49 protein-coding genes and 1 riboswitch (1 of these 50 cut by a window edge) are annotated in these 57,337 nt (G+C 72.0%); of the genes, 9 read left to right on the forward strand and 40 right to left on the reverse strand.

All coding sequences use genetic code 11. The annotated features are described in order from the left end of the window. Positions 1-447: 447 nt before the first annotated feature. The 20 genes from AB0B40_RS10830 to AB0B40_RS10925 all read right to left on the reverse strand — a co-directional run bounded on the left by AB0B40_RS10830 (position 448) and on the right by AB0B40_RS10925 (position 22,697). Positions 448-1,278, reverse strand: coding sequence for an ABC transporter ATP-binding protein (locus tag AB0B40_RS10830; protein WP_362263720.1), 831 nt, complete (start codon positions 1,276-1,278; stop codon positions 448-450). A 3-nt stretch (positions 1,279-1,281) separates the two neighbouring features. Further along, complete coding sequence (locus AB0B40_RS10835) at positions 1,282-2,247, reverse strand: iron ABC transporter permease (protein WP_345047868.1); 966 nt, start codon at positions 2,245-2,247, stop codon at positions 1,282-1,284. Positions 2,248-2,303: 56 nt separating this feature from the next. After that, positions 2,304-3,344 (reverse strand): ABC transporter substrate-binding protein, encoded by a 1,041-nt coding sequence (locus AB0B40_RS10840; RefSeq protein ID WP_345047869.1) that lies wholly within the window; start codon positions 3,342-3,344, stop codon positions 2,304-2,306. Positions 3,345-3,436: 92 nt separating this feature from the next. Further along, positions 3,437-7,750, reverse strand: a complete 4,314-nt coding sequence (locus tag AB0B40_RS10845; RefSeq protein WP_362263721.1) for an amino acid adenylation domain-containing protein — start codon at positions 7,748-7,750, stop codon at positions 3,437-3,439. Next, positions 7,737-7,994, reverse strand: coding sequence for a phosphopantetheine-binding protein (locus AB0B40_RS10850; protein WP_345047872.1), 258 nt, complete (start codon positions 7,992-7,994; stop codon positions 7,737-7,739). The genes AB0B40_RS10845 and AB0B40_RS10850 overlap by 14 nt, the downstream gene beginning before the upstream one ends. 89 nt (positions 7,995-8,083) lie before the next feature. After that, a complete protein-coding gene (locus AB0B40_RS10855; protein ID WP_362263722.1) occupies positions 8,084-9,667 on the reverse strand; it encodes a fatty acid--CoA ligase in 1,584 nt (527 codons plus the stop codon). Positions 9,668-9,692: 25 nt separating this feature from the next. Then, entirely contained in the window at positions 9,693-10,241 is a 549-nt protein-coding gene (locus AB0B40_RS10860) for an FcoT family thioesterase (protein WP_345047874.1), read from the reverse strand. After that, positions 10,238-11,128, reverse strand: a complete 891-nt coding sequence (locus AB0B40_RS10865; protein ID WP_345047876.1) for a TauD/TfdA family dioxygenase — start codon at positions 11,126-11,128, stop codon at positions 10,238-10,240. Before AB0B40_RS10865 ends, AB0B40_RS10860 begins: the two co-directional genes overlap by 4 nt. A 42-nt stretch (positions 11,129-11,170) precedes the next feature. Continuing rightward, positions 11,171-11,410 carry an acyl carrier protein gene (locus tag AB0B40_RS10870; protein ID WP_345047877.1) on the reverse strand — a complete coding sequence of 80 codons (240 nt, stop codon included), beginning with the start codon at positions 11,408-11,410 and terminating at the stop codon, positions 11,171-11,173. Then, positions 11,407-12,456 (reverse strand): beta-ketoacyl-ACP synthase III, encoded by a 1,050-nt coding sequence (locus AB0B40_RS10875; RefSeq protein ID WP_362263723.1) that lies wholly within the window; start codon positions 12,454-12,456, stop codon positions 11,407-11,409. The genes AB0B40_RS10870 and AB0B40_RS10875 overlap by 4 nt, the downstream gene beginning before the upstream one ends. A gap of 59 nt (positions 12,457-12,515) precedes the next feature. Next, positions 12,516-13,886 (reverse strand): MFS transporter, encoded by a 1,371-nt coding sequence (locus AB0B40_RS10880; protein WP_345047880.1) that lies wholly within the window; start codon positions 13,884-13,886, stop codon positions 12,516-12,518. Positions 13,887-13,964: 78 nt separating this feature from the next. Next, positions 13,965-14,717 carry an aspartyl/asparaginyl beta-hydroxylase domain-containing protein gene (locus tag AB0B40_RS10885; protein ID WP_345047882.1) on the reverse strand — a complete coding sequence of 251 codons (753 nt, stop codon included), beginning with the start codon at positions 14,715-14,717 and terminating at the stop codon, positions 13,965-13,967. Positions 14,718-15,171: 454 nt separating this feature from the next. Continuing rightward, positions 15,172-15,774 (reverse strand): sigma-70 family RNA polymerase sigma factor, encoded by a 603-nt coding sequence (locus AB0B40_RS10890; protein ID WP_345047883.1) that lies wholly within the window; start codon positions 15,772-15,774, stop codon positions 15,172-15,174. A gap of 249 nt (positions 15,775-16,023) precedes the next feature. Continuing rightward, a complete protein-coding gene (locus AB0B40_RS10895; protein WP_345047884.1) occupies positions 16,024-16,743 on the reverse strand; it encodes a hypothetical protein in 720 nt (239 codons plus the stop codon). Between the two features lie 137 nt (positions 16,744-16,880). Further along, on the reverse strand, positions 16,881-17,420 hold the full coding sequence (locus AB0B40_RS10900) for a copper chaperone PCu(A)C (protein ID WP_345047885.1): 540 nt from the start codon (positions 17,418-17,420) through the stop codon (positions 16,881-16,883). Further along, complete coding sequence (locus AB0B40_RS10905; RefSeq protein WP_362263724.1) at positions 17,417-19,705, reverse strand: heavy metal translocating P-type ATPase; 2,289 nt, start codon at positions 19,703-19,705, stop codon at positions 17,417-17,419. The genes AB0B40_RS10900 and AB0B40_RS10905 overlap by 4 nt, the downstream gene beginning before the upstream one ends. Continuing rightward, positions 19,705-19,956 carry a hypothetical protein gene (locus tag AB0B40_RS10910; RefSeq protein WP_362263725.1) on the reverse strand — a complete coding sequence of 84 codons (252 nt, stop codon included), beginning with the start codon at positions 19,954-19,956 and terminating at the stop codon, positions 19,705-19,707. The genes AB0B40_RS10905 and AB0B40_RS10910 overlap by 1 nt, the downstream gene beginning before the upstream one ends. Before the next feature lie 227 nt (positions 19,957-20,183). Then, on the reverse strand, positions 20,184-20,933 hold the full coding sequence (locus tag AB0B40_RS10915; RefSeq protein WP_345047890.1) for a YcnI family protein: 750 nt from the start codon (positions 20,931-20,933) through the stop codon (positions 20,184-20,186). 39 nt (positions 20,934-20,972) lie between these two features. Continuing rightward, positions 20,973-21,557: a hypothetical protein gene (locus AB0B40_RS10920; protein WP_362263726.1), complete on the reverse strand. Its 585-nt coding sequence runs from the start codon at positions 21,555-21,557 to the stop codon at positions 20,973-20,975. Positions 21,558-21,605: 48 nt separating this feature from the next. After that, positions 21,606-22,697: a HoxN/HupN/NixA family nickel/cobalt transporter gene (locus AB0B40_RS10925; RefSeq protein ID WP_362263727.1), complete on the reverse strand. Its 1,092-nt coding sequence runs from the start codon at positions 22,695-22,697 to the stop codon at positions 21,606-21,608. Positions 22,698-22,724: 27 nt separating this feature from the next. Beyond that, positions 22,725-22,927: riboswitch (cobalamin riboswitch) on the reverse strand. A 610-nt stretch (positions 22,928-23,537) separates the two neighbouring features. On the opposite strand from AB0B40_RS10925, the gene AB0B40_RS10930 reads away from it, so the two are divergent. Then, the gene (locus AB0B40_RS10930; RefSeq protein ID WP_362263728.1) at positions 23,538-24,437 is read left to right on the forward strand and encodes a ferritin-like protein; all 900 of its coding nucleotides are present in this window, start codon (positions 23,538-23,540) and stop codon (positions 24,435-24,437) included. 122 nt (positions 24,438-24,559) lie between these two features. Here the strand turns inward: AB0B40_RS10930 and AB0B40_RS10935 are convergent, their stop codons facing one another. Continuing rightward, positions 24,560-25,054 (reverse strand): hypothetical protein, encoded by a 495-nt coding sequence (locus tag AB0B40_RS10935; protein WP_345047895.1) that lies wholly within the window; start codon positions 25,052-25,054, stop codon positions 24,560-24,562. A 656-nt stretch (positions 25,055-25,710) separates the two neighbouring features. On the opposite strand from AB0B40_RS10935, the gene AB0B40_RS10940 reads away from it, so the two are divergent. Together AB0B40_RS10940 and AB0B40_RS10945 are read left to right on the forward strand one after the other, a co-directional pair. Continuing rightward, entirely contained in the window at positions 25,711-27,366 is a 1,656-nt protein-coding gene (locus AB0B40_RS10940; RefSeq protein WP_362263729.1) for an allantoin permease, read from the forward strand. 199 nt (positions 27,367-27,565) lie between these two features. Continuing rightward, the gene (locus tag AB0B40_RS10945; protein ID WP_362263730.1) at positions 27,566-28,405 is read left to right on the forward strand and encodes an MBL fold metallo-hydrolase; all 840 of its coding nucleotides are present in this window, start codon (positions 27,566-27,568) and stop codon (positions 28,403-28,405) included. Positions 28,406-28,555: 150 nt separating this feature from the next. On the opposite strand, the gene AB0B40_RS10950 is transcribed toward AB0B40_RS10945, so the two are convergent. The 4 genes from AB0B40_RS10950 to AB0B40_RS10965 all read right to left on the reverse strand — a co-directional run bounded on the left by AB0B40_RS10950 (position 28,556) and on the right by AB0B40_RS10965 (position 31,261). Next, a complete protein-coding gene (locus tag AB0B40_RS10950; RefSeq protein ID WP_362263731.1) occupies positions 28,556-28,864 on the reverse strand; it encodes a hypothetical protein in 309 nt (102 codons plus the stop codon). Positions 28,865-29,326: 462 nt separating this feature from the next. Next, on the reverse strand, positions 29,327-29,530 hold the full coding sequence (locus tag AB0B40_RS10955) for a cold-shock protein (RefSeq protein ID WP_014670069.1): 204 nt from the start codon (positions 29,528-29,530) through the stop codon (positions 29,327-29,329). A gap of 171 nt (positions 29,531-29,701) precedes the next feature. Next, complete coding sequence (locus AB0B40_RS10960; RefSeq protein WP_362263732.1) at positions 29,702-30,178, reverse strand: hypothetical protein; 477 nt, start codon at positions 30,176-30,178, stop codon at positions 29,702-29,704. A gap of 3 nt (positions 30,179-30,181) precedes the next feature. Further along, complete coding sequence (locus tag AB0B40_RS10965) at positions 30,182-31,261, reverse strand: polyprenyl synthetase family protein (protein ID WP_362263733.1); 1,080 nt, start codon at positions 31,259-31,261, stop codon at positions 30,182-30,184. A gap of 302 nt (positions 31,262-31,563) precedes the next feature. Here AB0B40_RS10965 and AB0B40_RS10970 point away from each other — a divergent pair, with 302 nt between their 5' ends. Next, entirely contained in the window at positions 31,564-34,203 is a 2,640-nt protein-coding gene (locus AB0B40_RS10970) for a glycosyl hydrolase (RefSeq protein ID WP_362263734.1), read from the forward strand. Between the two features lie 258 nt (positions 34,204-34,461). Beyond that, on the forward strand, positions 34,462-35,178 hold the full coding sequence (locus AB0B40_RS10975; protein WP_345047904.1) for a hypothetical protein: 717 nt from the start codon (positions 34,462-34,464) through the stop codon (positions 35,176-35,178). Positions 35,179-35,255: 77 nt separating this feature from the next. On the opposite strand, the gene AB0B40_RS10980 is transcribed toward AB0B40_RS10975, so the two are convergent. The 3 genes from AB0B40_RS10980 to AB0B40_RS10990 form a co-directional block, all read right to left on the reverse strand. Next, positions 35,256-36,203: an NADP-dependent oxidoreductase gene (locus AB0B40_RS10980; protein ID WP_362263735.1), complete on the reverse strand. Its 948-nt coding sequence runs from the start codon at positions 36,201-36,203 to the stop codon at positions 35,256-35,258. A gap of 194 nt (positions 36,204-36,397) precedes the next feature. After that, a complete protein-coding gene (locus AB0B40_RS10985; RefSeq protein WP_345047907.1) occupies positions 36,398-37,336 on the reverse strand; it encodes an adenosine kinase in 939 nt (312 codons plus the stop codon). 195 nt (positions 37,337-37,531) lie between these two features. Then, on the reverse strand, positions 37,532-38,224 hold the full coding sequence (locus tag AB0B40_RS10990; RefSeq protein WP_362263736.1) for a TetR/AcrR family transcriptional regulator C-terminal domain-containing protein: 693 nt from the start codon (positions 38,222-38,224) through the stop codon (positions 37,532-37,534). Between the two features lie 53 nt (positions 38,225-38,277). Between AB0B40_RS10990 and AB0B40_RS10995 the strand changes: the two genes are divergently transcribed. Next, positions 38,278-39,396 (forward strand): NAD(P)/FAD-dependent oxidoreductase, encoded by a 1,119-nt coding sequence (locus AB0B40_RS10995; protein ID WP_362263737.1) that lies wholly within the window; start codon positions 38,278-38,280, stop codon positions 39,394-39,396. A 95-nt stretch (positions 39,397-39,491) separates the two neighbouring features. Here the strand turns inward: AB0B40_RS10995 and AB0B40_RS11000 are convergent, their stop codons facing one another. Next, on the reverse strand, positions 39,492-40,988 hold the full coding sequence (locus tag AB0B40_RS11000) for an AfsR/SARP family transcriptional regulator (RefSeq protein WP_362263738.1): 1,497 nt from the start codon (positions 40,986-40,988) through the stop codon (positions 39,492-39,494). A gap of 413 nt (positions 40,989-41,401) precedes the next feature. Between AB0B40_RS11000 and AB0B40_RS11005 the strand changes: the two genes are divergently transcribed. Next, entirely contained in the window at positions 41,402-42,004 is a 603-nt protein-coding gene (locus tag AB0B40_RS11005) for a helix-turn-helix domain-containing protein (protein ID WP_345047914.1), read from the forward strand. Between the two features lie 94 nt (positions 42,005-42,098). Here the strand turns inward: AB0B40_RS11005 and AB0B40_RS11010 are convergent, their stop codons facing one another. From AB0B40_RS11010 to AB0B40_RS11020, 3 genes are all read right to left on the reverse strand, one after another. After that, a complete protein-coding gene (locus AB0B40_RS11010; protein ID WP_345047916.1) occupies positions 42,099-42,770 on the reverse strand; it encodes a ScbR family autoregulator-binding transcription factor in 672 nt (223 codons plus the stop codon). Positions 42,771-42,923: 153 nt separating this feature from the next. Continuing rightward, positions 42,924-43,697, reverse strand: a complete 774-nt coding sequence (locus AB0B40_RS11015) for a glucose 1-dehydrogenase (protein WP_362263739.1) — start codon at positions 43,695-43,697, stop codon at positions 42,924-42,926. Then, positions 43,694-44,413, reverse strand: a complete 720-nt coding sequence (locus AB0B40_RS11020) for an HAD family hydrolase (RefSeq protein WP_345047919.1) — start codon at positions 44,411-44,413, stop codon at positions 43,694-43,696. Before AB0B40_RS11020 ends, AB0B40_RS11015 begins: the two co-directional genes overlap by 4 nt. 288 nt (positions 44,414-44,701) lie before the next feature. Here AB0B40_RS11020 and AB0B40_RS11025 point away from each other — a divergent pair, with 288 nt between their 5' ends. Further along, entirely contained in the window at positions 44,702-45,667 is a 966-nt protein-coding gene (locus AB0B40_RS11025) for a ScbA/BarX family gamma-butyrolactone biosynthesis protein (protein ID WP_362263740.1), read from the forward strand. A gap of 63 nt (positions 45,668-45,730) precedes the next feature. Here the strand turns inward: AB0B40_RS11025 and AB0B40_RS11030 are convergent, their stop codons facing one another. From AB0B40_RS11030 to AB0B40_RS11065, 8 genes are all read right to left on the reverse strand, one after another. Then, positions 45,731-48,169, reverse strand: a complete 2,439-nt coding sequence (locus AB0B40_RS11030; RefSeq protein WP_362263741.1) for an SWIM zinc finger family protein — start codon at positions 48,167-48,169, stop codon at positions 45,731-45,733. Beyond that, positions 48,166-51,021, reverse strand: a complete 2,856-nt coding sequence (locus tag AB0B40_RS11035; RefSeq protein ID WP_362263742.1) for a DEAD/DEAH box helicase — start codon at positions 51,019-51,021, stop codon at positions 48,166-48,168. The genes AB0B40_RS11030 and AB0B40_RS11035 overlap by 4 nt, the downstream gene beginning before the upstream one ends. 94 nt (positions 51,022-51,115) lie before the next feature. After that, entirely contained in the window at positions 51,116-51,697 is a 582-nt protein-coding gene (locus tag AB0B40_RS11040; protein WP_345047924.1) for a sugar kinase, read from the reverse strand. Beyond that, complete coding sequence (locus AB0B40_RS11045) at positions 51,694-52,839, reverse strand: ROK family glucokinase (RefSeq protein ID WP_345047925.1); 1,146 nt, start codon at positions 52,837-52,839, stop codon at positions 51,694-51,696. Before AB0B40_RS11045 ends, AB0B40_RS11040 begins: the two co-directional genes overlap by 4 nt. 141 nt (positions 52,840-52,980) lie before the next feature. Continuing rightward, positions 52,981-53,772, reverse strand: a complete 792-nt coding sequence (locus AB0B40_RS11050) for an ATP-binding cassette domain-containing protein (RefSeq protein WP_345047926.1) — start codon at positions 53,770-53,772, stop codon at positions 52,981-52,983. After that, positions 53,769-54,821, reverse strand: a complete 1,053-nt coding sequence (locus AB0B40_RS11055) for an ABC transporter permease (RefSeq protein ID WP_345047928.1) — start codon at positions 54,819-54,821, stop codon at positions 53,769-53,771. The genes AB0B40_RS11050 and AB0B40_RS11055 overlap by 4 nt, the downstream gene beginning before the upstream one ends. Further along, complete coding sequence (locus tag AB0B40_RS11060) at positions 54,818-55,822, reverse strand: sugar ABC transporter substrate-binding protein (protein WP_362263743.1); 1,005 nt, start codon at positions 55,820-55,822, stop codon at positions 54,818-54,820. The genes AB0B40_RS11055 and AB0B40_RS11060 overlap by 4 nt, the downstream gene beginning before the upstream one ends. Positions 55,823-56,021: 199 nt before the next feature. Continuing rightward, positions 56,022-56,759, reverse strand: a complete 738-nt coding sequence (locus AB0B40_RS11065; protein ID WP_345047957.1) for a GntR family transcriptional regulator — start codon at positions 56,757-56,759, stop codon at positions 56,022-56,024. Between the two features lie 130 nt (positions 56,760-56,889). Between AB0B40_RS11065 and AB0B40_RS11070 the strand changes: the two genes are divergently transcribed. Further along, on the forward strand, positions 56,890-57,337 hold the 5' portion of the coding sequence (locus AB0B40_RS11070) for a Gfo/Idh/MocA family oxidoreductase (protein ID WP_345047932.1). 575 nt of this gene lie beyond the right edge of the window; only the first 448 of its 1,023 coding nucleotides appear in the window; its start codon is at positions 56,890-56,892; its stop codon lies beyond the right edge, outside the window.

Here is a 57,337-nt window from a genome sequence, read left to right on the forward strand (position 1 = left end):
CGGCCGACGCGCCAAGGAGCGCGCGGTAGGCTCCCTGAGCTGGGGACCGGGCACGGCGCGTCTGCTGCCCATGCTGCTGGCTGGGCGCACCGCGGGACCGGTGTTCGTCACCGATCGACGGGCTCCTGCCATCACGTCGGCAGCTGACCGATGCCCGGTGACCGGCCGAGGACGGCTTTCCTACCGCCGAGCCGCAGAACTCTTCACCGCCGCGACCAGACCGCTCGATCCAGCCGGTCGAGGCTGGACCCTGCTGGTCCTGCGCGACCGAGCACCCCGGAACAGGCCGGAACCCAGATGACGCACCGGCTGGTGCTCTGCCATCCACTGCGAACCGGATCATCGCCGGCCTCTACTCCACCATTGCCACAGGCTCGGTGCAGCCCGCATGGAATATCGTCAATCTCTGCCGCCGTCCTCACCCCGTAGCGGCAACCCTGAAAAGGCTCAGTGGTCGGCGGCCCCGGCGGTGAGGCGGGCGCCGTCGTCCTCCATGCCCTCGTCCTTCGCGAGCGGCCTGGCCGCGTACGTGATCCGCACGACACCGTCGGCATGTCGCTCGGTGCTCGCGCGGACGCCGAAGACGTCGGCGAGGAGGTCCGGGGTGAGCACCTCCAGGACCGGCCCCGCCGCCGCCACGGCTCCGTCGCGCAGGACGACCAGGTGGTCGCAGAGGCGGGCGGCGAGGTCGAGGTCGTGCAGGACGGCGAGCGTGGTGACGCCGGTGGCGCGGATCAGGTCCAGCAGCTCGAACCGGGCCCGGATGTCGAGGTGGTTGGTCAGCTCGTCGAGAACGAGGAGCCTGGGGTTCTGTGCCAGTGCCCTTGCCAGCAGCACGCGTTGGCGCTCGCCACCGGAGAGAGAGGCGTAGTCGCGGTCCGCGAAGGGCCGTACGCCGCAGCGGTCGATGGCGTCGGACACGGCCTCGTGGTCCTCGGCGCCGTCGCGGCCGAGCAGACCGTGGTGGGGGGCGCGGCCGAGGGCCACGATCTCGGTGACGGTCAGGCCGGTGGTGTTGCCTCCGGCGTCCTGGAGGACGGCCGCGGTCCGGCGGGCCGCCGCGCGGGGGGACAGTTCCCACACGTCGTCGTCGCCCACCCGTACCGCTCCGTCCGCCGGGCGCAGCGAGCGGTAGACGGTGCGCAGCAGGGTGGACTTGCCGCTGCCGTTGGGCCCGACGAGGCCGACGATGTCGCCCTTGCGTGCTTCAAGGCTCACGTCGCGCAGGACCGAGCTGCGGTCGAGGGTGACGTGGAGCCGGTCGACGATGAGTTTCATGCTTCAGTCCAGGCCCTTGTTGCGGCGCAGCAGCCACAGGAAGAAGGGAGCGCCGAGGAGGGCGGTGAGGATGCCCAGGGGCAGTTCGTTGGGGCGGTTGAGCGTGCGGGAGAGCAGGTCGACGAGAACCAGGTAGACGGCGCCCAGCAGGGCCGTCAGAGGCAGCAGCCGGCGGTGGTCGGCGCCGGTGGTCAGCCGCACGAGGTGCGGGATCATCAGGCCGACGAAGCCGATGCTGCCGGCGACCGCGATGACCGTGCCGGTGAGCAGCGCGCTGAGGACCAGCAGGAGGGCGCGCAGCCGGTTGACGTCGACGCCGAGCGCGGTGGCCGACTCGTCTCCGGCCAGGAGCACGTTGAGGCGGCGGCCGAACAGCGACAGCAGTGCGGTCGTGGCGAGCACCACGACGGCAACCGTGGGGAGCTGGTCCCACTGGGCGCCCGCGACGCTGCCCAGCATCCAGAACATCACCGTCCGCAACTCGGTCGGAGTCGCCTGGAGTTGCACGAAGCTGGTCGCGGAGAGGAAGACGTAGCCGACGGCGACACCGGCCAGGACCAGCCGGGTCGGTGCCATCCGGCCACGGCGTCGTCCGAGGGCGAAGACCAGGGTTCCGGCGGCCACCGCGCCGAGGAAGGCCGCCGCCGGCACTCCCAGCCCGGCGAGCGCGACGCCGCCGCCGAGGGTGATGACGAGGACGGCGCCGAGCGTGGCACCGTAGGAGAAGCCCAGCACGATGGGGTCGGCCAGCGGGTTCGACACCACGGTCTGGAGCACCGCGCCGGACACCGCCAGGCCCGCCCCGACCAGGGCCGCCAGCACCACCCGCGGGGTGCGGAAGTTCCAGACGATCTGGTCCAGCGCGGGGTCGGAGGGGCCCGTCTTCGCGCCGGTGACGTGGTGGAGGACGATCCCCCACACGTCGCCGACGGGCACGTTCACCGCGCCGATGCTGATCGCCACGATCACGGTGACGACCAGCGCGACAGGTAGCAGCGTGAACGCCAGCGGGACCCTGAGCCGGGTCAGAAGGCGTCCGGGTGCAGCGCCTCGGCGATCTTCCGAACGGCCACGTCGTTGCTGGGGCCGAGGTACATCGAGTCGGACAGCGTCACGTACGTGTCGTTCTTCGCGGCCGGCCACTGGGGGAACTCCTTGAGCAGTTTCCTGGCGTAGGCCGCCGGGTTCGGGTCGTTGTAGCCGATGACGACGAGGGCGTCGACGTCGGTGGCGGCCACCTTCTCCTTGCTCAGGTCGGCGAAGGACGTCCTGGAGGCGTTCTCGAAGGCGTTGGAGGCGCCCGCCCTGGCGAGGATGTCGTTGTAGATGCCCTTGGCGACGACCGAGCTGAAGTCGTTGCCGCCCATGGACATGTGGGAGAAGAGCACCATGACCTTCGGCTTCTTCTTCCCCTTCACCTTCTCCGTGACGGCCGCGATGTTCTTCTCGGAGGCAGCGATCAGCTTCTCGGCCTTGTCGCTCACGTTGAAGACCTTGCCCATGTCGCGCAGCAGCCGGTAGCTGTCGGCCGTGGTCATCCCGGCCGTGTTCTGGTCGCAGCCCTTCGGGGAGACGTAGGTGCCGGCGCCGACGTCCTTCAGTTGCTCGCGGGTGGCGAAGCCGTTCTTCTGGTCGAAGCCGTACGAGGTCGTGGACAGCACCAGGTCCGGGCGCAGGCCGAGCATGGCCTCCCGGGGGATGTCGTAGGCGTCGTTGAGCTTCACGTTCCCAGTGGGCAGCTTCTTGATCGCCGCAGCCCGGCCCGGCACCTCGGACATGCCGTAGCTCTGCTCGTTGGCGACGATCCTGTCACCGAGGCCGAGGGCGAGCAGGGTGGAGACCTCTGCGACGGAGGCGCCGTTCATCACGACGACCCGGCTGGGGGCTTTCTCGAAGGTCTCCTTCACACCGCAGTTGTCGAGAGTCACCGGGTAGCCGGTCTTCGAGGCCGCGGCGTCGGCCGTCCTGTCGCTCGCCTTGTCGTCGGACGAGGAACCGCACGCTGCCGTGAGCAGACAGAGGGCTGCGGCCAGGGCGGCGGCAGCGGCCGGCCGGTTCATCGGCATTCGGGCTCCTTGCGTGAGAGGTGTGCTCATGGGATGCGGGCTCTGATGCAGTAGTCGGGGTGAAGTGGGGTTGAGTTCCCGGAAGTTGCCGACTAGTTCACGGACCGCCGGGAAGGGGGCCCGGACCGCCGGGCGGGGGCGGGCAGCACGCCGGCCGTCACGCAGTGGTCCAGGTAGCGGAAGAACAGGTCTCGGTCGACGGGCGGACAGGTGATGCCGCTGCCGGCCAGGCCCGCGCGGACCCGGTCGGCGCGGACGTGCCCCAGGCGCAGATCGGTCGAGGCACCGTGTTCGGCCGGGCTCTCTTCGGTGGAGTCGAAGAAGGCGAGCGTCGTGGCAGCCGCGTCGGCCGAGCGGGGCAGTCGCTCCCGCCAGTCCGCGAGCGGCAGGGTCAGCAGCGGATAGCCGTACTCCCGCACCCAGGTGTAGACGTCCGCGAGCCGTACGCGCGGCAGCGTGGCGTGGTGGAAAACCGGTCCCGCGGCCGTCGCGTCCTTGTCGCCCAGGCACAGGTGGACGAGGGAACGCGCGACGAAGTCCACCGGAGTCCAGACCTCGTCCTCGAACAGCTCCGGCACGATCCCCGCGGGGATGCCGGCACGCAGCACGCTCCACAGGAAGTCCCGCTGGCTGACGTAGCCCGTGCGGGCGGGGCCGACCACCCGGCCCAGCCGGTGGACGGTGACGGGCAGACCGCGTTCCGCCGCCTGTTCGAGGAGCCGCTCGGAGGCCCACTTGGACTGCTGGTAGCCATGGCGCAGTCCCTCATGGAGCGGCAGGAACGCCTCCGGCACCTCGGGGCTGTGGCCGGCCGGCGGTGCGACGGAGAGGGTGGATACGTAGTGAAGGGGGGCCGTGCGCACGGCCGCGAGGCGCAGCAGTTGCCGGGTGGACTCGGTGTTGGCGGCGCGCAGGGTGGCGTAGTCGCGCATGATGCTCACGGTCGCGGCGTTGTGGAAGATCGCGTCACAGCTCGCGGCGAGGTCGGACAGGGTTTCCCGGGACAGGCCGAGGTCGGCACGGGCGAGGTCGGCGGGCAGGGCCGTCAGGCGGGCCGATGCCCGTGCGTCGAGTGTGATGCCGTGCCGCGTGAGGGTCGCGTGGACGCGGGCGGTGGCTTCCGGCACGTCGGCCGCCCGTACCGTGCAGGCGATCTCGGCGCTCGTGTCGGTCAGCAGTTGCGCGAGCAGGTGCGCGCCCACGAAGCCGGTGGCGCCGGTGAGCAGGATGCGCCGGGGGGCGTCACGTGCGGTGCGCTTCATGCCTGGCCGGATGTCCGGATCGAGTTCGGTGTCGGCCAGGAGGGCTGCGGGCGCGAGCGCGGACGGGGCAGGGCGCGGCCGCTCGGCGTCAAAGTCCGCTTCGGCGAGGAGCCGGGCGAGGGCCGCGGCGGTGGGGTGCTGGAAGAGCCAGGCGACCTTCACGTCCCGGCCGAGTTCCACGGCGAGCCGGTTGGCGGCCTGGATGGCCTGGAGCGACTGGGCGCCCAGGTCGAACACGTCGTCGTCCACGGCGACCGCGTCGGTGCCGAGGAGCTGCCGCCAGATGCCGGTGATGGTCTGTTCCAGGGGGCTCCCGTCCGTCGGCTCCCGGTGGGCGGGCGGCGTGGCGAGCGCGGCCCGGTCGATCTTGCCCGAGCTGGTGCGGGGCAGCCGGTCGACGACCTCGACGGCGGAGGGGACCATCGCCGCGGGCAGCCTCGGCCTCAGGTGTTCCCTGATCTCGGCGGCGGACGGTGCCGGGGGCTCGGCAACCACGTGGGCGACCAGCCGCCGGGTGCCGTCCGGCAGAACCTGTCCGGCGACGGCCGCCTCCCGGACCCGGGGATGGGTGAGCAGTGCGCTCTCCACCTCGGCGGGCTGCACCCGGTGCCCGCTGATCTTGAACTCGGCGTCGGCCCGGCCGAGGTAGCGCAGTTGCCCGTCCTCGCCGATGCGGACCAGGTCCCCGGTGCGATAGGCACGGGGGGCGTCGGCAAGGGCCGTGAGCGGGGCGAAACGCGCACCGTCCGGGACCTCTCCCCGGTAGCCGTCCGCGAGGGTCGGGCCCAGCAGGTGAAGCTCGCTGTCGACGACCGCGGCCCTGGTGCCGGGCAGGGGCAGGCCGATGGGCACGTCGCCCTCGGCGAGACCGGGGGCGTGGAGGTCGGCGACGGTGGCGACCACGGTGGCCTCCGTCGGGCCGTAGGTGTTCAGCAGCGCAACCGAGGTGCCCACCGCCTTGCGCCACCGCCCGACCCGTTCGGGCAGGGCCGCCTCGCCGCCGATGACGACGGTGCGCACGTCCTCGGGCAGGGATGCGGCGCCGGTCGAGACCGCGTAGGCCAGCTCGTGCCAGTAGGCGGTCGGCAGGTCCAGCACGCTCACCCTCAGCCGGGCGCAGGCGGCGAGGAAGTCGGGTGCCGACTCCGTCATGTCGTCGGTCCGGACCACCAGGGTGGCGCCTGAGCAGAGGGTCAGGAAGATCTCTTCCACGCTGGTGTCGAAGTGCAGCGGCGCGAACTGCAGGACGCGGTCCTCGGGGCGCAGCCCGTAGCGGTGCGTGGCCGCGGCGACGAAGTGGGCCAGCGCGGCGTGGCCGATCGCCACGCCCTTGGGATGGCCGGTGGAGCCCGAGGTGTGCAGGACGTACGCGAGGTCCGTGAGCCGTGGCGCCGAGGGGGTGCCGGTGCTGTCGGGTCCGGAGGCCGGCCCCTTGAGTGGGAGTACGGGGTGGTCCGCGAACCCGGCCGCATGGTCGCTGGTGGTCAGGACGAGCGCCGGGGCGGTGCCGGCCAGTAGCCGGGCCGTGCGGTCGGCGGGGGCCTGCGGGTCGACGGGGCAGTAGGCGGCGCCCGACAGCATCACGCCGAGGAGGGCGGTGACGGCGTCCGTCCCCCGGGGCAGGGCGACGGCCACCAGGTCGCCCTTTCCGACGCCACGACGGGCGAGCCTGCGGGCGATGTCGCGTGCGGCGCCGAAGAGTTCGGCATAGGTCAGGGCCGCTCCGGCGTGCTCGACGGCGACGGCTCCACCTCTTCGGGCGGCGTGGTCGGCGATCAGGCTCAGGACCGGGCGGGCCGGGACGGGCAGCGGGCCGCCGTCGAGGACGGGTACGGTCTGGTGCGCCCGCCGTCCGCCGAGCGGTCGGTCCGGGTCGGCGAGGGCCTCCGCCAGCAGAGCGAGCAGGCCGTCCTGGAAGGCGGCTGTCTCGGACTCCGTGTACAGGTCGGGGTTGGCGTCGACGGCGACACGCAGACCGGTGCCGTCCCCGCGGTCGTAGACGTTGACCGCCAGGTCGTCGACCGGCCCGGCGGACACGTTGTGGACGGTGCTCGGGAGCCCGGCGAACTTCAGGTCGTACTCGAACGGCATGATGTTCACGCCCGGTCCGGACAACCGGCGCTGCCCGCCCACCAGTTTCAGGTCACGGCGCAGCTGCTCGTAGCGGTAGCGCTGGTGGGGCAGCCCGGCGCGCAGTTCGCGGGAGACCCGGGGGGCGAGGTCGCGGAGGCTGTCGTCGGGTGTGACGGGGACCCGCAGGGGCAGGATGTTGCGCACCATGGCGGGCACCCGCAGGGAGACCGAGCCGAGGCGGCCCGTCGCCGGCAGGCTCAGGACGATCTCCGGGGCCCGGGTGAGCCGGTGCAGGTGGGCGACGGTCGCCGCGAGCAGTGTCTCCGGCCAGGTGACCGACAGTTCGCGGGCGACGGTGCGCAGTCGGCCGGCCGCGGCCGGGTCGAGGTCGGCGACGTGCCGGTGGAAGGTGCGGGCGGGCAGGGCGGAGCGGCCCGCCGGGGTGGCCACCGGCGGGTGGTCGGCGTAGCGGTCGGTCCAGTAGGACCGGTCCTTGGTGCGGCGGCCGGATGCGCGGTAGGCGCGTTCCTCGGCGAGAACGGACTCCAGGGTGCCGAAACCGCTCTCCGGTACGGGTTCGCCGGTCATGAGCGCGGTGTGGACCTGGGCGACGCGCCGGGCCACGAGGGAGAGGCCGAAGCCGTCGAGGGCGATGTGGTGGACGCGGTGGTACCAGAGGAACTCCTCCGGCGCGGTCCGCAGCAGGGCGTGGCCGAAGACCGGGCCGCGGGTGAGGTCGACGGGACGGGCCATGTCCTGGTCCATCCAGGCCAGCGCGGCGGCGTGCGGATCGGGTTCGGTGGTCAGGTCCGCGAGGTGGGTGTGCCAGTCGCCGGCCGGGGTGTCGATCTGCCAGGGGCGGCCGGTGTCGTCGGTGTCGAAGGTGACGTTCAGGGCCTCGGTCTCGGCGACGACGTGGTGCAGGGCCTGATCGAAGACGGCCGCGTCCAGCGGACCGGCGATGCGCAGGTACTCGGCGGTGTTGTACGCCGGGCTGTCCGCGTCGAGCTGCTGGCCGGCCCAGATGCCCTCCTGGGCGGCCAGCAGCGGACGTCGCTCAGGCGTCGGCATGGCCGGCTCCTCGCGTGCGTTCGGTGAGCAGCTGCCACCACTGGGCGAAGGAGGTGCGCTCGGCGAGTTCGACGAACGTCACGTCGGCACCCGCCGCCTGCCAGCGCTCCAGCAGGGTGACGATGCGCAGCGAGTCCAGTCCCGCGTCCAGCGGGCTGTCCTCCAGATCGACTTCGCCGGGCTCGAGGAACAGGCACTCCGCGAGGTCCGCGCGGAAGCCGTCCAGGGTGAGGGGTTCAGGCATCGGGGCTCTCTCTCAGTAGCTCGTCCGCCGGTGCGGCGGTGGCGCGCCGGCATGTCCGCGCCGGGACGGGGACGGCGCGGGCGGCGCGGTCAGTTGACCTTGCGCGCGGAGTCCCGCCAGTAGCGGTCGCGCAGCTCACGGCGGAGGATCTTGCCGCTCGGGTTGCGCGGGACGCGGTCCGTGAACTCGTAGCTCGCGGGCAGTTTGAACGCGGCCAGCTGCGGGACGAGGAAGGTGTGCAGGTCCCGGGGGCTGGGCCGCTCGCCTGCCGCGGGGACGACGAAGGCGTGGACCTTCTCGCCCCACCGCTCGTCGGGGATGCCGATCACGACCGCCTCCCCCACCGCCGGGTGCCGCTCCAGCACGTTCTCGATCTCGGCGGGGTAGACGTTCTCGCCGGCGACGAGGATGGCGTCCTTGATGCGGTCGCGGATGAAGACGTAACCGTCCACGTCCAGGTAGCCGGCGTCACCGGTGTGGATCCAGCCGTCGACGAGCGTCTGCGCGGTCTTGTCCGGCAGGCCCCAGTACTCGACCATCCGGGCGGGGGTGTGCAGGCAGACTTCTCCGACCGCGCCGGGGGGCAGTTCACGGCCCTGGTCGTCGATCACCTTGGCCCGCACCCCCGGGTAGGGACGCCCGGCGGCCTGCATGAGCGTCTGGCCCGGGACATGAGCGGCCGGGGGCAGACAGACGGCGGTGTTGCCGGTCTCGGTGAGCCCGTAGATCTGGGCGAACTCGCAGTCCAGGACAGCGAGACTCTCCTCCAGCAGCGCCTCCGGGATCGGGGAGCCGCCGTACACCGTCTTGCGCAGGGTGGTGAAGTCCCGCGTGCTCACCCCGGGTTCGGTGAGCATCATGCGGAGCATGGCCGGGACCACGCAGGCGGTGGTGATCCCCAGGTCGCGGATGAGGTCCACGGCCTGCCGGGCGGCGAAGGCGCGCATGGCGACGACCGTCGTCCCGGCGTTGAAGTTCTGCGTGGCCCACCACAGGCCGCCGACGTGGAAGCCGGGGATGCCGACGAGCGCGATGTCCCCGGCCCGCCAGTCGATCCAGTCCAGGTTCTCGCTCGCCAGGGCGTCGCGGATCGCGAAGAAGCTGCGGTGGGCGAGCACGACGCCCTTGGGCAGGCCGGTGGTGCCGCTGGTGTAGAGCTGGGCGACCGGTGTGTCGGGAGCGGCCTCGAACGTCGTTTCGCTGTCCGAGTGTTCGGCGCGCCAGGTCGCGATCGAGTGCACCGGGACGACGGTCTCCGGCGGCCGGGTGGGCATGGCCTCGACGATCGGGGCGAACTCGTCCTCCAGGAACAGCAGGCGGGTGCCGGAGTCCTGGAGAATGTGGCTCACCTCGGGAGCGGTGAGCCGCCAGTTGACCGGGACCAGCACGGTGCCGGTCTTGGCGCAGGCGAAGAGCGCCTCGTAGTAGTGCTCGGACTCCTTGCCCAGGTAGGCCACCCGGTCGCCCTCGCCGAGGCCCGCGGCCCGCAGGGCGTGTGCCATGCGGTTGCTGTCGCGGTGCAGGCCCCCGTATGTCAGGGTGCGGCCCTCGCAGATCACCGCGGCGGCCTCGGGCCGGCGGCCGGCGTGGAAGCGGGTGGTGTGGACGAGGGTGCTCAGTTCGGGGTGGTGGAGCCTCGCGCCCTGGGGCTGCGGCACCGTGGACGTCTCCATGAGCGGTCTCCCTTCGGTGTGCGGGTCAGAGGACATTGACGAACGCGAGGGTCGCCTCGCCGTCGCACCGGCCGCCGTGGGCGTCCTGGTAGCGGAACACGGTCCGGGCGTGGAGGAAGGGGCTGCCCCCAGCGGGGGCGCGGCGGGTCACGGAACGGAACTCCAGCTCCCCGCTGAAGTGGCGGGGGTCGACGGGCCGCCGGAAGTTCGAGGCGAAGCGGGCGATGAGGATGTCCGGGAGCTGGTGGCGCCAGAAGTCGTCGGGGGTCCAGTCCTCGAACCCGGTCAGCAGCCCCTCTTTCACGGACTTGGCGACCAGGTAGTACATCATCTGGTTGTAGGCGATGTTGGCCTCGACCGAGTTCAGATGGCCGGTGTCGTCGATGTAGCAGGACTCCGGGATCGCGAACGCGCAACGGGCGGAGGAAAGCCCGGCGGAGGCCGAGACCTCGGCGGACGTCAGGTACTTGCAGTGCTGCTTGTAGGGCACCAGGACCCGGGCCAGCAGTTCCTCGTCGGTGGGGTACGACCGCTGGGACGGAACGGCGGCGTGGTCGGTGACGGGCGCGGTCATGCGGCGCGCATCCCGTCGTACAGCCCGCGCTCGTCGTGGACGGTGACGCGGTGGGAGACGGTGGGCTCCGGGGTGGGAGTGTGGCGGGCGCGGTGGATGAGGCTGCGGTTGTCCCAGACCAGCAGGTCGCCCTTCTCGAAGCTCTGGAGATGGATGCCGGGGTGCTCGAAGGTGTCGTCGAGCTGGCCGGTGGCTTCGAAGAGGCTCTTGAGGAGTTCCTCGTCGAGCGGTTCGCCGTGCTGGTTCTCGATGCCGACGGTGAAGCCCTCGCTGATGTAGAGGACCGTTTCTCCGGTCATCGGGTGGGTGAAGGTGGTGGGCTGGACGACCGGCGGGGTCTTCGTTTCGACCTCCTCGACGATCTCGGAGATCGGGCGGTAGACGTCGTGCGGACGGATCTTGAAGTACTTGCGCACGGAGTGCCGGCAACGGGTGCCGGCGATCTCCTTCTTCAGCCCCTCGGGCAGCCGCTCGTACGCCCTGCCCATGTCGATGAAGTAGGTGCCGCGGTTCTTCTCCGGGACGACCTGCGGGTGGATGAGGGTGATGCCGAAGGGGTCGGGCATGAACTGGTAGTCGGCGTGCCAGAACGCGCCCGTCTTCGGCACACCTATCTGCTTGCCGTTCTCCGGGACGTTGGAGGAGACGAATATCTCCGGAACCTCCGGGTGCTTGTACATGGGCTCGTAGTACGTCTCGGGGCGGCCCAGCCGCTTGCCGAGGGCGAGGAACTGCTCGGGAGTGAGGTCCTGTCCCTTCAGGACGGCGATCTTCTTCGTGTAGACGGTCTTCTTGAGGGTCCGGATGTCGTCTTCGGAGGCCGTGGTGTGGTCGAAGTCCTCGACGGTGACGCCGAGCGCGGCGCCGGGCTGGTCCTTGATCTTCATGGCTGCCGGTCCTTCCGGGGGTGCGGGCGGGGTGGTGTGGGGTCAGACGGCGGCGGTACGGCGGGAGTCGACGAGACCGGCGATCTGGCCGAGGGTGAGGCCGGGCTCCAGTTCGTCGTCGCCGACGGTGACACCGAGGTCGCGTTCGATGCGGATGCTGATCTCGACCGTGGTCAGGGAGTCGACGTCCAGTGCGCCGAGGGTGGCCTCGGGGCGGATGAGGTCGGCGGGTACGTCGTGCAGGCTGACGATGACGTCGACGATCTGCTCGTAGGTGGTCATGGTGTGGTCCGTTCCTGTGGAGGGTCTGGGACGAGCGCGGGCCAGGTCAGGAGGCAGGAGCCCCAGGTGACGCCGCCGCCGAAGGCAGTGAGCAGCAGGCGGTCGCCGGGGCGGATCCGCTGGCCCGCCACGGCGTCGGCCAGGGCCAGCGGTATGGAGGCGGCTCCGGTGTTGCCGCGGGTGTCGACGTTGGCGACGCAGCGCTCCCGGGGCAGGCCCAGGTCGTCGGCGACGGAGTGCAGGATGCGCAGGTTGGCCTGGTGGGGCACGAAGTGGGCGACGTCGTCGGTCGTCCAGCCGGCCTTGGACAGCACGGTGCGGGCGGAGGCGGCCATGCGGGTCACCGCATGTCTGTAGACCTCCTTGCCACGCATCGCGAAGTGCTGTTCGGCGTGCGTGGGTTCGCCGCCGGTGGAACGCTGGCGAGAGCCGCCGGCGGCGACCGTGATCAGGTCCTCGTGAGCGCCGTCGCTGCCGAGGTCGAAGTGGCCCACCGCGCCAGGTTCGTCCGCGTCCCCGGCGCGCAGGACCACCGCTCCGGCGCCGTCCCCGAAGATGATCGCGTTGCTCCTGTCCAGCGGGTCGACGATGGTGGAGTAGGTGTCCGCGCCGATCAGCAGGACCCGCTCGGCGACACCGGAGGCGATCAGCCCGGACGCCGTGGCGAGGCCGTACACGAACCCGGTGCACACCGCGCCGACGTCGAAAGCGGCGGCTCCCGCCAGGCCGAGGCGGGTCGCCACCACGGGCGCGGTGGCGGGGCAGGGGCGGTCCGGGGTCGTCGTGGTGACGATCAGCGTGTCGACCGTCTCGGTCCCGGCCGACCGCAGTGCGCGCCACCCGGCCTCGACGGCGAGGTCTGAGGTCGCCTGCCCGGGCTCGGCGAAGTGCCGTCGGCCGATCCCGGTGCGGGTGCGGATCCAGGCGTCATCGGTGTCCAGCTGCTCGGCGAGTTCGTCGTTGGTGACCACGCGGGGCGGCACCCATCCGGCCAGTCCGCACAGAACGGCCGCCGGGCCCGGCGGTCCAGGGGTGTTGCTGGGCACAGCTGTTCTCCTCGTGGGGTGAGATGGCTCGTGGGTGAGAACGGGGCGGGGCGGGGCGGCTACGCGGAGGTCTGGGTCGTGCGCAGGGCCAGGGTGAGCGGCACGGCGCAGCACAGGCCGGCCGCGATGGCGAAGACGGCCATGCGTATGCCGGTGAGCAGGGCGTCGTCCGACGAGCCCTGGCCGATGCCCGACGACAGGGCGACCAGCAGGGCGAGGCCGACCGCGCCGCCCACCTGGAGGGTGGTGGAGGCCATGCCGGAGGCCACGCCCTGGTCCTCGGCGGCCACTCCGGAGGCGGCGACGATCCACATGCCGGTCCAGGCGGCACCCTGGCCGAGCCCGAGAAGCACGATGCCGGGCAGCAGCAGGAGGTACGAACCGTCCCCGGTGAGCGCGAGCCCGAGAGCGGCGGCTCCTCCCGCGCCCAGCATCATGCCGCCGGCCAGCATGCGCGCCACCCCGACGCGGGCGACGCCCAGTTCACCGGCCCTGGTGCCCAGGGCGGTCACCACGGCGGGAACGAGGAACGCCAGGCCGGTCGCGAACGCGCTGCAGCCGCGCACGTTCTGGAAGTAGAGGGTCATGAAGTAGGGCAGTGAGCTGAAGGTGGCGCTGTAGAGGGCGGTGAGCGTCATCGCGGCGACCAGCCCGCGGTGGGCGAGCAGGCGTGCAGGCACCAGAGGGTCGCGCGCACGGGTCTCGACGACCGCGAAGACGGTTAGCGAGGTGACCGCGAGTGCGGCACTGAGCAGCGCGGACGGGCTGTCCCAGCCCGCTTCGGGGGCGTGCACCATCAGGAACACCAGGAGCGTGATCCCACCGGTGCCGGCCAGCGCGCCCGCGACATCGAACCGACGGGGGCCGGTCCGCGGGCCGTCCGCGGGGAAGAGCCTCCGCCCCGCCCACGCCAGCGCCGCCGCCACGGGCACGTTGACGAAGAAGACGGACGGCCAGCCGAACGCCTCGACGAGCACGCCCCCCAGCAGTGAACCGAAGCACAGGCCGCCGGCCCCCGCGGCGCCCCACACCGCCAGGGCCCTGTTCCGGGCGGGACCCTCCTCGTAGATCGTGTTGATCAGGGCGAGGGTGGCGGGGAACAGCAGCGAGCCGCCGATGCCCTGCACCGCGCGGACGGCGACCAGGACACCCGCCGACTCGGACAGCCCGCCCACCAGCGAGGACCCCGCGTACACGAGGGCCGCGGCGACGAAGGTCCGGCGGCGGCCCAGCAGATCGGCCGTCCGGCCGCCCAGCAGGAGGAAGCCACCCGTCGTCACGACGTAGGCACTCACCACCCACTGGAGGTCGTGCGGGGAGAAGCCGAGGCCGGTGCCTATGTCGGGGAGGGCGACGTAGACGATGTTGTAGTCCAGCGCGATGACCAGCTGGGCCAGCGCCAGAACGAGAAGGGACAGTCGTGCCCGCACCGGTCGAAATCCTCCTCACCCATCAACGGGAAACGGTAAAGAAAACCCAGATCGAAAATGCCGAATGGACGATCATTTTTATTCGCCCATGAGGCGCCTGATCTCGCTGATGAGAGCGGTGAGGGCCTGCCGCTCCGGAATGGTCGTTTCCGGATGCCAGAGGTCTACGAGAAGACAGGTCCGTGGCCTGTCACCGTCATTACGTGCCTCGTGCTCGAAGGAGTAGTCGAAAAGCAGACACTCCCCTTCCGTCCAGGAACGGGTTTCACCTGCCACCGTGATACTGCAACCAGCCGGAATATCCACGGCGAGATGCAGATTGATGCTGAAGTTCCACAGGTCGCAGTGCGGGGCGATGGCCGCACCCGGCAAGAGGGTGGAGAAATGACATTCCAGGAGGGGGCATATCCTGTCCGTCTCGACGGCGAACTCGTCGATCACCTTGTACGCCGTGGGCACGGTGCCCGCCGAGTCCTCGACCAGTCCGCCGCCCCGGTACAGATGGAGGGCCTGCCAGTCCTCCTGGCGGGTCAGATAGTGCTCGTAGTCCGAGAACGCCTCCCGGCGCCCTGACCAGGCGGTGGTCAGCTCCTCCTTGATCACCGGATGAGCGGCTTCGAGCGCCTCGACGACCGGGGTCAGTTCGGGGTGGCCGCGAGGGTCGTGCCAGGGGGTGGGCGGCAGCCCGGGAAGGATCCACTTCGCGCCCTGCTGGAGCGGGTGTCGCGGGCCCCCTCCCCCGGGTCCGAGCATGAGTTCCACACGTCTGATGGAGTCCGCGCCGTGCTCGCCTCTGATCGCCGCGAAGGCGTTCTCTATCTCGGGTGTCATGCAGGCCCCTCCTGACCGCTACCGTCGCGGCGACCGCCGGGTCGGTGTCGCAGTAGTAGTCGGGGCCAGAGGCCGGGGAGTTCCCGCAAGACTCCGTCAATCCTGCGGAACACCAGAGGACTTGCCCCCTCCCCACGCCCGGCGGGTCGGCCGCCAGCACCTCGGGGGAGCCACGCGCAGGCCCTGCCGCGCCACGCCCGCTCGGCGGGGGTCCGGCCGCCCCGGCCGCCGACCGTGGTCTCCCGCCCCTCACCGGGCACAGACCCGCCACCGCGCGCGGCAGCGGCACCCGCGGTGCCAGGCGGCGGAATGGCTTGACGGTGATTCCCACCCCTCAGTGGTCGGCCACCCATGGGTCGGCCGCCCGTGCCGTCGAGTTCCCGGCGGCACGGCCCGGTCCGAGGACCGTGCCGCCGGAGATGGAGACAACACCCGCTCGCAGCGCCGACAGTCGTCAGGCAGCGAGGGCGCTCGCCGCCTCGGCCTCCCGCAGCAGCCGTTCGAGGGTCACGCGGGCTCGGGACACGCGGGAGCGGACCGTGCCGACAGGACAGCCGTCGAAACCGGCCGCCTCCTCGTACGACAACCCGACCACCTGCGTCAGCAGGAACGCCTCCCGGCGCTCGTCGGGCAGGGCCTCCAGGAGGTCGAGCAGGGCGATGCCGTCGTCGAAGCCCGGCAGGCCGCAGGGCTGGGTGCCCTCCACCGCCGTCTGCCAGTCGACGGCGTCCGCGATCCGGGGGCGGACCGCGGCGCGGCGCAGGCTGTCGGCGACCGCGCGGCGCGCGATCGACAGCAGCCAGGTACGGGCCGAGGCCCGGCCTTCGTAGCGGTGCAGGCTGCCGAACGCCCGCGCGAAGGTGTCCTGGGTCAGGTCGTGGGCGGTCTGGGGATCACCGCTGAGGTGAGCGACGTAACGCAGCACGTCACCGTGCAGGGCGCGGACGAAGTGCTCGGCCGCGTCGGGGTCTCCGCTGCGGGCGGCCAGCGCCCAGGCGGTCGCCGCCGCGTCCACGGAGGCACGATCCGCCCGTGGAGCGGGCATGACAGAGATCATCTCGTGATGTCCTTCTCGGGTCTTCCGGGGCCACGCCCGCCCAGGGGCATGGCTCACCGGCGCATGGGGTGCGCCCGTACGCAGAGGTAGGGCGATGCCCGGAGCCCGTCAGGAACAGTCCGCTCGCGGCGGCGCGTGGTGTGTGCCGAGTGGCGGCGCGTGGTGTGTGCCGAGTAGTCGAGTCAGGGCACACCCGCGCGAGAACACCGCAGGACGAGAGGACGAGGGGCTCCGGTGGATCCGGCTGTCTCAGCGGACAGCGGCACCCACGGGCGGCCCCCGGAAGGTGAGGGAACAGCACAGAAGCAGACGCACCGGGGCCGGGGCGTCGACAGCACGGCGCCTGTGTACGTCAGGGCGGCGGAACGGCGTGGGCAGGGCCCCGAGCAGCCGCAGAGGGGCCGCCAGCCAGGCCGCCGCCGCCCGGAGAACGCGGAAGACGGCCCGCTCGCCGTAGGCGAGCCACAGCCCGCACAGGACCGCGGCCAGGAGGTGCGCGGCGAACATGCCGACCGAGGCCGCACCGCTCATGCCGGTCACATCGTGCATGCCGTGCATGTGGTCGAGGCCCGCCATGCCGTGGACCGTGGGGTCGGCGGACCTCATGTCCATCCCGCCCATGGAGCCCCAGTCCATCGAGCCCATCGACCCCATGTCCATGGCGCTCGTACCCGTCGAGGGACGGGTGTGGGGCATGGCCGTGGGGCCGGACGCCGACGACTGCGCCAGCGAGAAGGTCTCGTGGAGCACCGCCTGGGCAGCGGTCACGACCGCGACGATCGACGTGCGGCCGCGTTCGTCCCCGGCGAGCAGCCAGCCTGCCACGCCGGTCCCGATCGCTCCCGCGGCCATGGCCCACCACGGGACGGGGGTTCCCGACATGGTCGCGTGACCGAGGGCGGCGAGCAGCACGCAGGCGGCGGCGAACACGCCGGCCCGCGCTGTGCGGCACCACCCTGGGACAGTCATAGCCCGCTCATCCTCGCACCCTGGGTCCGATCGTCGTCAGGGGGTACGCGAGAACCCCCACCCTCCCACTCACCGACAAGGAGGTGACACAACCCACAGCAGACGCACGGGAACTCAGGGAGTGCAGGGGACGACTACTACAGCGGCACCATACCCGGCCGCACCACCACGGCCAGGACTCTGACCGGGCCGCTGCGTCGGAATTCCAGGGTGAACGGCACGACATCACCCGAACGCCACGCGTGCGAGGGCGCGGGCACCGTCAGGCCGATCCCGCTCGGCGACATGGCGAGGCTGTCGCCCGCCGGGACGGAGACGGAGTCGATGGCGGACCGGTAGGCCGCGTTGCCCTGTTTCATGCGGTGCCGGGAGAGTGTGACGTCGCCGGGGACGTCACGTGCGGTGATCCGGACGAGTGTGTCGGCGGAGCCGCCTTCGTTGGCGATCCGGAAGAACGCCGCTGTGTCCGGGACTCCGGCGGACGGCAGCAGGACCCGCCCCTGCGTGACGCGGATACGCGCCGGGCTGCCGGCCCTGCCCGTGCCGACCCAGGTGGTCAGCCCCGCCAACGCCACACTGCACGCCGCGACGGGCACCAGGACGGCGAGCGTGCCGTCCCGCATCCGCCGCCGGTCGAAGCCCCTGGACGAGGAGAGCCGCTCGGTGATCCACCTCATCGCACACCGGCCTTCCCACCGCGCGTCCCTCGCGCCCGGCCACGGGCCAAAGACGGCTGCCAGCTGCGCAGCCGCAGGCTGTTCGCCACCACGAGCACGGAGCTCACCGACATCGCCGCGGCGGCGACCATGGGGTCGAGCAGGCCGACCATGGCGAGCGGCACGGTGACGACGTTGTAGCCGAAGGCCCATGCCAGGTTGGCCCGGATCGTGCCCAGAGTGCGCCGGGCCAGCCGGACCGCGTCGACGAGGGCCTCGATGTCTCCACGGACCAGTGTCAGATCGGCCGCGCCGATGGCCACGTCGGTGCCGCTGCCCATGGCGATGCCCAGGTCGGCGCCGGCAAGCGCTGCGGCGTCGTTCACACCGTCGCCGACCACCGCGACCCGTGCGCCCTCCCGCTTCAGCTCCCGTACGAGGGCGGCCTTGTCCTCGGGGGTGCAGCGGGCGTGCACCGCGTCGATGCCGAGCGCGGCGGCGACGGCCTCGGCGGACCCCTTGCGGTCGCCGGTGGCCAGCACCGGGCGGATGCCGAGCCGGCGCAGCCGGTCCACCGCCCGGTAGCTGCCGGGGCGCACCACGTCGCCGACGGCGATCAGCGCCTTCGCCCGGCCGTCCACCCGCACCAGAACCGGTGTGTGCGCGGCCTGCTCCGCTGCGGTCAGCGCTGTGGCCAGCGCGCGCGGCAGCTTGCCGTCCGGCGCGCCCACCTCGATCACGGCACCGTCCACACAGCCGCTGATCCCGTGCCCGGGGACTGCGGCGAAGTCCGTCACCTCGGGCAGCGGTTCGTCGCCCCCGGTACGGCGCGCGTACGCGGTGATCGCCCGCCCGATCGGGTGCTCGGAGCCCTGCTCCACGGCCCCGGCCAGCCGCACCACCGCCTCCTGCCCGCCCGCGCCCGGCAGCGCGGTGACCTTGGCCACCGTCATGTGACCGGTGGTCAGCGTGCCGGTCTTGTCCAGGACGACCGTGTCGACGTGCTGAAGGGCCTCCAGCGTCTGCGGCCCTCTCACCAGCACGCCCAGCTGCGCTCCGCGCCCGGTGGCGGCCATCAGGGCGGTAGGTGTGGCCAGCCCCAGCGCGCAGGGGCAGGCCACGACGAGAACGGCCACGCAGGCGGTGAGGGCCGCCTGCGGATCGGCCCCGGCACCCAGCCAGAACCCGAGGACCGTCACCGCGATGGCGAGGACGACGGGTACGAACACTCCGGCGACCGCGTCGGCCAGCCGCTGCGCCCGCGCCTTGCCGGCCTGCGCCTCCGTGACGAGGCGGGTGATCCGCGCCAGCTGGGTGTCCGCGCCGACCGCCGTGGCCTCGACGAGAACCAGTCCACCGGCGTTGACGGCGCCGCCGACCAGAGCCGAGCCGCGGCTCACCTCCACGGGCTCGCTCTCGCCGGTGACCAGGGACAGGTCCACGGCGGAGGTGCCCTGCGTCACCCGCCCGTCGGTCGCGACCCGCTCACCCGGGCGCACCACGAAGACCTGCCCTACGCGCAGCTGCTCGATGGGGATGGACCGCTCGCCGAGCTCGTCCCGTACCGAAACCCTCTTGGCCGCCAGCTCGGCGAGCGACCGCAGCGCCGCCCCGGTCCCCCGCCGGGCGCGTCCCTCGAGGAACCGCCCGGTCAGCACGAACAGCGGGACGCTCACGGCCGCTTCGAGATACAGGTGCGCCATGCCCTCCGACGCGGCAGGCAGGAGGCTGAACGACATCCGCATCCCGGGCTCGCCCGCACCGCCCAGGAACAGCGCGTACACCGACCACGAGAACGACGCCACGACCCCCAGCGAGACGAGGGTGTCCATGGTGGCCGTGGAGTGACGCAGCCCGCGCAGCGCCCTGAGGTGGAAGGGCCAGGCGCTCCACACCGCCACCGGGGCGGCCAGTACGAAACACAGCCACTGCCAGCTACGGAACTGCAGGACCGGCACCATCGACAGCACCAGCACCGGCACGGCCAGCAGCGCGGTGACCGTGATCCGCTCCCGCTCGCGCCGGGACCCGGCCTCGTCCTCGTCCGCCGCCTCGGAGTCCTCGCCGTCGTCACTCACGGGCAGCTCGGCCTGGTACCCGGCCTGTTCGACCGCGGTGACGAGGGCCTCGGGCGCGACATCGGCCGGATGGCTGACCCGGGCGAGCCCCGTGGCCAGGTTGACCGTGGCCGTGACGCCCTCCAGCCTGCCGAGCTTCCTCTCCACCCGCCGCACACAGGCCGCGCAGGTCATCCCGCCCACGGTGAGGTCCGTGACGACCAGGCTCGCCGTCGGTTCGACCGCCATCACTCACCGCTCCCATGGCTCATCCCGGGCATGTCGCCCATGCCGCCGCCATTCCCACCGCCCCCGTCGCCGCCCCCGGTTCTCCCGGTGCCGTGCATGCCGGGCGCCACCGGCCCCGCCGCCGACCCGACGGCATAGGACACCGAGAACAGCAGCACCAGCAGGAGCAGGAACCCGCAGAGCGCGGGAGGCGGCAGCAGTCTGCGGCGAGCCGCACCGGTGGAGCGGGGTGACAACGGAGTATCGGCCATGCCCGGCCTTCCTGGTCGCGTCGAACCGTCGTGCAGGTGATGGCAGTTGTAGCCGTACCGTTCCAGTAGTCGGGTCGGCGGAGAGTCGAGTTCCGGGACCTAATCGTGACGTGCGTCACCATCGCTGACACGACCGACACCCGCGGGGAAGGATGACCGCTCGAAGGACGACCGCTCGGCGGACGTGTGCTCCGCCGACGGCTCACCGTCGGCAGAGCACACCACCCTCACTCGGGCCGAGATCCGCCGGAGCGGCTGCGCACGACGGCGAAGGCCGCCGCGGCCAGGCCCAGCACACCCACGATCAGCCCGGCGACACCGAGCCCACGGGCCGTCGAGTCGCTGCCGGCCACAGTCGAGTCGACGCTGCCGGAATCCTTCCGGGCCGCCGACGCGCCGGGCGCAGCACCGCTTCCCCGGTCCTGTGCGTCTTCGGCTGTGAGCTTGAGGACCGGCGCCGGGTTCTCCGGCTCCTCGTCACCCTTCGCCGCCTCCTCGATCCAGCGGACGGTCCTGCCGTCGGAGTACGTCTGGAGAGTCTTGAAGGTCAGCTGGTCCGTGTCCCCGGGAAGCCGGCCGAAGGCCACGTCGAAGTCCTCGAAGTGCCCGGGGTCGATCTTGCCGCCGGTCCAGGTGATCTGGGACACCGCGTCCGTGATGGTGCCGTCGTCGGTCTTGACCGGTGTCTTGAGCTTCGTGTTCGTGACCTTGGCGGTCCAGCCGTCCCGCGGGGAGACGAGGACGCCGAGGACGGGGTGGTCGGTGGGCAGGAAGACCTGCACCTTGGTGGTGGAGGCGGTGTCCTCCTCATTGGGGACCCGGAAGGTCAGGACGCCGTCGGTGGCGCCCTTGGCGTAGCTGTCGGGGTGGACGGTGACGTGCGCGGACGCGATGCCCGCGGCGGCCAGGACCCCGAAGGCGGACAGGGCCGTGACGGTGCCGGCGCGGCGCAGAGTGGTGCGTACTGCTCGGGACATGGGTGGTCGGTCTCCGTGGCTGAAAGGAGTGTGCGGGGGTCAGATCGGATACCAGGTCCCCGGCGGCGGACCGCGCCGCTGGACCGCGTGCCGCAGGAGGACACGCCGCACCCGCCACGGTTCCCCGCCGCGAGGGCCTGTCCGACAATTCCCGTCGTCCGGCACGAACGGGCACCCGCCGCTCACCCGCCACCAGGCCGTCAGGCCCGGAACCAGCACGGCGGTTCGGCGCAGCAGCGACCACAGCGCGGCCTCCCCGCGCCGCAACCACCAGCTCAGCACGAGTGCCGCACCGGCATGAGCGGCGGTGGCGTGCGGGGTCAGGGCGTGGGTGGAGGCCATGCGCATGCCGTGCATGACCATCGTGGTGTGCGGCCCTGCGGCGCCGAACACGAGGTGCAGTCCGCCCTGGGCGGTGAGCGTCCCGCCGCCGATGGCCGCGAGCGACCGCTCCCGGCCGCCCAGCAGATACCCGGCCGCGAAGACCGGCACGAGTCCGGTGACCTGCGCGTGCACGGGAGGTGTCATACCGGTCGCCAGCGTGTGTCCCCCGGCGGCGAGCAGCACGCACAGCGCGGCGAACACCGCCGCGCGCAGGCTCCGTACCGCCGGGGACGCACTCACGCCCCGATGCTGCCATGCGACCGAGGGACCTCCTCGACCTGTCGGGGGTCAGCCCCCCTCGCCCAGACGGGCGCCCCACCTCTGCTCCACCCTGGCCAGCCGCCAGTACGCGAGCGCCGCCGCCCACACGACCACGAACAGGCCGACGATGATGTAGCCCACGTTGTCCAGGTCCAGCCCGGAGATCCAGCCGGTCACCGCGTCGCGCAGATCGAGCTTCTCATGCAGCACCCCGACCAGTTCGATGGTGCCGATCAGGAAGGCGACGGCGATGGACAGGCCGGTGATGGTGAGGTTGTAGAAGACCTTGCGCACCGGGTTGGAGAACGCCCACTGGTAGGCGAAGTTCATGAAGGTGCCGTCGAGCGTGTCGAACAGGCTCATCCCCGCGGCGAACAACAGCGGCAGGCACAGGATCGCGTACCACGGCAGCCCGGCCGCGGCACCGCTGCCCGCCATCACCATCAGGGTGACCTCGGTCGCGGTGTCGAAGCCGAGACCGAACAGGAAGCCCAGCGGGAACATCTGTCCGGGCCGGGTGATCGACCTGGTGAAGCGGCCCAGGACACGGCTCATGAACCCGCGGGAGTCCAGGTGCCGTTCCAGAGCGGCCTCGTCGTACGTACCCGACCGCATCGCCCTGAAGACCCGCAGAATGCCGGCGAGCGCCACGAGGTTGAGTGCCGCGATGAGGTAGAGGAAGGTCCCGGAGACAGTCGTGCCGACGACACCGAGCGTCTGGTGGGTGCGGGAGTCGTCGTTCAGCAGCGTGCCGGCGAGCTGTGCGCCTCCCGCGACCAGGGCCGCCATGGCGACCACCACGCTGGAGTGACCGAGCGCGAACCAGAAGCCGACCGACACCGGCCGCTTGCCGTCGGCCATCAGCTTGCGGGTGGTGTTGTCGATCGCCGCGATGTGATCGGCGTCGAACGCGTGCCGCATGCCCAGCGTGTACGCGGTCACCCCGAGGCCGATGCCGAACGCCTTGGAACCGACCTCGTAGTGCCCCGGCACGACCAGCAGGAACAGGATGCCGAACGCCACGACGTGCAGCGCGGCGATCACCGCCAGCAGCCCGGCGGTACGGACGGTGTCCTCGCGCCTCCAGCGGAAGTGTGCGGACTCGGTGGGCAGGGTCATACGGTCACGCTCCAGCACCTCGTGGATCACCTCGTGAAGTGCCGTGGCCGGTCTCCTGGCTTACGGTGCGTGCGTGTCCGTCCCGGCCTTCCCGTCCGCCGGGCGGCGGACAGTGACCGTGCACAACTGGGACGGATACTCCCCGATCACAGTGGCGAGGGCCGCTCCGGTCTGAACCCCGCGAAGGGCTGTCACCGGTCTTCCCGAACACCACGGCCTGCCCACCGTACGGGTTGTCGCTGAGACCTGCACAGCTGCGCCGCCACGCAGGTATCCAAGATCACAGCGGCCGTGCGCCGCGCGGCAGACAGGTCCCCTGCCCGTATGTCGCACGTGGCGACCGCGACCGGCCTGAGCGATGTCACCGTGTTCCCACCCCGCAGGGCAGGTCCGAAACGGGAGCCGTCCCCCGAACTCCGGTCACCTCGATCCGTACGTAGTCGTGGCCGATGCCCGCCTGGTTCCCAGTGCTGGGCCGATGGCCTGGTGAGGCGCGTCGCACACCGCAGGCACCACGGAGAGACCGGGCGAGGCTGCTAGCTTCGCGCACCTGGTTCGAGGGCAATGCCGGGATCACCGGCGGGTGCGGAGGCGGCGGTGGCGAAGAGGAACGGATCTCCCGAGAAGGCGGCCGGTGTTCCTGTTCGGCGTCGCAGCCTCTTGGCATCGGCTGCGCTGGCAGCGGGCCCACCGGTCTCGGTGGCCGCTTGCACCCACAGCCCCGGACATTCGGACCCCGAACGGTACGCCCGACCGCAACACGGGACCGTTGCCCGCCTGGTCGCCGTCCCGGAGAAGAACCGCGGCGTCGACTGGCTCAGATCGGCCCTCCAGGTGGCCGTGGAAATCGAGTTCTCCACCATCCCGCCCTATCTGTGCGGCTGGTGGTCCATCAGGAACCGCAAGTGCGATGCCGCCCGGCTGATCCGGCGCATCGTATCCGACGAGATGTACCACCTCGGCATCGTCTGCAATCTGCTGGCGGGGCTGGGAGGCCGGCCGCGGATCAAGGAGTCGGCACCGGTCTACCCGGGTCCGTTGCCGGGCGGGGTGCATCCAGGGGTCAACGTGTACCTGTCGGGCTTGACCAAGACACTCGTGCGGGACGTGATGATGGCCATCGAGGCGCCCGCGGCACCCTTGACCGGCAGCACGCGTGACCCCCTCAGCATCGGCCACTTCTACGACGAACTGCTCAAGGCGTTCCGGGTGGTGGCACCCGACCTGTCCGCCGACCGGCAGATGCACGAACGCATCGGCGAGGACACACTCAGACCGGCCAGGACCCTTGAGGACATCGAGCGCTCGATCGAGATCGTCAAGGACCAGGGGGAAGGCACCTCCGTCTCCCCGGCCGACGGCATGGGCGACGGCCACATGGCGCACTACTACGCCTTCGCCGAGATCTACCACGGCCGACAACTGCGTGAGACCGGCGGCAAGTGGCGGTTCACCGGAACGCCCGTCCCCTTCCCCGACACACGGCCCATGGCCATGGTCCCGGCGGGCGGCTGGGACCGGCCGCCCGCCGTGGCCCGGCGGCTCCTGGACGACTTCGACACCACCTACACCGCGGTTCTGGAAGCGCTCGACACGGCGTGGGGCGAAGGCGACCCCCACAGTCTCAGGACGGCTGTACGTCGTATGCGCAGACTGGAGACTCCCGCCGTGGAGCTGATGGAGATGCCCGTCACCGGCGCCAAGGAGACCTACGGCCCTCAGTTCCGCCCCCGCGGATGACCCGCGCCGTTCGGGTAGTTCGCGTGCCGTGTCCTACGGATCGGCCGTACGAAGCATGTCGTGACCGCTGTTGATGTCGGTCCTGAGCTGGTCGAGTCGCGCATGCGGCAGGAGACGCCGGCTCAGAGATCGAACGCCTCACGCACACCACCGGACGGCGTCCAGTCGAGGATCCCTCCCTGGAACCTGCTGGACCGGCGTTCAGGCGATCCGCCCTCGTCCGTGATCGGATAGCCGAACTTGCTGCGCTCCCACCCGTGCTGTGCCCAGTAGTCACGGATGGCCCCGTGCACCTCGTGTGCGCCGGTGTCCGGGGCCCAGTAGATCGACCCGTTCTCGAAGTGATTGAAGCGCCCGATGCCGTCCGGCGTGCCGGTCTCATCCGTGACCGGGTAACCGAGGAAGCTCTCGGGCCCGCCGAACTGCGCGTAGTGCACCCGGATCGCACCGTGCACCTCGTGCGCGCCGGTCTGCGGCGACCACTCGATCGTTCCGTTCTGGAAATCGCGTGAGCGACCCCGCCCGTCAGGGTTGGGCCCCTCGTCGATGCCGCCGCCGGCGTCCACCGGAGGGCCGATCCACTGGATCGTCTGCCATTTGTCATCGATGGGAGACATCGTCCACCTCTGATGCTGCTCAGGATCGCGGAATTCCGCCGATGGCGTGTACCGCCGACATCGTCGCCGGGCACGGGAGCCGTCGCGACCCCTGTCCGTGCCGTGTTCGCAGAGCCCCCTGGACTACTTCCATCGCAGCACGCACCACCGGGTTCGGCAACCGCGGCACCAGGCGACGCAGTGGCGGAGCCGCGAACCTCAGCTCACGAGCGCGGGGGTTGTGGTGGCGGCGAGGCCACGGTGGATCGCGGGTGCGGTGGTGGACATGGGGTGCCTGCCTTCGGTGCGTCAGGTGCCGGGCGGCAGGGGGAAGTCGAAGACGGCCCAGTCGAAGGCTGTGCACGAGTTCGTCCTCGGTCACCGAGCCGTCTTCCAGGGTGATCACGGCTCGGCCGCCGAAGGCACGTCGGTGGGGGGCCGGGTCGTGGTGGCGGCGGGGGAAACACCGCGTTCACGGGAGGGGGAGCCGACGGAAACAACCGCTTCCTAGCGTGACCGGCCGTGGGATCGCAGTCCTATGCGGGCCGTACGCACGACTTCTGCAGGACCGTACGTACGACTCGTGCCGGACCGCCGGTTCCCCGTCCCGTCCTGCCGATGACGCCAAGCGGGGCGCTTCCCTCACCGAAAGCACCCGCACCATCGGGAGGCTCGTCATGAGCACCACCGAGTCAGAGTCCCTGCCCACGGCGGCGGACACGACGAAGGCTGCCGACGACCAGGCGGTCAGGGAGACGCTGGAGGACTACACGCTCCGTTTCGCGCCTCGCAGTTACCGCCGCTGGACACCGATGGTCGTGGCGACCACGGCCCTCGGCGGCATCGCCTACATGGCCGACTTCTCCATCGGCGCCGGCATCGGCCTGTCCCACGGCACGGGCAACGCACTCCTCGCGATCGCCGTCGCCGCGGTCGTCATCTTCGTCACCGGCTTTCCGCTCGCCTACTACGGCGCCCGCTACAACATCGACCTCGACTTGATCACCCGCGGCTCCGGCTTCGGCTACTACGGCTCGGTCCTCACCAGCGTCATCTTCGCCAGCTTCACCTTCATCTTCTTCGCCCTCGAAGGCTCGATCATGGCCCAGGGCCTCAAACTCGGGCTCGGACTGCCGTTGTGGCTGGGCTACCTGGTCTCCACCTTCATGGTGATTCCCCTGGTCATCTACGGCATGAAGGCGCTCAGCAGGCTCCAGGTGTGGACGACGCCCGTCTGGCTGCTGCTGATGGTGGCCCCGTTGGTCTACCTGATCTCCAACGACCCGGACACGGTCGGCCGCTTCCTCGCCTACGCCGGCAGAGACGGCGACGGCGGCGTCGACACCGCCTCCGTGCTCCTCGGCGCCGGCGTGTGCCTGTCCCTGATCGCGCAGATCGGTGAGCAGATCGACTACCTGCGGTTCATGCCGCCCAAGACCGAGGCGAACAAGCGGGCTTGGTGGACGGCTGTGGTCATGGCCGGCCCGGGCTGGGTGGTGCTCGGCGCGCTGAAGCAGGCCATCGGTGTCTTCCTCGCCGTCTACATCCTCGCCAAGGTCGGACCGGCCGCCGCGACCGAGCCGATCCAGCAGTTCCGCGGTGCCTTCCACGCGATGATGCCGTCCTGGATGGTGATCCCGCTCGCCGTCGCCCTCGTCGTCATCAGCCAGATCAAGATCAACGTCACCAACGCGTACTCGGGCTCCCTTGCCTGGACGAACTCCTTCACCCGCGTCACCAGGCACTATCCCGGCCGTATGGTCTTCGTCCTGGTCAACCTCGGCTTCGCGCTCGCCCTGATGGAAGCCGACATGTTCAGTTTCCTCAACAGCATCCTGGGCTTCTACTCGAACTGCGCCATCGCCTGGGTCGTCACCGTGGCCACCGACATCGGCATCAACAAGTACCTGCTCAAAGTCTCCCCGCTCCAGCCGGAGTTCCGCCGGGGCATGCTCCACGCGGTCAACCCGGTCGGCGTGGTCGCGTTCGTCGCCGCCTCCGGCCTGTCCATCGCCATGTACTTCCACGCCCTCGGCGACACCCTCCAGCCGTACTCCCCGGTCGCCGCGGCCGTCATCGCCTTCGCCCTCACCCCGCTGACGGCCGTCGCCACCAAGGGCCGCTACTACCTGCGTCGCACCGATGACGGCGTCGACGAGCCCCTGCTCGACGCGGACGGCAATCCCAGCGCCGTCACCCTCGACTGCCATGTCTGCCACCAGCCGTACGAGCGCCCCGACCTGGCCGCCTGCGCCACCCACGACGCGGTCGTCTGCTCCCTGTGCCTGAGCACGGACAAGGTCGGCGACCACGTGCTGCCGGCCACGGCCTGAGAACGGTCTCCGGTGCCGGACGTCCGACCTGCCCGGCACCGGCCCCCCTCACGTGCTGCCGACGCGGTCGCGGCCCGGTAGCCGTGCCTGCCGGACACCCGCGCCGACTTCACATGTCCGGACCGGGGTACTCCGGAGCCGAGGGCACGGCACCGCACAGACCACAGACGGGCACCGGCCCGTCGGACGAGGACCCGCCATGGCTTCCTTCGACGACGCGCTCGACCTCCACTTCATCGGCAACGCGACGGTCCTGCTCCGGTACGGCGAGCCGACCTTGTTGACGGACCCCAACTTCCTGCACCGCGGCGAGCCCGCGCACCTCGGGTACGGGTTGATGAGCCGCCGGATCACCGAGCCGGCCCTGGCGGCGCAGGAGCTTCCGCCCCTGGACGGCGTCGTCCTGTCCCACCTGCACGGCGACCACTGGGACCGCCGGGCCCGTCAGCACCTCGACCGCTCGGTACCGATCGTCACGACACCGCACGCGGCCCGCCGCCTGCGCACCTGGCAGGGGTTCCGGAGGGCGGGCGGTCTGCGCACGTGGGAGAGCTGCGCCCTCCGGCGGGGCGGGCAACGGGTCCGGGTGACGTCCCTGCCGGGGCGGCACGCGCTCCATCCCGTGCTGCGGCGCCTGCTGCCCCCCGTCATGGGCAGCATGCTGGAGTTCGGGCCCGTCCGCGGGCCGGTCCACCTGCGGCTCTACCTCTCCGGCGACACTCTGCTCTACGACGGCCTCCGGGAGATCGCGCGGCGCTTTCCCGGCGCCGACCTGGCCGTACTCCACCTGGGCGGCACTCGGCTGCCAGGCGGCTTCATGGTGACGATGGACGGTGCGCAGGGAGCGGAACTGGCCCGCCGCCTCGACTACCGGCGCATCATGCCGGTGCACTACGACGACTACACGGTTTTCAGCTCCCCGCTCGGGGACTTCCTGACCGAGGCGCGCCGCCTTGGACTGGACGAGCGGCTCGTCCACTGCCCTCGCGGGCGGCACGCGCGCATAGCAGCCCACGGCGAACGGCCCACGGTCCGCTGAGCACGGCCGTCCGAAGCCGTGGATGTGCGGTCAGGCCGCGTTCTCCGGCCCGTCGGGCGAGCCGTCGGGGGCGCAGAGCGTCTCGAACGAGCGCAGAGCGTCGAACGAGCGCAGAGCGTCAAACGAGTGACCCAGCGGCTGACGGGGGGCTCAGGGCCGGGGGTGAACCCGATGCCATCGAGGGCGCGCGTCCCCTCCGCGATGCCCGGCCACGGAGGCGCAGCGTCGGCACACCCGTTGCACACGGTCGGCCGCACCGCCGGACTCCGGAAAGGTGTCCGGCCAGCTGACGTGCGGGAAGCGCACGAGTTGCGAGCGGCTCAGCGACAGCCCGCAGACGGTCTCGTTCCGGCCTGGCTCCCAGGCGTGGACCTCGCCGGCGGGCAGCCTGTGTCGGCCGTCCTCCTCGTCGATCCACTGTCCGGAGGCGGCGACGGCGTACCGCTTGCCGCGTTTCATGGGACCGGACATGCCGCAGGAGCGCCGTTCTCGGTCACCTCGGCACCGTCCTCCCCACGGGTTCCGCCCCGGACTGGTCGGGCCGCCGCGTCAGCTCGGGCGGCCCGCACCCGGCGAGTGCCACGAAAGCCGCGGCCTCACACGCACGGGCGCGGACTGCGCCGGCGGCGGGGGCGGGCAGCCCTGTGCAGGGGCACGGCCCGTGCCGGACGGGCACGAGCCAAGGAGCCGGAGCCTCGGTGGCATCCGGAATCACTGGAAGCACACTCACCTCCCCCTGCTCCGTAGGCGTGCGTACGGGGCAAGGGGCCGGAGCGGGCGTGGCGGGTGGGGCGTCGACGCCGGTCGCGTTTTCGAGGATCTGGTCGCTGGTGAGGCGGACGACGGTGAACTTGGCACTACTTAGCCAGCGGAAAGGCCCGGCCTCCCGATGCCGGGATGCCGGGCCTTACGCCGCACGTGTCAGGCGGGGCGGATGTTCTCCGCCTGCGGGCCCTTCTGGCCCTGGGTGACGTCGAACTCGACCTTCTGGCCTTCCTGCAGCTCGCGGTAACCCTGGCTGGCGATGTTGGAGTAGTGGGCGAAGACGTCGGGGCCGCCGCCCTCCTGCTCGATGAAGCCGAAGCCCTTCTCGCTGTTGAACCACTTCACAGTGCCCTTGGCCATGACTGTCTCCTTCGAGGGAAACCAGGCGCGCACCCTGCGCGCCCGGGAGGTGATCGCCCTGGTCCGGAGAGACGCTGAACAGCAAGAACGCCCGTGATGGCGATCACGGGCGAACGGAACTTCGGAACCACGACTGCTGAATCAAACGCTATAACGGCGGGGCGGCAGCCGCTACCGATAACGCGCCAGCATCGCACCCGGCGTGTCGAGGCAGGCCCGGCACGGGGGCGGCGCCTCTTCGGCTCGGTCCGGTGCCAGGCGTGGTCGACGGCGGTGCGATGTCCAGCCGGTCTGCGGGCCGAGCACCATGCCGCCGAGCACCATGCCGCCGAGCAGCGGCGTCGTCGCCCCGCAGAGCAGCAGCCCGCCCGCCCGGTCGATACGGACGGTGCGCCGCCGCTCGTGCGCGGTGGCCCGGCGGATCAGGGGCATCCCGGCGCAGGCGACGGCCAGGCAGCACAGCTGGAAGCCGTGGACGAGCCGCCGGCCGCCCGTCTCGGTGAGCAGGCCGCGCAGGATCGGGCCGCAGGCGAGGGACAGGCCCGCCACCGAGCCCAGCGGGGCGAAGGCGCGGGTGCGGTGCTCGCCGGTGTGGACCGACGACAGCATCGCCGTGCCCACCGAGAACACCGCACCCGGGGGACGCATGGACTACCGGGTCCTCCGGGTGTTCCACGTCGGCAGCTGCTCGAAGAAGGCGACGGCTTCCGCACGCCAGTGCCGGCGCCAGGACGCGGCTTCGGCGGAGGCGGCTTCGGCGTACCGGTCGATGGCCGATTGCAGGCGGTGGTGTACTTCGTGGCGGTAGGCGATGTCGCGGATGCGGTCGACGGTCTGGGGTGTGCAGTCGGGATCTCCGAGAGCGGCCTCGACGGTGTGGTGCTCGTCCGCGTCAGTGGCGGCAAGCAGCTCGCGGACCAGGTAGGTGAGGCGGCCGGCCCGCAGGTCGGCGCCGACGGGCTTGCCGGTGACGTCCGGGTCGCCGAAGAGGTCCAGGTAGTCGTCTCGCATCTGGCCGCTGATGCCGGCCAGCGAGGCGTACCGGCGCAGGCTCTCCTCGTGCTCGGCCACGTCCTCGCCCGCGGCCAGCAGGCCCAGGCGCAGGGGGGCGAGGATGGTGTACCGGGTGGTCTTGTACTCGCACACGGACTCCAGCAGCCCCTCATCGGCCGAGGGGGTGACGTCGCGTTCGAGGTCGAGGATCTGGCCGATGACGGTGTCGGTCGTCACGCCGAGCTGGACGTCGAGCATGGCCTGCTTGCGATCGGCGGGGAGGTCTGCGTGGAGCAGGACCCGCAGGGCCAGGAAACCGGCGAGATCACCGGCCATCATGGCCAGTCCCAGCGCGGCCTGCGGGTTCTCGGGCACGTCTTCGCGGCACGCGTAGTACGTGGAGAGGCCACCGCGGCGCGAGGGCGAGTCGTCGATGATGTCGTCGAGGATGAGCGCGTGGCTGTGGAGCAGCTCACAACTCAGCGCGGCCTCCAGCAGCCCCGGTACCTCCCCCTCCGTGACGAGGCCTGCCGCCTCGTAGAGCAGGGCGACCCGGATCCGCTTCCCGCCGCGCAGCGACAACTCCGCCAGCGCCTCCAGGCACCGGGGAGGGAAGCGGCCCAGCCTCAAGCCGTCGAGTTCGCCGGCCAGTTCGGCGAAGTACTTCTCGAAGGACGCGACGAAGCGCTGCTGATGACCGGCGGCACGCTCCATGGCGGTGAGGGCATTGCTGTTCATCTGCGTTCCGGCCGGCCTTCCTCATGGATGTCGGTGGACAAGCCTGCCATCGCCGTGGAACGTGCTGCGACTGTGGGCGGACGCCTGGCCCAGCGGATCGGTGGACGGGTACGCCTCCCGCAGCACCGGATCGGTGATCCCCGCCGATCCTGAACTGAGCTGATTTCACCCGTACGCGCTGCGAGCCGGTCTGTCCCCGTGGCAGGTTCCGGACAAAGAGTCGACCAAGTTTCGGACGTGTCCGTCCGCTCGTGATCGGGTCTCCTGCGACGGCTGTATCCACGCCCGTTTGGGAGGACCTGGTGCCAGCACCAACCCGCAAGAGACGATGGCTCACGATCTGTGCCATCACCGCAACCGCCGGACTTCTCGCGATACCTGCGAGCGCCGCGTCCGGCCGCCACGGCGGCAGCCCCTTCGGGGTCCGCGCACTCGACCGACTCGCCGAGCAGCGGGTGCATTCGGTGGGTGCCATGAGCCCCCACGTGAAGGGTGAGGACGGGGACGACGGCAACGAGGCCGACGAGATCGCCGAGGGCGCGGACCAGTACGCCGAGGCCCGCACCTCCCCCGGCATCGTCGCCCCCGGCGCGTACGGCGCCGCCTGGCACGGCCTGCGGAACCTGCCGCGTACGGCGGGCAGCTGGCGGCATGTCACGGATCGTCCGTACAACTCGGACGACTCGCGCTACCGCGACATCGACTCCAACTCCAGTGGCGGCAGCGGGAACGTCACGGGCCGGATGGCCGCGATGGCGGCCGATGACGACGGGTACGTGTACGCGGGCAGCGCGGGCGGTGGCGTGTGGCGTTCGCGCTCCGGCGGCGGACACTGGCAGCCCGTCAGCGACCGGCTCCCCTCGCAGTCCACCGGCGCGCTGGCGGTCGACGGGGCCGGGCGGCTGTGGCTGGGCACCGGCGAGGCGAACACCAACTCGGACGCCTACCTCGGCAGCGGCGTCTACGTCCTGTCCCACCCGCACCACGGCTCCTTCTCCCCGCGCAGCCGGGTCGGCGGCGACGAGCTGGAGAGCACCACCGTGCGCCAGCTGCGTTTCGGCGGGGGCAAGGTCTGGGCGGCGACCAGCGAGGGCGTGTGGAGCCACTCCACGAAGAGGCTCACCGGTGCCTGGAAGCTGGAGTTCGCGCCGAACCCCGACTACCTGCCCGGCGGTTCCAAGGCCCACGACGACAGCGCCGCCTACAAGAACATCACCAACGACATCGCCATCGACCCCGAGGACCCCTCGAAGGCAGTCCTCGCCGTGGGCTGGCGCAGCGGTGACGACTACAACGGCTTCTACACCAAGGTCGGCGGCAGCTGGCAGCGGATCAGCAGCGGCTTCGGCGACCTGCCGACCGACGCGGACAACGTCGGCACCGTCACCTTCGCCCGCTCCGACGACGGCTCGCGCTACTACGCCATCGACCAGTCGCCCGAGCAGATGGCGTCCAACCCGGACAGCGGCCTCGGCGGCATCTACAGCGCCGCCTCCCCGTTCGGGCCCTGGACGAAGGTCGCGGACTACAAGCAGCTGGCGGCCGACGGCTCGGCACTGACCACGGCCGGCTACATGCCGGGCGTGCAGGCCTGGTACAACCAGTTCCTGACGGTCGACCCGGCCGACCCCAAGCACCTGTACGCGGGCCTGGAGGAGGTCTACGAGTCCAAGGACGGCGGCACCACCTGGAACACCGTCGGCCCGTACTGGAACTTCACCTTCCCCTGCTGGAGCATCGACCCGGCCAAGCAGACCGGCGACTGCAACCCGACCACGCACTCCGACCAGCACGGAGTCGCCATCGGCCGCTACCACGGCAGGGCGTACGTGTACGTCGGCAACGACGGCGGTGCCTACAGACGTCCCGTCGACGGCACCCAGGACGCCTCCGGCCACGCCACCGACTGGACGTCCCTCAACGACGGCACCATCGACACCCTCCAGTACTACTCCGTCGGCGTCGGCAAGGACCTCGACCACGGCGGTGTCTCCGTCACCGGCGGCCTGCAGGACAACGGCCAGTCCATCCTGCGCAGCAACGACAAGGTGATGGGCTCTGACTTCGGCGGCGACGGCGGCGACACCCTCACCGACCCCGCCAACGGCTGCGACATCGCCGAGGAGTACGTCTACCTCTCCATCCAGGTCACCCAGAACTGCGCCGTGAACGACGGCTCCTGGACCACCGACCCGAGCAAGGCCACCTCGTACAACGTCGCCCCGCCCGACAACGCCACCAGCGAGGCCCGCTTCATCGCCCCGCTCGCGGCCGACGCGAAGAACAGCTCTACCTGGATCGCCGGCGGCCGGCACATCTGGGTGCAGACCAAGGGCTACGCGATCCGCAGCGGCTCGGAGTGGAAGAGCGTGTACGACCTCGGCGCCGGTCACACGGCGACGGCGGTCGCCGCCTCGGGCGGCAAGGTGTACGCCGCCTGGTGCGGCCCGTGCAACAACCAGGGCTTCACCCGCGGCATCGCCGTCGGCAACGCGGACGGCACCGGCTGGCACGACATCACGCTGCCCGTCGGCGGCACCGTGCCCAACCGCTACCTCAGCGGCTTCGCCATCGACCCCGGGAACGCCGACCACGTCTATCTGACGGTCAACGGCTTCTCCCGGCAGTGGACCGAGGGCCCCGGCGCCGGCGCCGGCCACGTCTTCGAGTCCACCGACGGCGGCACCACCTGGAAGGACATCTCGAAGAACCTCCCCGACGTGCCCGCCGACTCCGCGGTCGTCACCCCGAACGGCGGCCTCGCGGTCGGCACCGACCTCGGCGTCGTCTACCGCGCGCCCGGCCGCACCACCTGGCAGCGCGTCGGCACCCTCCCGGCCGTCGCCGTACTGCAGATCAGGCTGAGCCCGGACGGCACCACCCTGTACGCGGCCACCCACGGCCGTGGAATCTACTCGATCAAGGTGCGTGACTGCGCCTGACCTGAAGGGGTGAGGAGGGGTGGTCCCGGCTGCCGGGGCCACCCCTCCCCGGACACGGGACCCGCGTCTGAACAACAGCGGACCGACGTGGCGCTCCGGCCGCGGCTTGGAATTCGTGCAGACGGGGAAAAGGTGTCCCGCCCGCATCGTGCTCGATGACCCCGTGAAGGGGGGACGAACCCACCGTGCCGTTGCGGGGCGACGACGGGAGAGCCGTGTGCCGGGAAACCGGCAGCGGCACGCGGAGGAAGAGGGAAAGTGACCCACCAGCGAGCCGATGCCCGCACACGCCACCCCCGGCACGAGCGCAGAGGGGAAGCACGGCTGCCCGCGGTGATCGCGACCCTCGCCGCGGTCGTCCTCTACCTCGCCCTGCCAGAGCGGCTTCTGATCGCCCCGCGCTATGTGCTGCCCGCGCTGGAGTGTCTGCTGCTCGTACCGCTCATCGCGATCAACCCGAGAAGGCTGACCCGCCAGACGAGGACCTTCCGTGTCCTGTCCCTGACACTCGTGGCCGTCATCGCGGTGAGCAATCTGGTCGCGCTGGGAATTCTGATCCATGAACTCGTCTACGCGGGGGTGAAGGACGGCCGCTCACTGCTCGTGGCCGCCCTCCAGGTGTGGCTCACCAACATCATCGTCTTCGGCCTGGCGTACTGGGAACTCGACCGGGGCGGCCCCGTCACCCGGACCCAGGCTCCCCGGAGCGACCTGCCCCTGGCCGATTTCCGCTTCCCGCAGGACGAGAACCACGACGCCGTCGAAGAAGTCGCCGACGGTGCCAGCCGTTCCTCGGACTGGGTGCCCACCCTGGTGGACTACCTGTACGTGTCCGTCACCAACTCCACGGCCTTCAGCCCGACCGACACCATGCCGTTGTCCACGAGGGCCAAAATCCTGATGAGCGTCCAAGGCGTCTCCGCCCTGCTGACCTCGCTCCTGGTGATCGCCCGAGCCGTCAGCATCCTGCACTGAACGGCCCGCGCCGAACGCGAGGAGAGGGGCGGAGCCGCGATGGTGCCTCCACGGTCACGGAGTGCCTCGGCGGGGTCTCACGGGATGAGGACGATCTTCCCTGTCGTGTGGCCGGTCATGATCTGCCGGTGGGCTGCGGCGGCTTCGCCGAGCGGGTGGCCGGCCGCGACCAGGACGCGCAGTCGCCCGGCCTCCGCGGCTTCGGTGAGGCGCAGGCGGGCGGCGGCCCGGACATCCGTGCCGGGGTCCGCACCGGGCCCACCGCCCAGGCGCTTGATGCCGGCTCGGGCGCCCCGCTCGAACGCCGCGATCGTCGCGATGCGGGACACGTCCGCCACCAGCTCCACCGAGACGTCCACCGCCTCGTCGGTGCCCACCAGGTCCGCAGCCGCGTGGACGCCCCCGGGCGCTGCCGCCCGCACCCGGTCGGCCAGACCCGGCCCGTACGCGATCGGAATCACCCCGAGGTCGCGCAGCAGGTCGTGCTTGGCCGGGCTCGCCGTTCCCAGCACCGTGGCGCCGCGCTCGACGGCCAGTTGCACGGCCATCAGGCCGACGCCCCCGGCGGCACCGTGGATCAGCACCGACTCGTTCCCCCGCAAGCCGATCGCTTCGAGAACGTGCACGGCGGTGGCGCCGGCGACCATCAGCCCGCCGGCCTGCTCCCAGGAGAGACCGGCCGGCTTGGGCACCACCGCCGAGGCCGGGACGAGGAGTTCGGCGGCGTACGCGCCGGGCGCCCGGTACACGATGACCTCGTCGCCGACCTCGATCGGACCGGCGGGTCCGGTCGCACCGGCGCCGACGGCGCTCACCACACCGGCGGCCTCGGTGCCGAGCCGCATCGGCAGTTTCGCCGGATCGGTCCCGAAGGCACCGCTGTACAGCTTGTGATCGACAGGGTTGACGCCGGCGGCACGGACTTCGATGCGCACCTGTCCCGGCCCGGGCTCCGGTACCGCGACATCGATCACCGACAGCACTTCGGGACCGCCGTAGGCGCGCGCTACTACTGCTTCGCTCATGTCGGCGGACAACACGGCGCCAGGAGCACTGATTCCACAGTTCGGCTCCGCCAGGTCCACCCCGTCCTCGGCCGGCAGGCGGAGCTAGGGCGCGTCGGTGACCAGGCACCGACACGGTCGCCCTCACGGGGAGCCCTCACCTGGTAGTCCGCCACCAGGTGGTCCGCTGACACGCCGCGGAGGGCCGGTGTCACTCACCACGAGCGCGTGGCCCGCGAGGCGGCCGTGGGCTGGAACTCCGCCGCGCGGGCGAGGAGTTCGGCCCGGGTGATGGCGTCGGTGCGCGTCGACGGGACGGTGCAGGCGTGGGCTCCGGCGATCGCGCCGTACCGGGCGCAGCGCCGCGGGTCCTCCCCGTTCAGCAGGCCGAGCAGGAACCCGGCGGCGAACGCGTCGCCCGCGCCGTTGGAGTCCACCACCGGGGCGGGGGGCGTGACCGCCGGTACGTGGGTCAGCTCGCCGTCCGCCAGCAGGTAGGCCCCCTCCGCACCGGCGGTGGCCACGACGGTCCGGGCCCGGCCGCGGGCGGCGATGTCACGCATGGTGCGTTCCGGGTCGGTCAGGGCGCTGGTGGACAGGAAGACGAGATCGGCCGCCAGGGCGAACGGCTCGTGGTAGGGGTCGGCGCCGTCCCAGTCGTGCAGGTCGGTGGAGAGGGTGAGACCGGCCTCGCGGAGCAGGGGGAGCGCCTGCGCGCAGGGCTGGGTGATGACGACGTGGGCGTGGCGGCTGGTCGCGGCGAGCCGACGGACCGTGGCCTCGGGCAGCCGGTCCGACTCGTGGGAGCGGGTGGCGTCGTAGAGGGACAGCCGCCGCCCGTCGGGGCCGACCAGGTTGACGGCGCGTTTGGTCCCCGCGGGCTGCGGGACCGCGGTGAGGGGGATGCCGTGGTCGCGGTGGAAGGCACGGACCAGCTCGCCCTCGGGGTCGGCGCCGACCATGTCGAGGTGGTGGGTGCGCAGCCCCAGGGCGGTGAGGCCGAGGGCGACGAAGTCGCCGCTCTGTCCGGCGCGGGCCGTGATCCCGGGGCGGATCATGTAGCTGTCCGCGTAGGGGAGCGGCAGTTCGGGGACGTGGACGATCGTGTCCACGCCCGCGCCGCCCAGCACCAGGACGTCGGTGTCGGTGGTCATCGGGTCCCTCCCGGGCTCGGGGTCAGCCGAGTCAACCAGCGGACTCCCGCCCCGGGCAAGAACTCCCGCCGCCGATGGGGGCGTCGGGATCGGCGAGTGCGCGGTGGGCTCCCGGCGTATCTCGGGAGGAGGAGCCGATGAGCACTGTGATGTGCGGGGCGTGCGATGTGCGAGGCGCCGTGCGGGAGCCGAGCGTCACGCGGGCGGCCGGGTGAGTCTGGCGGCCACGGCGTCGAGGACCCAGTCCAGGCCGGTCGCGAAGGATGCCTCGGCGTCCACGTCCGTACCGTCGTGCACGGCCTTGGCCAGCGCCGGGAAGCGGCCCGTGGCCAGCACTCTCATCACATGCGGGCCGGAGGCGCGCTGCCATTCGCGTTTGGACAGGCCCGTGGCGCGCTCGGCCCGCAGGTTCGCGATCTCGCGCCTGATCGCGCCGGTGCAGTAGGCGCTGACCGTCTCCACGGCGCGCATGACGGTGTCGATGTCGGCGAGGCCGTCGAGGGCGGCGAGCTTGGCCTCGGTCACGGCGAGGCCGTTCGGGCCCAGGGTCGGGCGACCGCCGAGCAGGTCGGCCAGCCACGCGTGACGGAGGGCGGCCTGCCTGGTGCGGTGGGCGAGGACGCGCAGCGCCTCCCGCCAGTCACCGGGCTGCTCCTCGGGGAGGATCTCGGCGTGCACCTCGTCCACCATGAGGTCGAACAGCTCCTGTTTGGTGGAGATGTATCCGTACAGCCGCATCGGGCCGGCGTTCAGCCGGGCGGCGACCTTGCGCAACGACACCGCCTCCAGGCCGCCCTCGTCGGCCAGCGCGACGGCGGCGGCGACGATCCGCTCCCGGTCGAGCGGCACGGGGCGAGGCGGCGGCTCCGGCCGGTCCCACACGGTCATGATCACACCGTTCCGTTGCGAGGCGTCGTCATGGAGAAATACAGTGTATCGGCATGAGACATCGTATAGCCGTGGTCGGGAGCGGCCCCGCCGGCCTCGCCTTCGCCCGTGTCCTGCACCGCCACGGCCACCCCGTCGCCGTCCTCGAACGCGATCCCGCCCCCGACGCCCGTCCCCCGGGCGGCACCCTGGACCTGCACGAAGGGCTGGGCCAGCGTGCGCTCGAGAAGGCGGGGCTGCTGGCGGAGTTCCAGGCGCTGTCCCGCCCCGAGGGGCAGGCCATGCGCATCCTGGACCCGGACGGGACCGTTCTGCGCGACTGGCGGCCCCGTCCGGATGACCGGGCCAACCCCGAGATCGACCGCGGGCAGCTCCGGGACCTGCTGCTCGGCCCTCTCGACGTCCAGTGGGGCCGGAGCGTGACGCGGGTGGTGCCGGGGACCCGGGATGGCGTACTGGTCCATTTCGCGGACGGGCGACAGGAGACGTTCGACCTCGTGGTCGGCGCGGACGGCGCCTGGTCCCGGACCCGCCCGGCGGTCTCGCCGGTGACGCCGCACTACACCGGCGTCACCTATGTCGAGACCTCCCTCGACGACGTCGACACCCGCCACCCCGACCTCGCCCGGCTGATCGGCGACGGTTCCGTGGCCGTGTACGGCGTGAACCGGGCTCTCGTCGCCCAGCGCAACAGCGGCGGCCACGTCAAGGTGTACGCCCAGTTCCGCGCGCCGCTGGACCGGTACACGGACCTGGACCCGGGCGACGCCGAGGCCGTGCGGTCGAGTCTGCTGGCTCTGTTCGACGGCTGGGCCGCTCCCGTCCTCGACCTCCTCCGCCACGGCACCGCTTTCGTCCACCGCCCCCTCTACGTCCTGCCCGTGTCCCACACCTGGACCCACGTCCCCGGGGTGACGCTACTGGGCGACGCCGCCCATCTGATGCCTCCGCTGGGGGCGGGCGCGAACCTCGCCATGCTGGAAGGCGCCGAACTCGCCGAGTCCATCGCCACCGGCCCCGGGGATCCGGACGAGGCCGTCCGCGTCTTCGAGGAACAGATGTGGGCGCGGGCCGGCAGGTGGGCGAAGATGACGACGGCCGGTCTGGAACGTCTCGTGAGCCCGGACCCCGCGGAAGCCCTGGCCCTCTTCGACCAGGTCCAGCCGTCCTGACTCCGGTCCGCTCCCCCTCCCGGCCGGGACGCCGGCGCCGAGGCCGTGGCGGCCGGGCGGGTTCAGGCCGCCGTGCCGGAACGGGGAGGCATGTCCTAGTCCTGCGGACAGACCTCGGTCTCACCGTCCGGCACGAGCAGCGGCATCGCCTGGCCCCTGCGCGGCAACGCGCCGTCGGCGGACAGGGAGAGGCCGACGCCCTCCCCGGCACGGCGCGCCGTGGCTGCCGGTGGAGTGGGCCGCCGGCGAGCAGGACGTAGGAACAGCCGGGTCCGCTCGCCTCCCGAGTCCTGCCGAACGACCTCGACCTCAGCGTCCGGCACGAGCAGCGGCATCGCCTGGCCCCTGCGCGGCAACGCGCCGTCGGCGGGCAGAGAGAGGCCGACGCCTTCCCGGGCGCTGTGCCGCATCAGCGCCTCGCCGGTCACGATCGCAGCCTTGGCCGCCCCGTCCCCGGGGGCGGACCCCGTCGGCGCGCGGACGGTCCGCACCGCGGCCGCCGCGCCCGTCGCACGCCCGGCGGTGCCCTGCCGGGCGGGGAGCGCCCCCGGGGAGTCGGTGCCCATGGCAGCCCCGACGGTTCCGCCCCGGCTCTCGGTTCCCTGCCGGATGCGGCTGTCCATCCGGTCGGACACGGCGTCCGATGCGTTCGGCCGGCCCACCCGCAGGTTGACGCCGACCCGTGGCGGCGTGCCGACCTCCCGCTGTGCGGGGCGCCGGGCGGGCGACCTGTCCGCGTCGGCGACAGCGGGCTTCTGGTGGTCGCCGGCGTCCGCCGCCACCGGTACGCCGAGAGCCGTCGGCACCGTCGTGGAGGGCACGAGGGGTGAAGCGGGCGGAGTGAACTCGAGCGCCGGATCGTGCGTCAGGATGGCCTGGTGCAGCAACCGCAGCTCGCGGCCCGGTTCGAGACCGAGTTGCCTCGCCAACGAGGCCCGGAGGCGGCTGTAGACGCCGAGTGCGTCGGCCTGCCGGCCGCAGCGGTACAGGGCGCGCATCAGCTGGCCGCAGGGGCGCTCGCGGAGCGGCTCGGCCTGGACGACCGTCTCGATCTCGGGGAGCACCGAGTAGTGCCGACCACAGTCCAGTTCGGCCTCGAAGTATTCCTCCAGCACGTCCAGGCGGATGTTCTGCAGGGCGGTCAACTCACGCCAGTCGAGGCCGACTTCGACCAGGTCGGAGAGGGCCGTGCCGCGCCACAGCCGCAGGGCCTCACGCAGCCGTCGAGCCGCCTCGTCCCGCCTGCCCGCGCCGAGCAGGGTCCGCCCCTCCTCCACCAGTCTGCGGAACCGGTGCAGATCGATGTGTTCCGGGTCGACCTCCAGCGCGTAACCGGGAGGCCGGGTGCGCAGGGCGACACCGGCGGACGCACCCTCGGAGGTTAGCGTCCGGCGCAGGCCCCAGACCGCGTTCTGCAGGATCTTCCGGGCCGTGACCGGGGCCTCCCCCACGTCCCACAGGGCCGTCAACAGACTGCTGACGGGCACCGCTCGATTGGGCTGCAACAGGAGGAACCCGAGCGTCGCGCGTTGCTTGCTGCCCCCCAGATCGATGACCCGGCCGTCGGAGACGACCTCCAGGGGACCGAGCATCCGGAACCACATGACTACCCCCGCATCAGATGGACCTCTGCCGACGGACGCGCCGGAAGGCAAGCGCGAGACACACTACAAACCGGGGATCCGGTTTACAAGGCGCTTCCCCTCCCGCGCCCGAGCAGGGCTCCAGCCTCTTCCGTACCACGCTGAAATGCGCTTTTGCCCGCGGCTGCGCGCCAGATGAGAACCGGCGCTCCCCGGACCACGGCGTCGTCCGACACCAGGGTGCGGGCCCAATACCGGACAGTGATCCTGTTACCCGCCGTCCGTCCCGGCCATCAAACGGAATTACCGGTGGATGCCGTGCGGGAGAACGCCCGGTTCCCCCCGGTCTGCTTCCATGTGCCCTGCATTCCGGACACCACCGAGTCGTCTCCACGACCCATACCGCGAGATGAGTCCGCCGCATGAGACAAGTGAGGGCCGAGGGGACCCGTAACGCCCTTCTTCTGGCCGCGGCACAGGTATTCGACCGGGACGGCTACGAGGGCACCACGCTGGCGACGATCAGCGACCGCGCCGCGGTGAGCAAAGGCGCGCTCTCGTTCCACTTCGGCAGCAAGTCGGCACTCGCCGACGCCGTCCAGCACCTCTCCTGCGAGCGCTCCCGCACCGAACTCCTGGCTCTGGACGACCCTGGGGCCCCGGCACTGCGGGTGCTGGGCGACATGGTGGGCAGGCTGGCGCACAGGCTGGCGACCGATCCGCTCACCCGTGTCGGGCTCAGGCTGGCCCGGGAACGCGGAGCGGCCTGCGGACCGGCCCCGGACTGCCGGCTCGCCTGGCGCGCCACGCTCCGGCGGACGGTGCTGCGCGCGCACGCCGAGAAGAGCCTCAGGCCCGATGCCCCTGCGGAGTCCGTCGTGGATCTCGCCCTGGCCATCGCACTCCATCAGGAGACGGTCCGCGCGGACCGCGCCGACGGCGCCTGGCTGACCGGCGTCTGGGAGCTGGTACTCCCCGCGCTCGCCTCGCCCGCGTCCGGCGCCCTCGCACCGACGGGCCTCTGACCACCAGTGGGCTGCCCCTGGCCGGGGGGCACATGGGCCGGGTGACCGCGGAGGCGGGGGCTTCCTGCCGCCGGCGACCGGGAGGCCGAGGTGATCAGCCCGCGCGCTCGGCCACCAGCTCCGGCTCGAGGTTCTTCCGCATCTCGGCGAGCACCCGCGTGCCGCGGTCCGGGCCGAAGTCCAGCTGGGCGAAGATGGCGGGCAGTGCGACGCTCGGCAGCGTGTAGGCGAAGAGGGACGAGATACGCGCCTCCAGATCCGTCCAGTCGGACGTCACCTCCGACACGATCTGGGCACCGATCCAGGAGCTGACCAGGAACCGGCCCAGGTCCTGCGGCACCACGTGCGGGTAGACCTCGCCGTGCCTCTTGGCGGCGTCCACGACGGCGGCGAACCGCTGCGCCCACGCCTCCCACGGCCCGCCGTCCGCGAGTTCCTGCAGCTGCGGCTCCATGGCCAGCTTGGCGCCGGCGCGCAGCATGATCTCCTCCGGCAGGCGGCAGGCCAGGGCCATGGCCTCGTCGACCAGTTCCTGGAGCTTGTAGGTGCGCGGCGGGTAGCCCTGCTCCGTCACCTGCTGGGCGAAGATGCCCTGCACCAACTGCTCCTTGGAAGCGAAGTGGAAGTACAGCGCACCCCTGGTGACCTGAGCCTTCTCGAGGATCTGCGCGATGCTGGCACCGTGGTAGCCGTGCTGCGCGAAGACCTCCGCCGCCGCGTCCAGAATCGCTCCACGGGTCCGGATCGCGCGCAACTGCTGTGCCATGAGTTCGTCCTCTCGTCCACGCCATGCCACCCCCTCTGGCTGACGCGGATACCCGATCCCGGTCGCACGAGAGCACGCCGGAGCAAAAGAAACCAGATGTCAGGTACTTTACCAATCCCACAAGCCGCTCGGTTCGGGCCTGACCACCAGGTGTCACCAGGCTCCGGCGCCGCCGTCCACCGCCATGGTGGCACCGGTGACGAAGCTGGCCTGGTCGCTGCAGAGCCACACCGCGACCTGGGCCACCTCCTCCGGATCGGCCACCCTGCCCTGGGGGTTGCGGCGCCGCATCCGTTCCTCCGCCGCGGGGTCGCGGGCGAAGATGCCCTCCGACATCTCGGAGCGGGTCAGGCCCGTGGCGAGCGCGTTCACCCGGACACCGTGCTCCGCGTACTGTGCGGCGGCCGCCTTGGTCAGGCCGAGCACGGCGTGCTTGGCGGCCACGTACGGAGCACCGGCCGAGGTGGCACGGACCCCGGCGATGCTGCTGTTGTTGACGATCGCACCGCCGCCACCGCCCGCGAGCATGGCCTTGATCTCGTGTTTCATACAGAGCCAGACGCCACGGAGGTTCACGTCGAGCACCGTGTCGTAATCGGCGTCGTCCGTCTCGTGCAGGAGCGCCGGCTCGGTCGTCGTGCCGGCGTTGTTGAACGCGGCGTCGAGCCTGCCGTACCGGTCCACGGCGAGTCCCACCGCACGCTCCACATCGGCGGAGCTGGTGACATCACCGACGGAGCAGGAGACTTCGGCCCCTTCGTCCCGCAACCGGGCCGCCAGCTCCTCGAGTCGTGGCAGACGGCGGGCCATCAGCACCAGTGCGGCACCGTGTTGCGCGCCCACCCGGGCCGCGGCCGCTCCTATACCGCTGCTCGCTCCCGTGACCAGCATGACCTTTCCGGCCAGCATGCCCCCGCCAGAGGTCATGCCCCGGCCTTCCCCGCCGCCCGCTCCCACAGCGTGCCGGCCTGGGCCTCGGCGTCGATCGTGCGCAGCAGCCGGTCGTCGATCTCGTCGAGGGAGCCGACGAGATGGCGGGCCCCGGCCTCCGCCATGAGCTGCCTCTGGTGGCCGTGCTCGAAGTCGCTGGGGAGTCCGACGAACGGGGCGCCCAGCTCGCGGGCCGCCTCGGCGACCCGGGCCACGTCGTCGACGAACAGCACCTCGTCGCAGGCGAGTCCGGCGACGTCGACCGCGATCTCGTACAGGCCGGGGCGGATGTCGTTGGTGCACACGTAGCGGGGCTCGTCGAACAGACCGGCCAGGTGGCCCAGGTACCGGTCGAAGTGGGAGGCGTCGAGCCCGCCGTAACAGACGGTCCGCAGTCCCAGCGCGCGGAGCCTGCGCAGCAGTTCCTCGGCACCGTCGAGGATGCGGACCGGGTGGTCGGCGAGGTAGCGCTCCCTCTCTTCCAGGTAGAGCGCGATCGTCTCCATCGGGGAGGTCGACAGCCCGCACGTGTCCGCGAGCACCCGGCCCGCGACCACCCGCGGCTGGGAGAAGATGCGGCGCTCCAGACCGGCGGAGTACGTGCCGCCCCGGCTGGTGACGAACTGGTGGATGACGGGGCTGAATGTATCGTTCAGCAGCACTCCGTCGATGTTGAGCGCGGCCATGCGGAGCTTGCTGAGCTGCTCGGTCATGGATGTCCTCTCCCCTCCGGACGGTCCACCGTACGCGACGCGCGGGCAGCGGACCGGTATACCTGATGACCGGTCCAGATCCTCACACGGGCCCCGTCGAATAGTCCATTGATCATGACCTGCACGGTGGGGCGCCGAGTCCGGGCGGGCGCGCCGACGTCCCGCCCCTGGCCTGCCGACGGAGATCCGGAAAAGCTGGAAAAAAAACCGGTCAGTCCGTACAGTGCTGCCCGTCGCCGCACCGCTCACCGCTCCGCGCTGTTCTCAACTGCCATGGGGGAGAGGCACATGACTACGTATGCGCCCATCGACAGCATGGTCACGGACTTCCGGGCGGCACTGCCCGCCACAACACCCGTGGTACCGGCCACTTTGACGACGACCGTTCCCAAGGAGTACGTCCACCGCGCGGCCGTCACCGAGGTGTTCCTCACCGGATGGCGGCAGACGGACGCGGACACCTGCACGGTCACGGCCCAGTGGCCGCGCGCCCACTCGTTCTACGGCCCGATCGAAGGCTTCCACGACCCGCTGCTGTTCAGCGAGACGCTGCGGCAGACGGTGCCGCTGCTGTCGCACGCGGTGTACGGGGCGCCCATGGACCACAAACAGATATGGCGCGATCTGCGGGTCTCGCTCGACCCGGCGGCGCTGCGCGCCGGCACCACGCCCGCCGAACTGGAGCTGCACATCCGCTGCTCGGACGTGGAGCAGCGGGCCGGCGTCCTGCGCGGGCTGCGCATGGAGGTGACCGCCACCAGCGACGGGCGCCACCTCGCCACCGCGTCGACCGCGTTCAGTTCGCACGGCAGGGCGCTGTACCGACGGCTGCGCGGGGCCTACGCGGACGCCGAACAGGCGATGGCCGACGCCATCGAGCCGCCGCTGCCGCTGAGCCCCGGCCTCGTGGGCCGGGACCGCCGGCCCGACGTGGTGCTCTCACCCCGTGGCAGCGACGGCCGCTGGCAGCTGCGGGTGCACACCGCGCACCCCGTCATCTTCGACCACCCGAACGATCACGCTCCCGGCATGCTGCTGCTGGAGGCGGCCCGGCAGGCTGCCCAGCACCACCTGGGGCCGGCGCCGGTTCTGGCCACGGGCATGGAGGCGTCCTTCCACCGGTACGCGGAGCTGGACGCCCCGGCCTGGGTGGCGGCCGAGTCGCTCGGTGAGGGCCGCGTCCGTGTGACCGTCGAGCAGGACGGCGAACTCGCCTTCGCGTGCGCGGTGACCACGCACCCGGTCTCGGCCTGAGCCCCGCGTCCGTCCGTCGTCGTCCTGCGCTCGTCCTCCCCCGGCCGTCGTCCGGCGGTCGGTTCAGAGGTCGTCGGGCACGCCGAGACCGGTCAGCGCGCCGACCGGGTCGAGGTCCGGGGTGCCGCGGGGCCACCAGTCGTCATGACCGGGCTCCGACTCGTACGCGTACCACAGGCCGTCACGGCCCAGGCGGAGCTGGACGTGTCCGCGGGGGTGGGTGAGCCGATTGCGCCACGGGCGGAACGCGGGCAGGTCGGCGGCGAGCAACAGCGGGCGGGCCCGGTCGAACCGGCCGGCCGGCGGGTCCCACGGCTCCTCCAGGACGGCCAGCCCCGGCAGGCCGCCCTGCCGCCAGGCCGCCACGGCACGCGCGAGGTCGGCAGGAGCACGGCCGGCGGCGTCCGCGAGCCTGGCGTACAGCGTGCGGGTGGCCGCGGTCAGCCCGGAACCGGGACGGGCCGCGGCCAGCCGGACCGCGTCCTGCCACAGGGTCAGCTCGCCGACCGGGTCGTGCCCGGTGCCGAGCAGGACGTGGGCGCGGGCGGCGGCGTCGGTCGCCAGCTGGTCCAGCGCGAAGGGGTCCGGGCCGCCGGGCACCGACGGGTACACCGGGGGCTGCCCGGGGTGCGGCGGCACCGGCAACGGCGGGGGCAGCCGCGGGAGTTCGCGCGGGGCGAGGGTCTCGGCGGCCCGGACCCCGGGCAGGGTCCGGGGCTGTCGCTCCCGCGCGGCGCGCGCCGCGCGGGCGGCGCTGCGCCGGGACAGCGTGTCGAGCAGCTCCTTCTCGCCCCGGCCGCGCAGCAGGAGCAGCACGAAGGGGTCGGCGTCGAGCAGGCGGGCCATCTGGTAGCAGAGCGCGGCGGCGTGCTTGCAGGGGTGGCCGAAGTCGGGGCAGCTGCACTGCGGAGCGAGGTCCCCGGGGCCGGGAAGCAGGCGGACACCGCAGTCGGCGAGGGAGTGGGGCAGCTCCTTGTCGAGCAGCGCCGCGATATGACCCGGCCGGTCGGCCGCGGCGTCCAGGAACCGCTCCCAGTCCTCGTCCTCCAGTGTCCGCACCCGCACCTGCACGCGGTACGGACGCGGCCGGCTCCCGCGCACGTACGCCAGCACCAGTCCCGGGGTCACGGTGATCGCGTCCACATGCCCCTGGTCCGCGTAACCACGGCCCCGCGTCAGCCGCTTGGGATCCAGCGCGCCCCGCTCCAGCGCACCGACCCAGGCATTGCCCCACCAGGTCCCGGCGAACTGCCCGCCCGCTCCCCCGCTGTCCCGGGCCACGAACGCCGGGAAGGTACGGCGGAGTTCGCTGTCACGGTGGGGGGCGGCCATGGCCTGCGGTACGTACGACCCGGCGGAACCGGTGCGTACGGCAGCCCGCGCGTCAGGGGTGACCGCCTCGGGCAAGGGGGCGGTGGGGGGCAGCTCGGGCGACGGCTCGGCTGATGCGGCCGGCGCGGGGGCCGGCGGGGCCGCCGGAGCGCCGGGCGCCGGAGCCGAGGGAGCCGTGGCGGGCAGCTCGGGCGACGGCTCGCCGGGGGAAGGGGTGGACGCGGAGACCGAGGGAGAAGGCGCCGGCGTCACGGGAGTCGGCTCGGTGGACGCGGGTGTCGCGCGCGCGGCGTCCTCCGGCTCGCCGCCGGCTTCCGCCCACTCGGGATCGTCCGGGTCGCCGGGAACTTCCGCCCACGTGGGCATACGGAAAGCGGTCGCCAGGTAGCGCCGTATGTCCTGCGCGGCCGTGACGCGGGCGTCCGCGCCTACCGGCCCGGCCACGGCGGAGGGGCGCGGCGCGGCCGGGCCGGTAGGCGCGGACGTCCGCCGTTCCCGCCCCCGAGGCTCCGCCGCCTGCGCGCGCGACGCCTCCCGCCGGGCCGCACGCAGTGCCTGCCGAGCGGCGTCCCCGGGTCGGCGGCCCTCGGTGGAGGAGGAACCGGCACCGCCGGCAGGGGCATCGTCGCCACCGGCACCGGCGGGACGGGCACCGCCGACACCCCCACGACCGGCACCGACACCGTCGCCTCCACCGGGACGGGCGTCATCAGCGCCGCCGCCGTCCGGGCCGCCCTCCCCCACGGCACCGTCTCCCCGGGCGCGCCCGGGTTCGGCACCGGCAGGGGTACCGGCAGACATGCCGGCGCCGGGCGTTTCCCGTGCCGTGCGCGGCGGATTCGGGGCGGTGGATCGCGGGCCCGGGCCGGCCTCCACGGCGGCGTCGGGCGCGGGCGGTGTCGCGCCCGGTGCGGCTTCCGGCGCGGGCCCGGCGTCCTTCGGGGTGCCCCTGAGCGCCGCCCGGGCCACGTCGCCGGGCCTCGGGTCCGTGCTGTCGGGCACGTCGGTTCCGGCATCGGCGGGGGCTCGCGGGGAGCCGGCCGGGGCTGCCGGAACGCCCTCGTCCGTGGCTCGCGCCGGGCCCTCCCGCTCGGCCTCGGCACGCTCCCGGGCCGCCCGCAGGGCCCGGCGGGCGGCGTCGCCGGGGCGGGGTCCGCCGGTGCCCGTCATGACGTCCTCCGCAGGGAGACGAGGTCGGACAGCTCGCGGTCGGTCAGTTCGGTGAGTGCCGCCTCGCCGGAGCCGAGGATGGCGTCGGCCAGCGCGCGCTTGGCGGCGAGCATCTCGGCGATGCGGTCCTCCACCGTGCCCTCGGTGACCAGGCGGTGGACCTGGACGGGCTGGGTCTGGCCGATGCGGTAGGCGCGGTCCGTGGCCTGTTCCTCGACGGCCGGGTTCCACCAGCGGTCGAAGTGGATGACATGGCCCGCGCGGGTCAGGTTCAGGCCCGTGCCGGCGGCCTTCAGGGAGAGGACCAGCACCGGGGTCTCGCCGTTCTGGAAGCGGTCGACCATGCGCTCGCGCTCCGGGACCGGGGTGCCGCCGTGCAGCAGGTCCACGGGGATCGCGCGCGCGGACAGGTGGGCGGTGAGGATGCGGGCCATGCCGACGTACTGGGTGAAGACGAGCGCGGAGCCGTCCTCGGCGAGCAGGGTGTCCAGCAGCTCGTCCAGGAGGGCGAGTTTGCCGGAGCGCGCGGCCGGCCGGTCGGCGTGCGCGTCCTCCTTCAGGTAGAGCGCCGGGTGGTCGCAGATCTGCTTCAGGGCGCCGAGCAGCTTCAGGACCAGGCCCCGGCGCGCGATGCCCTCGGCCGTCTCGATCGCCAGCATCGACTCGCGCACCACCGCCTCGTACAGCGCGGCCTGTTCCCGGGTGAGGGGTACCGGGTGGTCCGTCTCGGTCTTGGGGGGCAGTTCGGGGACGATGCCCGGGTCGGACTTCTTGCGGCGCAGCAGGAAGGGGCGGACCAGCCGGGACAGACGCTCCACGGCCTCGGCGTCCTCGCCGTTCTCCACCGCGCGGGCGTGCCGTGCGCGGAAGGACTTCAGCGGGCCGAGGAGTCCGGGGGTGGTCCAGTCGAGCAGGGCCCACAGTTCGGAGAGGTTGTTCTCCACCGGCGTGCCGGTGAGCGCCACGCGCGCGGGGGCCGGGATGGTGCGCAGCGCCTTGGCGGTCGCGGAGAAGGGGTTCTTCACGTGCTGGGCCTCGTCGGCGACGACCATGCCCCAGGGCTGCTCGGCGAGGCGGGCCGCGGTGGAGCGCATGGTGCCGTAGGTGGTGAGGACGAAGCCGCCGCCGAGGCCGTCCAGGGTGCGGCCCTGGCCGTGGAAGCGGCGCACCGGCACGCCGGGCGCGAACCTGGTGATCTCCCGCTGCCAGTTGCCGAGGAGGGAGGCCGGGCAGACCACGAGGGTCGGCTCGGTACGGGCGCGCGCGAGGTGCAGGGCGATGAGCGTGATCGTCTTGCCGAGGCCCATGTCGTCGGCGAGGCAGCCGCCGAGGCCGAGCGAGGTCATCAGGTCGAGCCAGGCCAGGCCGCGCAGCTGGTAGTCGCGGAGGGTGGCGTGCAGGCCGGGGGGCGGGGCCGCGGGGCGCAGACCCGCGGTGAGCCGGTCGCGGAGGGCGGCCAGCGCGCCGACGGGGACGACCTCGACGCTCTCGCCGTCGACCTCGGCCTCGCCGGTCAGTGCCACGGACAGCGCGTCGACCGGGTCGAGCAGGCCCAGTTCGCGCTTGCGCGCCTTGCGGACCAGCGCGGGGTCGACCAGCACCCAGCGGTCCCGGAGCCGCACGACGGGGCGGTGCGCCTCGGCGAGGGCGTCCATCTCGGCCTCGGTGAGCGGATCGCCGCCGAGCGCCAGCTGCCAGCGGAACCCGAGCAGGTCCTCGCTCTCGAAGAAGCCCGTGCCGTCGGTCGCCGAGCCGGGCGCCGGCCGGACCACGGCGGTCGCGGTCAGGTCGCGGGCGAGGTCCCGGGGCCAGTGGACGGCGACACCGGCGGCGGCCAGCCGGCTCGCCGCCACGCCGAGCAGCTCACCGAGCTCCTCCTCGGACAGGGCGAGGACGTCGGGTACGTCCTGCTCGGCGAGGCGGGCCAGGGGCGCCCACACCCGGGCGGCGCGCCGGACGGCGAGGGCCGCGTCCACCCGCGCGCGGGGCCCGAACGCCGTGTCGGCCTCCCCCGCCCACAGGGCAGCCGCGTCGGCCACCAGGGTGGGGTCGGCGAGGCTGTGCACCTGCACGACGGCGGCTCCGGCGGCGCGCGCGCCGTCGCTCGCACCGGCGTCGAAGACGTCGTACGCGGACAGGTCCAGGCGGAGCGAGAGCCGGACGCCCGCGTCCATGCCGGCGGCGACCTCGGCGGCCCACTCGTGGGCCCCGGGAAGGCTCTGGGGTTCGCGGGCGGCGAAGGGCCGGCCGGAGGCGAAGGGAGCCGCGGGGGTGCGCGGCAGGGTGTCGGCGACCGCGTCCAGGAAGGCGCGGACCAGGGCCTGCGGCTCGGGCAGCCGGAGCGCGCCCGGGCCCGGGAGGGGCACGGCGTGGCCCTCGGGGGGCAGGGCGGCGGCGATCGCGCGCAGGTGGGCGATGTCGTCGGGCTCCAGGGGGCCGGCCCGCCAGGCGTCGTGGCCGTCGGGGGTCAGGCCCGGCAGCAGCCGGCCGCGGGCGACGAGCCGCAGCGCGTGCAGGGCGGCGGCACCCCAGCAGGCGGTGGCCGGGTGGGCGGCCGGGTCGCGCCGGGCACGGACCAGCAGCGGCAGGGCCTCGGCGAGGGGCAGGGTCAGCGCGGGCACCTGGCGGCGGCGCACACCGGCGCCATGGCGTCTCACGACCGTCAGCTCCTGCGTGGCCCGGCCGGGGGGCGTGGGCAGCTGCTCGCCGGTGGGGTCCCAGAAGGCGAGGCGGCCCTCGCGCGGCAGGGGCGCCGGCAGGAAGACGGACGCCAGGCGCACCGGGACCGGGAGCCCGGTCCCGGTCTCCCGGGAACCTTCCGTGCGCTCGGCCACCGCAGCCGTGCCGCTCATACGTCCTGCCACCTCCCGCCCGTGCGTCGGATCAGACGTCTTCGACTCTACGGGCGGGGTCTGACAGTCGGCTCCGAGGTCCGGCCTGAGCCGGTCAGGGGACCGTGCGGGAGACCACGAACACCGCCGGGTGCTCCGGGTCGGACAGGTTGACGACCACGTCCTGGGTGGGCGCCGGGTTCTTCTGCTCGTGGGTCAGGCCCCACCAGGGGCCCGGCCCGGCGAAGGTCCAGCCGCTGACCTTCCGGTCCCGTTCACCGACCGCGATGTAGTCCTTCCTCAGCTGCTCCCGGCGCAGGCGCATGCCCTGCAGGAAGCTGTCCAGGCCGGCGGGGTTGGTGCGGAACTGGACGTAGAGGCGGCTGGTCTTCCAGTTGTTCGTCTCGTAGTAGGCGATGTCGTCGGCGGGGTGCGGGACGGCCACCTGGTAGAGGCGGCGCTGCACCTTGGACGGCCAGCCGGGGGTGAGGCCGGTGGCGGAGTACTTCGCCTCCTTGTCCTTGCCGCTGTTGCGGCTCTGGTTCGCGGAGATCACCAGGTAGCCGGCCGGGACGCCGATGAGCAGGACGATGATCAGCAGGGTCAGCGCGCGGCGTCTGGCCTTGTGCCGTGGGTCCTCCGGGGGCCGTCCCGGCTCGTCGGGCGGCCCGCCCTGGTGGGGCAGGGACGGCGTCATGCGCTGTCCTGGCCGCGGCGGGCCTGGGCGTACCGCTCGTACCGCTCGTGCCGCTCCACCCGGCGCCGCTTGGCGCGGCGGAACCGGCGGGCGACCAGCCGGGCCAGGTCGGCGGCGCCCACCATGCCCGCCTCGGGGCCGAGCTGGGCGCGGGTGATGCGGGCCTCGGGGCGGTAGCCGCGGCCGGTGAGATGGCGCTTGAAGGCGTCCCGGGCCGGGCCGATGAGCAGGTCGTCGGCGGCACTGACGCCTCCGCCGATGACGAAGCAGGAGGGGTCGAGCGCCGCCGCGAGGTTGGCGATGCCGACCCCGAGCCACTGGCCGATGTCCTGGAGCAGCTCCACGCACATCGCGTCGCCCTCGCGGGCCAGCTCGGTGATCATCGGGCCGGTGATGTCGTCGACGTTGCCCTTGACGTGCTCGATGATCCCGTAGGCCACCGGGGAGTCCGCCACGGCCAGTTCCTTGGCCTCGCGGACGAGCGCGTTGCCGGAGCTGTACTGCTCCCAGCAGCCGCGGTTGCCGCACGGGCAGCGGTGGCCGCCGGGCACGACCTGCATGTGGCCGAACTCGCCGGCGACGCCGAACTTGCCGCGCTTGACCTGGCCGTCCTCCAGGATGGCACCGCCGATGCCGGTGCCCAGGGTGATCATGACGAGGTGGTCCTCGCCGCGGCCGGCACCGAAGCGCCACTCCGCCCAGGCGGCGGTGTTGGCGTCGTTGTCCACCAGCACCGGCACGGACAGCCGGCCGGCGAGGCGGTCGCGCAGCGGTTCGTTGCGCCACGACAGGTGGGGTGCGAACAGGACGCGGTTGCGGTCGGCGTCGACCCAGCCGGCCGCGCCGATGCCGACCGCGTGCACGTCGTGCCGGTCGGACAGGTCCAGGACCAGTTCGACGATGGTGTCCTCGACGACCTTGGGGCTCTTGGACTTGTCCGGGGTCTCCGCGCGGAGCTTCTCCAGGATGTTGCCGTCGGCGTCCACGACGCCCGCCATGACCTTGGTGCCGCCGATGTCGATGCCGACGGTGGGTACGCGGGGGGCAGTCAGGTGTGACCGGCGTTCCCTGGTACCGACCGTGCGCAGGACGGGGGCTCGACGGGAGCCGATGGGGGCCGTGAGGTCGCGGTAGGTGCTCATCGGGCTCGATTGTGCCGCACGCTCACCCCGAGTGCCGCGCGGGGCGGGGGCGGGAGGTGCGCGTCCGGCGACGGGCGCGGGCCGTCGGTGGCCGCCCGCGCCACGCGGCCGGGCCGCACGTCACCGCGGGCCCCGCGCCCCTCAGGTCCGGCGCAGTTCATGGACCAGGGCGTCCAGGTCGGCTCCTCCCGCCATCTGCTTCGTCAGCTCGTCCAGCGTGATCTCGTCCCGTGTGTGGTGGCCCACCATCGTGCCGCGTCGCAGCAGGACGAAGCGGTCGCCCACGAGGTACGCGTGATGCGGATTGTGGGTGATCAAGACAACACCCAGGCCTTCGTCCCGTGCCGCGGCCACATATTTCAGGACCACACCGGACTGCTTCACCCCCAGTGCGGCCGTCGGCTCGTCCAGGATCAGGACCTTGGCGCCGAAGTGGACGGCACGGGCGATCGCCACGCACTGGCGTTCGCCGCCGGAGAGGGTGCCGATGGGCTGGTCGACGTCGCGCAGGTCGATGCCCATGCGCAGCAGCGCCTCGCGGGTGGTGCGCCGCATCAGCCCGGTGTCCAGGCGCTTGAAGGGACCGGTGCCGGTGCGGGGTTCGGAGCCGAGGAAGAAGTTGCGCCAGACCGGCATCAGGGGGACGACGGCCAGGTCCTGGTAGACGGTGGCGATCCCCCGGTCCAGGGCCTCGCGCGGGGAGGCGAGGCGGGTCTCCTCGCCCTCGATGCGCAGGGTGCCGGCGTCGTGCCGGTGCAGGCCCGCGATCGTCTTGATCAGTGTCGACTTGCCGGCGCCGTTGTCGCCGAGGACGCAGGTGATCTCGCCCGCGTGGACCTGGAGGGAGACACCTTCCAGGGCGCGGACGCTGCCGTAGTGCTTGCCGACGCCGGACAGCTCCACCAGGGGCGTACGCGTGACGGTCTCGGTCATTTCGTGGCCTCCGCGCGCTTGCGGACCCAGGCGTTGAGCAGGGTCGCGAGGAGCAGCATCGCTCCGAGGAAGAACTTGAACCAGTCGGGGTTCCACTCGGCGAAGACGATGCCCTTGCTGGTCATGCCGAACAGGAGCGCGCCCACGGCCGAGCCGACCGCGCTGCCGTAGCCGCCGGTGATCAGGCAGCCGCCGATGACGGCCGCGATGATGTAGATCAGCTCGTTGCCGACGCCCTCGCCGGACTGGACGGCGTCGAAGGAGAAGAGCAGGTGCTGGCCGGAGATCCAGGCGCCGAACGCGACGCCCATGTAGAGGCCGATCTTGGTCTTGGCGACCGGGACGCCGACGGCGCGGGCCGCGTCCTCGTTGCCGCCGACGGCGAAGATCCAGTTGCCGGTGCGGGTGCGCAGCAGGATCCAGGAGGCGAGGGCGACCAGGCCGAGCCACCACAGGATGGTGACCTTGACGTCGACGCCGCCGAGGGTGAGCGTCGAGGCGAAGACGGCGTGGGCGCTTTCGAAGCCCTCCATGTCGGCGATGGTCTTGGTGGACACGGTGCCGTCGATCAGCTTGGTGAAGCCGAGGTTCATGCCGGTGAGCATCAGGAACGTGCCGAGCGTCACGATGAAGCTGGGCAGCCTGGTGCGGGTGAGCACGGAGCCGTTGAAGGCGCCGACGGCCAGCGTGGTCAGGAGCGAGACGCCCACGCCGACCCAGGTGTTCGCCGTCATCTGGTAGCTGAACATCGACGAGACCAGCGCGGAGGACGTCACGAGGACACCGGCCGACAGGTCGAACTCGCCGCCGATCATCAGCAGGGCCACCGGTACGGCCATGATGCCGATGGTGGACGAGGCGTACAGGACCGTGCTGAGGCTGGTGGCGCGCAGGAAGCCGTCGGCGGCGAAGGCGAAGAAGGCGAAGACGGCCAGGGCGCCGACGGCCGAGCCCAGTTCCGGACGGGCGAGCAGCTTCCGCAGCGCAGAGGTGTGCAGGATTCTCTCGTCCGCGGTCTCGTCGCCGGTGTGCTCCAGGGTGGCGGTCATCGGGTGCCCCGATCCGCGTACTCCGCCAGCGCGGACGCCTGGTCCTTGGTGATGATCTGGGGGCCGGTCAGCACCGGCTTGCCGCCGCCGAGGACGTCGGCGTTGTACTTGTACAGCCACAGCAGGTCGACGGCCTGGTAGCCCTGGAGGTACGGCTGCTGGTCCACGGCGAAGCCGAGGGTGCCCTCCCTCAGCGCGTCCGCGACCTTGGCGTTGAGGTCGAAGGTGTCGATCTCGGCCTTGCTGCCCGCGTCCGCCTTCGCCTTCACGGCGGTGTCCGCGTAGGGCGCGCCCAGGGTGACGACGGAGTCGATGGACGTGTCGGCCTGGAGCTTGGCCTCGATCGCGGACTGCACGTCGGGCATGTTGGTGCCGTTGACGTAGAGCTTGCGCAGCGTGCCGTGGAAGGTCTTGGCGACGCCGTCGCAGCGCTGCTCGTGGCCGACGTTGCCCTGCTCGTGCAGCACGCACAGGGCCTTCTTCCTGCCGCGCTTGTTCAGCTCGTCGCCGACGGCCTCGCCGGCGATGGTCTCGTCCTGGCCGATGTGGGTGAGCGCACCGAACGCCTTGGACTCCTCCGAGCCCGAGTTGACCGTGATCACCGGGATGCCGGCCTTCTCGGCGCGGGCGACGGCCGCCTTCATGGCGTCCGGCTTGGCGAGGGTGACGATGATGCCGTCGACCTTCTTGTCCACGGCCGCGTCCACCAGCTGCGCCTGCTGCTGGGCCTCGTCGTCGTGCGAGTACAGGAACTTGATGTTGTCCTTCACGGCGGCCTGCCGGGCGCCGCTCTGCACGATGTCCCAGAAGGTGTCCCCGTCTCCCGAGTGGGTGATCATCGCGAACGTCCAGCGCGGGGTGTTCACCGCCGACCTGCCCTGGGCCGCGGCGGCCTTGCGGGCGTCCTCCGCCCGCTTGCCTCCGGTGCTGCTGCATCCCGCCAGGGACACGGAGAGTGCCCCCGCCAGCGCTATGCCTACCCAGGTCCGAAACCGTGCCACGAGGCCATGCCCCTTCTTGCTGTGCTCTTGCTCTGCTCCGACGTGCGTAAGGGGCGGGCGACCTCACCGTCGGCATGTCCCGGCGGCGACCTCACCTGCCCCAAACACCTCAGTATCGAACACAGGGAACGCGCATGACACGGCTGGGGACCGCAGAGCGGTCATGTTGTCCGGACATTGCGACGAGAACCGCGGAGGGTCACGGCCGTACGAGCAGCTGGAACTCGAAGGAGTAGCGGCCCGGACGGTAGGTGTGGTCGCCGAACTCGACCGCGCGGCCGGTGTCGTCGAAGGTGGTGCGCTGCATGGTGAGCAGCGGGGCCCCTTCGGCCTCGGTGAGCCGCTCGGCCTCGGCGGCCGTGGCGCCGCGGGCGCCGATGGACTGGCGGGCGCTGTGCAGAGTGATCCCCGCGGACCGCATCAGCCGGTACAGGCCGGTCGCCTCCAGCTGGTCGGTGTCCAGGTCGAGCAGGCCGGGCGGCAGGTGGTTGATCAGGTAGGCCATCGGTTCGCCGTGCGCCAGGCGGAGCCGCTCGACGCGGTGGACGTCGCCGCCCTCGGCGACACCGAGCGCGGCGGCGACCGCGGCGGACGCCGGGACGACCGTGTTGACGAGCACCTTGGTCGCGGGACGCTGCCCGGCCGCCTCCAGGTCGTCGTAGAGGCTGCTCAGTTCCAGCGGGCGCTTGACCTGGCTGTGCACGACCTGTGTGCCCACGCCCCGGCGCCGGACGAGGAGGCCCTTGTCGACGAGGGACTGGATGGCCTGGCGGACGGTCGGCCGGGACAGACCGAGCCGCGCGGCCAGCTCGATCTCGTTGCCCAGCAGGCTTCCCGGGGTGAGGGTGCCGTGCTCGATGGCGGCCTCCAGCTGCTGGGAGAGCTGGAAGTACAGGGGCACCGGGGAGCTACGGTCCACGCGGAGGTCGAGCGACACGGTCGGGTCCACATCTGGTTTCGGCACGGGCCCGAGCGTAGCCCCGTGCCTGGTTGACGGGAAGTTGTGTAGTCCGGTTGTCCGGACATACGCATTGACAGCGTACGGGGTCCACCCTCACTTTGTTTCCATGCGCATCGGGGTCATCGGTACGGGCCGCATCGGCACCCTTCACGCGAGGACGCTCAGCCGTCACCGCGAGGTCGGCTCCTTGATCCTCACCGACGTGGATCCGGCGCGGGCGCAGGAACTGGCGCACCGGCTGGGCGAGACGGCGGCGCCGGGCGTGGACGAGATCTTCACGTGGGGCGTGGACGCGGTGGTGATCACCACGGCGACCGCGGCCCACGCCGAGCTGATCGGCCGGGCGGCCCGCTCCGGCCTGCCCGTCTTCTGCGAGAAGCCCATCGCGCTGGACCTGCCGGGCACGCTGCACGCGCTCGCCGAGGTGGAGGCGGCCGGGACGGTGCTGCAGATGGGCTTCCAGCGGCGGTTCGACGCGGGCTACGCCGGCGCCCGGGAGGCCGTGGCCACGGGGCGGCTCGGCCGGCTGCACACCGTACGCGCCATGACCTGCG

The sequence above is a fragment of the Streptomyces sp. NPDC042638 genome (assembly GCF_040647235.1).
GTDB classification, from domain to species: domain Bacteria; phylum Actinomycetota; class Actinomycetes; order Streptomycetales; family Streptomycetaceae; genus Streptomyces; species Streptomyces rameus.

Coding starts and splice junctions, on each gene's coding strand:
- AB0B40_RS10915 (WP_345047890.1), bottom strand. CDS start 20,933: ATGTCCCGAGCAGTACGCACCACTCTGCGCCGCGCCGGCACCGTCACG.
- AB0B40_RS11040 (WP_345047924.1), bottom strand. CDS start 51,697: ATGACGCCGTCCCTGCCCCACCAGGGCGGGCCGCCCGACGAGCCGGGA.
- AB0B40_RS10905 (WP_362263724.1), bottom strand. CDS start 19,705: ATGGCGGTCGAACCGACGGCGAGCCTGGTCGTCACGGACCTCACCGTG.
- AB0B40_RS10865 (WP_345047876.1), bottom strand. CDS start 11,128: ATGAAGATCAAGGACCAGCCCGGCGCCGCGCTCGGCGTCACCGTCGAG.
- AB0B40_RS10895 (WP_345047884.1), bottom strand. CDS start 16,743: ATGACTGTCCCAGGGTGGTGCCGCACAGCGCGGGCCGGCGTGTTCGCC.
- AB0B40_RS10990 (WP_362263736.1), bottom strand. CDS start 38,224: ATGACCGTGTGGGACCGGCCGGAGCCGCCGCCTCGCCCCGTGCCGCTC.
- AB0B40_RS10850 (WP_345047872.1), bottom strand. CDS start 7,994: ATGCCTGAACCCCTCACCCTGGACGGCTTCCGCGCGGACCTCGCGGAG.
- AB0B40_RS10985 (WP_345047907.1), bottom strand. CDS start 37,336: ATGACCACCGACACCGACGTCCTGGTGCTGGGCGGCGCGGGCGTGGAC.
- AB0B40_RS11015 (WP_362263739.1), bottom strand. CDS start 43,697: ATGACCTCTGGCGGGGGCATGCTGGCCGGAAAGGTCATGCTGGTCACG.
- AB0B40_RS10910 (WP_362263725.1), bottom strand. CDS start 19,956: ATGGCCGATACTCCGTTGTCACCCCGCTCCACCGGTGCGGCTCGCCGC.
- AB0B40_RS11050 (WP_345047926.1), bottom strand. CDS start 53,772: ATGACCGAGACCGTCACGCGTACGCCCCTGGTGGAGCTGTCCGGCGTC.
- AB0B40_RS10845 (WP_362263721.1), bottom strand. CDS start 7,750: ATGCCGACGCCTGAGCGACGTCCGCTGCTGGCCGCCCAGGAGGGCATC.
- AB0B40_RS11055 (WP_345047928.1), bottom strand. CDS start 54,821: ATGACCGCCACCCTGGAGCACACCGGCGACGAGACCGCGGACGAGAGA.
- AB0B40_RS10980 (WP_362263735.1), bottom strand. CDS start 36,203: ATGAGCGAAGCAGTAGTAGCGCGCGCCTACGGCGGTCCCGAAGTGCTG.
- AB0B40_RS10945 (WP_362263730.1), top strand. CDS start 27,566: ATGGCTTCCTTCGACGACGCGCTCGACCTCCACTTCATCGGCAACGCG.
- AB0B40_RS10950 (WP_362263731.1), bottom strand. CDS start 28,864: ATGAAACGCGGCAAGCGGTACGCCGTCGCCGCCTCCGGACAGTGGATC.
- AB0B40_RS11000 (WP_362263738.1), bottom strand. CDS start 40,988: ATGCTCGGTCCCCTGGAGGTCGTCTCCGACGGCCGGGTCATCGATCTG.
- AB0B40_RS10960 (WP_362263732.1), bottom strand. CDS start 30,178: ATGCGTCCCCCGGGTGCGGTGTTCTCGGTGGGCACGGCGATGCTGTCG.
- AB0B40_RS10965 (WP_362263733.1), bottom strand. CDS start 31,261: ATGAACAGCAATGCCCTCACCGCCATGGAGCGTGCCGCCGGTCATCAG.
- AB0B40_RS11035 (WP_362263742.1), bottom strand. CDS start 51,021: ATGAGCGGCACGGCTGCGGTGGCCGAGCGCACGGAAGGTTCCCGGGAG.
- AB0B40_RS10860 (WP_345047874.1), bottom strand. CDS start 10,241: ATGACCGCGCCCGTCACCGACCACGCCGCCGTTCCGTCCCAGCGGTCG.
- AB0B40_RS10890 (WP_345047883.1), bottom strand. CDS start 15,774: ATGATCTCTGTCATGCCCGCTCCACGGGCGGATCGTGCCTCCGTGGAC.
- AB0B40_RS11025 (WP_362263740.1), top strand. CDS start 44,702: ATGACTACGTATGCGCCCATCGACAGCATGGTCACGGACTTCCGGGCG.
- AB0B40_RS10830 (WP_362263720.1), bottom strand. CDS start 1,278: ATGAAACTCATCGTCGACCGGCTCCACGTCACCCTCGACCGCAGCTCG.
- AB0B40_RS11005 (WP_345047914.1), top strand. CDS start 41,402: ATGAGACAAGTGAGGGCCGAGGGGACCCGTAACGCCCTTCTTCTGGCC.
- AB0B40_RS10855 (WP_362263722.1), bottom strand. CDS start 9,667: ATGGAGACGTCCACGGTGCCGCAGCCCCAGGGCGCGAGGCTCCACCAC.
- AB0B40_RS10870 (WP_345047877.1), bottom strand. CDS start 11,410: ATGACCACCTACGAGCAGATCGTCGACGTCATCGTCAGCCTGCACGAC.
- AB0B40_RS10955 (WP_014670069.1), bottom strand. CDS start 29,530: ATGGCCAAGGGCACTGTGAAGTGGTTCAACAGCGAGAAGGGCTTCGGC.
- AB0B40_RS10840 (WP_345047869.1), bottom strand. CDS start 3,344: ATGCCGATGAACCGGCCGGCCGCTGCCGCCGCCCTGGCCGCAGCCCTC.
- AB0B40_RS11020 (WP_345047919.1), bottom strand. CDS start 44,413: ATGACCGAGCAGCTCAGCAAGCTCCGCATGGCCGCGCTCAACATCGAC.
- AB0B40_RS10940 (WP_362263729.1), top strand. CDS start 25,711: ATGAGCACCACCGAGTCAGAGTCCCTGCCCACGGCGGCGGACACGACG.
- AB0B40_RS10935 (WP_345047895.1), bottom strand. CDS start 25,054: ATGTCTCCCATCGATGACAAATGGCAGACGATCCAGTGGATCGGCCCT.
- AB0B40_RS11010 (WP_345047916.1), bottom strand. CDS start 42,770: ATGGCACAGCAGTTGCGCGCGATCCGGACCCGTGGAGCGATTCTGGAC.
- AB0B40_RS11030 (WP_362263741.1), bottom strand. CDS start 48,169: ATGACGGGCACCGGCGGACCCCGCCCCGGCGACGCCGCCCGCCGGGCC.
- AB0B40_RS10925 (WP_362263727.1), bottom strand. CDS start 22,697: ATGACCCTGCCCACCGAGTCCGCACACTTCCGCTGGAGGCGCGAGGAC.
- AB0B40_RS10900 (WP_345047885.1), bottom strand. CDS start 17,420: ATGAGGTGGATCACCGAGCGGCTCTCCTCGTCCAGGGGCTTCGACCGG.
- AB0B40_RS10995 (WP_362263737.1), top strand. CDS start 38,278: ATGAGACATCGTATAGCCGTGGTCGGGAGCGGCCCCGCCGGCCTCGCC.
- AB0B40_RS11045 (WP_345047925.1), bottom strand. CDS start 52,839: ATGAGCACCTACCGCGACCTCACGGCCCCCATCGGCTCCCGTCGAGCC.
- AB0B40_RS10885 (WP_345047882.1), bottom strand. CDS start 14,717: ATGACACCCGAGATAGAGAACGCCTTCGCGGCGATCAGAGGCGAGCAC.